Source organism: Flavobacterium sp. UM26, assembly GCF_057922445.1.
The window spans coordinates 461,374-519,044 of record NZ_JBVHCY010000001.1; the positions used below are offsets into that span (position 1 = coordinate 461,374).

General features: G+C 35.8%; 48 protein-coding genes and 1 tRNA gene (2 of these 49 only partly in view). 18 read left to right on the forward strand and 31 right to left on the reverse strand.

Annotated elements, in window-relative coordinates:
• The 4 genes from ACZ1AQ_RS02050 to pdxA form a co-directional block, all read right to left on the reverse strand.
• Positions 1-283 carry the start of a beta-ketoacyl-ACP synthase III gene (locus tag ACZ1AQ_RS02050; RefSeq protein ID WP_489631282.1) on the reverse strand. The gene continues 716 nt to the left of window position 1, outside the view, so the window shows 283 of its 999 coding nt (coding positions 1-283); it begins with the start codon at positions 281-283; its stop codon lies beyond the left edge, outside the window.
• Positions 284-456: 173 nt separating this feature from the next.
• Positions 457-651: a 50S ribosomal protein L32 gene (rpmF, locus tag ACZ1AQ_RS02055; protein WP_159689777.1), complete on the reverse strand. Its 195-nt coding sequence runs from the start codon at positions 649-651 to the stop codon at positions 457-459.
• 9 nt (positions 652-660) lie between these two features.
• Complete coding sequence (locus ACZ1AQ_RS02060; RefSeq protein ID WP_489631283.1) at positions 661-1,224, reverse strand: YceD family protein; 564 nt, start codon at positions 1,222-1,224, stop codon at positions 661-663.
• A 95-nt stretch (positions 1,225-1,319) separates the two neighbouring features.
• On the reverse strand, positions 1,320-2,369 hold the full coding sequence (gene pdxA / locus ACZ1AQ_RS02065) for a 4-hydroxythreonine-4-phosphate dehydrogenase PdxA (protein ID WP_489631284.1): 1,050 nt from the start codon (positions 2,367-2,369) through the stop codon (positions 1,320-1,322).
• Between the two features lie 57 nt (positions 2,370-2,426).
• Here pdxA and ACZ1AQ_RS02070 point away from each other — a divergent pair, with 57 nt between their 5' ends.
• Entirely contained in the window at positions 2,427-3,014 is a 588-nt protein-coding gene (locus tag ACZ1AQ_RS02070) for a riboflavin synthase (RefSeq protein ID WP_489631285.1), read from the forward strand.
• Between the two features lie 52 nt (positions 3,015-3,066).
• Here ACZ1AQ_RS02070 and ACZ1AQ_RS02075 read toward each other — a convergent pair whose 3' ends face one another.
• The 5 genes from ACZ1AQ_RS02075 to ACZ1AQ_RS02095 form a co-directional block, all read right to left on the reverse strand.
• Complete coding sequence (locus ACZ1AQ_RS02075; protein ID WP_489631286.1) at positions 3,067-3,276, reverse strand: hypothetical protein; 210 nt, start codon at positions 3,274-3,276, stop codon at positions 3,067-3,069.
• A 137-nt stretch (positions 3,277-3,413) separates the two neighbouring features.
• Positions 3,414-3,487 (reverse strand) — tRNA-Ile (locus ACZ1AQ_RS02080).
• A 136-nt stretch (positions 3,488-3,623) separates the two neighbouring features.
• The gene (gene mce / locus ACZ1AQ_RS02085; RefSeq protein WP_489631287.1) at positions 3,624-4,025 is read right to left on the reverse strand and encodes a methylmalonyl-CoA epimerase; all 402 of its coding nucleotides are present in this window, start codon (positions 4,023-4,025) and stop codon (positions 3,624-3,626) included.
• A gap of 32 nt (positions 4,026-4,057) precedes the next feature.
• Entirely contained in the window at positions 4,058-6,364 is a 2,307-nt protein-coding gene (locus ACZ1AQ_RS02090; RefSeq protein WP_489631288.1) for a hypothetical protein, read from the reverse strand.
• Positions 6,324-7,328 (reverse strand): hypothetical protein, encoded by a 1,005-nt coding sequence (locus ACZ1AQ_RS02095; RefSeq protein WP_489631289.1) that lies wholly within the window; start codon positions 7,326-7,328, stop codon positions 6,324-6,326. The genes ACZ1AQ_RS02090 and ACZ1AQ_RS02095 overlap by 41 nt, the downstream gene beginning before the upstream one ends.
• 160 nt (positions 7,329-7,488) lie before the next feature.
• Here ACZ1AQ_RS02095 and ACZ1AQ_RS02100 point away from each other — a divergent pair, with 160 nt between their 5' ends.
• Positions 7,489-9,162, forward strand: coding sequence for an Ig-like domain-containing domain (locus ACZ1AQ_RS02100; RefSeq protein WP_489631290.1), 1,674 nt, complete (start codon positions 7,489-7,491; stop codon positions 9,160-9,162).
• On the opposite strand, the gene ACZ1AQ_RS02105 is transcribed toward ACZ1AQ_RS02100, so the two are convergent.
• The 4 genes from ACZ1AQ_RS02105 to ACZ1AQ_RS02120 all read right to left on the reverse strand — a co-directional run bounded on the left by ACZ1AQ_RS02105 (position 9,151) and on the right by ACZ1AQ_RS02120 (position 13,494).
• Positions 9,151-9,918, reverse strand: coding sequence for an amidohydrolase (locus ACZ1AQ_RS02105; protein ID WP_489631291.1), 768 nt, complete (start codon positions 9,916-9,918; stop codon positions 9,151-9,153). The genes ACZ1AQ_RS02100 and ACZ1AQ_RS02105 overlap by 12 nt on opposite strands.
• 121 nt (positions 9,919-10,039) lie before the next feature.
• Positions 10,040-10,801 (reverse strand): succinate dehydrogenase/fumarate reductase iron-sulfur subunit, encoded by a 762-nt coding sequence (locus tag ACZ1AQ_RS02110; protein WP_438061201.1) that lies wholly within the window; start codon positions 10,799-10,801, stop codon positions 10,040-10,042.
• Positions 10,802-10,807: 6 nt separating this feature from the next.
• On the reverse strand, positions 10,808-12,817 hold the full coding sequence (locus ACZ1AQ_RS02115; RefSeq protein WP_489631292.1) for a fumarate reductase/succinate dehydrogenase flavoprotein subunit: 2,010 nt from the start codon (positions 12,815-12,817) through the stop codon (positions 10,808-10,810).
• An 11-nt stretch (positions 12,818-12,828) separates the two neighbouring features.
• Entirely contained in the window at positions 12,829-13,494 is a 666-nt protein-coding gene (locus ACZ1AQ_RS02120; protein WP_489631293.1) for a succinate dehydrogenase cytochrome b subunit, read from the reverse strand.
• A 347-nt stretch (positions 13,495-13,841) separates the two neighbouring features.
• Between ACZ1AQ_RS02120 and ACZ1AQ_RS02125 the strand changes: the two genes are divergently transcribed.
• Positions 13,842-15,203 carry a hydroxymethylglutaryl-CoA synthase family protein gene (locus tag ACZ1AQ_RS02125; RefSeq protein WP_489631294.1) on the forward strand — a complete coding sequence of 454 codons (1,362 nt, stop codon included), beginning with the start codon at positions 13,842-13,844 and terminating at the stop codon, positions 15,201-15,203.
• 112 nt (positions 15,204-15,315) lie between these two features.
• Here the strand turns inward: ACZ1AQ_RS02125 and ACZ1AQ_RS02130 are convergent, their stop codons facing one another.
• From ACZ1AQ_RS02130 to ACZ1AQ_RS02140, 3 genes are all read right to left on the reverse strand, one after another.
• A complete protein-coding gene (locus tag ACZ1AQ_RS02130) occupies positions 15,316-15,780 on the reverse strand; it encodes a hypothetical protein (RefSeq protein ID WP_489631295.1) in 465 nt (154 codons plus the stop codon).
• Positions 15,781-15,959: 179 nt separating this feature from the next.
• On the reverse strand, positions 15,960-16,427 hold the full coding sequence (locus ACZ1AQ_RS02135) for a hypothetical protein (RefSeq protein WP_489631296.1): 468 nt from the start codon (positions 16,425-16,427) through the stop codon (positions 15,960-15,962).
• Between the two features lie 232 nt (positions 16,428-16,659).
• A complete protein-coding gene (locus ACZ1AQ_RS02140) occupies positions 16,660-18,141 on the reverse strand; it encodes a helix-turn-helix domain-containing protein (RefSeq protein WP_489631297.1) in 1,482 nt (493 codons plus the stop codon).
• Between the two features lie 193 nt (positions 18,142-18,334).
• Between ACZ1AQ_RS02140 and aceB the strand changes: the two genes are divergently transcribed.
• The gene (gene aceB / locus ACZ1AQ_RS02145; protein ID WP_489631298.1) at positions 18,335-19,951 is read left to right on the forward strand and encodes a malate synthase A; all 1,617 of its coding nucleotides are present in this window, start codon (positions 18,335-18,337) and stop codon (positions 19,949-19,951) included.
• A 319-nt stretch (positions 19,952-20,270) separates the two neighbouring features.
• The gene (aceA, locus tag ACZ1AQ_RS02150; protein WP_489631299.1) at positions 20,271-21,551 is read left to right on the forward strand and encodes an isocitrate lyase; all 1,281 of its coding nucleotides are present in this window, start codon (positions 20,271-20,273) and stop codon (positions 21,549-21,551) included.
• 189 nt (positions 21,552-21,740) lie between these two features.
• Here the strand turns inward: aceA and ACZ1AQ_RS02155 are convergent, their stop codons facing one another.
• Together ACZ1AQ_RS02155 and ACZ1AQ_RS02160 are read right to left on the reverse strand one after the other, a co-directional pair.
• The gene (locus ACZ1AQ_RS02155) at positions 21,741-22,289 is read right to left on the reverse strand and encodes an outer membrane beta-barrel protein (RefSeq protein WP_489631300.1); all 549 of its coding nucleotides are present in this window, start codon (positions 22,287-22,289) and stop codon (positions 21,741-21,743) included.
• A 514-nt stretch (positions 22,290-22,803) separates the two neighbouring features.
• Positions 22,804-25,428 (reverse strand): VPS10 domain-containing protein, encoded by a 2,625-nt coding sequence (locus ACZ1AQ_RS02160; RefSeq protein WP_489631301.1) that lies wholly within the window; start codon positions 25,426-25,428, stop codon positions 22,804-22,806.
• A 231-nt stretch (positions 25,429-25,659) separates the two neighbouring features.
• Here ACZ1AQ_RS02160 and ACZ1AQ_RS02165 point away from each other — a divergent pair, with 231 nt between their 5' ends.
• Both ACZ1AQ_RS02165 and ACZ1AQ_RS02170 read left to right on the forward strand, forming a co-directional pair.
• On the forward strand, positions 25,660-26,952 hold the full coding sequence (locus tag ACZ1AQ_RS02165; protein WP_489631302.1) for an aminopeptidase P family protein: 1,293 nt from the start codon (positions 25,660-25,662) through the stop codon (positions 26,950-26,952).
• Positions 26,953-27,110: 158 nt separating this feature from the next.
• Positions 27,111-27,911: a TIGR00266 family protein gene (locus tag ACZ1AQ_RS02170; RefSeq protein WP_489631303.1), complete on the forward strand. Its 801-nt coding sequence runs from the start codon at positions 27,111-27,113 to the stop codon at positions 27,909-27,911.
• Positions 27,912-28,163: 252 nt separating this feature from the next.
• Here ACZ1AQ_RS02170 and ACZ1AQ_RS02175 read toward each other — a convergent pair whose 3' ends face one another.
• Positions 28,164-29,225, reverse strand: a complete 1,062-nt coding sequence (locus ACZ1AQ_RS02175; protein WP_489631358.1) for an AbiH family protein — start codon at positions 29,223-29,225, stop codon at positions 28,164-28,166.
• Positions 29,198-29,344 carry an AbiH family protein gene (locus tag ACZ1AQ_RS02180; RefSeq protein ID WP_489631304.1) on the reverse strand — a complete coding sequence of 49 codons (147 nt, stop codon included), beginning with the start codon at positions 29,342-29,344 and terminating at the stop codon, positions 29,198-29,200. The genes ACZ1AQ_RS02175 and ACZ1AQ_RS02180 overlap by 28 nt, the downstream gene beginning before the upstream one ends.
• Positions 29,345-29,423: 79 nt before the next feature.
• Between ACZ1AQ_RS02180 and ACZ1AQ_RS02185 the strand changes: the two genes are divergently transcribed.
• Positions 29,424-30,206, forward strand: a complete 783-nt coding sequence (locus ACZ1AQ_RS02185; RefSeq protein ID WP_489631305.1) for an alpha/beta fold hydrolase — start codon at positions 29,424-29,426, stop codon at positions 30,204-30,206.
• Here the strand turns inward: ACZ1AQ_RS02185 and ACZ1AQ_RS02190 are convergent.
• From ACZ1AQ_RS02190 to ACZ1AQ_RS02205, 4 genes are all read right to left on the reverse strand, one after another.
• Entirely contained in the window at positions 30,203-32,965 is a 2,763-nt protein-coding gene (locus ACZ1AQ_RS02190; protein WP_489631306.1) for a PD-(D/E)XK nuclease family protein, read from the reverse strand. The two genes, ACZ1AQ_RS02185 and ACZ1AQ_RS02190, sit on opposite strands and share 4 nt — an antisense overlap.
• Positions 32,966-33,032: 67 nt before the next feature.
• Positions 33,033-34,517: an OmpA family protein gene (locus tag ACZ1AQ_RS02195; RefSeq protein ID WP_489631307.1), complete on the reverse strand. Its 1,485-nt coding sequence runs from the start codon at positions 34,515-34,517 to the stop codon at positions 33,033-33,035.
• A 109-nt stretch (positions 34,518-34,626) separates the two neighbouring features.
• Entirely contained in the window at positions 34,627-35,817 is a 1,191-nt protein-coding gene (kbl, locus tag ACZ1AQ_RS02200) for a glycine C-acetyltransferase (protein ID WP_489631308.1), read from the reverse strand.
• Positions 35,818-35,848: 31 nt separating this feature from the next.
• Positions 35,849-39,007, reverse strand: a complete 3,159-nt coding sequence (locus tag ACZ1AQ_RS02205) for a UvrD-helicase domain-containing protein (RefSeq protein WP_489631309.1) — start codon at positions 39,005-39,007, stop codon at positions 35,849-35,851.
• A gap of 439 nt (positions 39,008-39,446) precedes the next feature.
• Between ACZ1AQ_RS02205 and rbfA the strand changes: the two genes are divergently transcribed.
• Positions 39,447-39,839 (forward strand): 30S ribosome-binding factor RbfA, encoded by a 393-nt coding sequence (gene rbfA, locus ACZ1AQ_RS02210; RefSeq protein ID WP_298294690.1) that lies wholly within the window; start codon positions 39,447-39,449, stop codon positions 39,837-39,839.
• A 1-nt stretch (position 39,840) separates the two neighbouring features.
• Positions 39,841-41,040: an ABC transporter permease gene (locus ACZ1AQ_RS02215; protein ID WP_489631310.1), complete on the forward strand. Its 1,200-nt coding sequence runs from the start codon at positions 39,841-39,843 to the stop codon at positions 41,038-41,040.
• Positions 41,041-41,044: 4 nt separating this feature from the next.
• Here ACZ1AQ_RS02215 and ACZ1AQ_RS02220 read toward each other — a convergent pair whose 3' ends face one another.
• The 3 genes from ACZ1AQ_RS02220 to dusB are packed head-to-tail and all read right to left on the reverse strand — an operon-like array spanning position 41,045 to position 42,618.
• Positions 41,045-41,347: a type II toxin-antitoxin system RelE/ParE family toxin gene (locus tag ACZ1AQ_RS02220; protein WP_489631311.1), complete on the reverse strand. Its 303-nt coding sequence runs from the start codon at positions 41,345-41,347 to the stop codon at positions 41,045-41,047.
• Positions 41,337-41,570: a hypothetical protein gene (locus tag ACZ1AQ_RS02225; RefSeq protein ID WP_489631312.1), complete on the reverse strand. Its 234-nt coding sequence runs from the start codon at positions 41,568-41,570 to the stop codon at positions 41,337-41,339. Before ACZ1AQ_RS02225 ends, ACZ1AQ_RS02220 begins: the two co-directional genes overlap by 11 nt.
• A gap of 55 nt (positions 41,571-41,625) precedes the next feature.
• Positions 41,626-42,618 carry a tRNA dihydrouridine synthase DusB gene (dusB, locus tag ACZ1AQ_RS02230; RefSeq protein WP_438063565.1) on the reverse strand — a complete coding sequence of 331 codons (993 nt, stop codon included), beginning with the start codon at positions 42,616-42,618 and terminating at the stop codon, positions 41,626-41,628.
• Between the two features lie 106 nt (positions 42,619-42,724).
• Here dusB and ACZ1AQ_RS02235 point away from each other — a divergent pair, with 106 nt between their 5' ends.
• The 5 genes from ACZ1AQ_RS02235 to ACZ1AQ_RS02255 all read left to right on the forward strand — a co-directional run bounded on the left by ACZ1AQ_RS02235 (position 42,725) and on the right by ACZ1AQ_RS02255 (position 46,146).
• A complete protein-coding gene (locus ACZ1AQ_RS02235; RefSeq protein ID WP_489631313.1) occupies positions 42,725-43,927 on the forward strand; it encodes a helix-turn-helix domain-containing protein in 1,203 nt (400 codons plus the stop codon).
• A gap of 292 nt (positions 43,928-44,219) precedes the next feature.
• Positions 44,220-44,588: a hypothetical protein gene (locus ACZ1AQ_RS02240; protein ID WP_489631314.1), complete on the forward strand. Its 369-nt coding sequence runs from the start codon at positions 44,220-44,222 to the stop codon at positions 44,586-44,588.
• Between the two features lie 16 nt (positions 44,589-44,604).
• Positions 44,605-45,270, forward strand: a complete 666-nt coding sequence (locus ACZ1AQ_RS02245; protein WP_489631315.1) for a GIN domain-containing protein — start codon at positions 44,605-44,607, stop codon at positions 45,268-45,270.
• Between the two features lie 28 nt (positions 45,271-45,298).
• A complete protein-coding gene (locus ACZ1AQ_RS02250; protein ID WP_489631316.1) occupies positions 45,299-45,781 on the forward strand; it encodes a DoxX family protein in 483 nt (160 codons plus the stop codon).
• A 2-nt stretch (positions 45,782-45,783) separates the two neighbouring features.
• On the forward strand, positions 45,784-46,146 hold the full coding sequence (locus ACZ1AQ_RS02255) for a hypothetical protein (protein ID WP_489631317.1): 363 nt from the start codon (positions 45,784-45,786) through the stop codon (positions 46,144-46,146).
• 6 nt (positions 46,147-46,152) lie between these two features.
• Here the strand turns inward: ACZ1AQ_RS02255 and ACZ1AQ_RS02260 are convergent, their stop codons facing one another.
• Positions 46,153-46,539: a DUF4345 domain-containing protein gene (locus ACZ1AQ_RS02260; protein WP_489631318.1), complete on the reverse strand. Its 387-nt coding sequence runs from the start codon at positions 46,537-46,539 to the stop codon at positions 46,153-46,155.
• 231 nt (positions 46,540-46,770) lie between these two features.
• On the opposite strand from ACZ1AQ_RS02260, the gene lepA reads away from it, so the two are divergent.
• Positions 46,771-48,567 carry a translation elongation factor 4 gene (gene lepA / locus ACZ1AQ_RS02265; protein ID WP_489631319.1) on the forward strand — a complete coding sequence of 599 codons (1,797 nt, stop codon included), beginning with the start codon at positions 46,771-46,773 and terminating at the stop codon, positions 48,565-48,567.
• 92 nt (positions 48,568-48,659) lie between these two features.
• Here the strand turns inward: lepA and ACZ1AQ_RS02270 are convergent, their stop codons facing one another.
• Positions 48,660-49,592 carry a 1-phosphofructokinase family hexose kinase gene (locus ACZ1AQ_RS02270; RefSeq protein ID WP_489631320.1) on the reverse strand — a complete coding sequence of 311 codons (933 nt, stop codon included), beginning with the start codon at positions 49,590-49,592 and terminating at the stop codon, positions 48,660-48,662.
• A 216-nt stretch (positions 49,593-49,808) separates the two neighbouring features.
• Between ACZ1AQ_RS02270 and ACZ1AQ_RS02275 the strand changes: the two genes are divergently transcribed.
• The gene (locus ACZ1AQ_RS02275; protein ID WP_489631321.1) at positions 49,809-53,861 is read left to right on the forward strand and encodes a T9SS type B sorting domain-containing protein; all 4,053 of its coding nucleotides are present in this window, start codon (positions 49,809-49,811) and stop codon (positions 53,859-53,861) included.
• Between the two features lie 108 nt (positions 53,862-53,969).
• Entirely contained in the window at positions 53,970-55,016 is a 1,047-nt protein-coding gene (thiL, locus tag ACZ1AQ_RS02280) for a thiamine-phosphate kinase (RefSeq protein ID WP_489631322.1), read from the forward strand.
• A gap of 315 nt (positions 55,017-55,331) precedes the next feature.
• Here thiL and ACZ1AQ_RS02285 read toward each other — a convergent pair whose 3' ends face one another.
• Complete coding sequence (locus tag ACZ1AQ_RS02285; RefSeq protein ID WP_489631323.1) at positions 55,332-57,230, reverse strand: amidophosphoribosyltransferase; 1,899 nt, start codon at positions 57,228-57,230, stop codon at positions 55,332-55,334.
• A 66-nt stretch (positions 57,231-57,296) separates the two neighbouring features.
• Positions 57,297-57,671: the 3' portion of a PfkB family carbohydrate kinase gene (locus ACZ1AQ_RS02290; protein ID WP_489631324.1), read on the reverse strand. The gene runs 549 nt beyond the window's last position; only the last 375 of its 924 coding nucleotides appear in the window; its start codon lies beyond the right edge, outside the window; it ends in the stop codon at positions 57,297-57,299.

Sequence of the window (57,671 nt, forward strand, 5' to 3'; positions counted from 1 at the left end):
CAGTTGAAGCTACAGGCATATCTGGTGTAGCTGTTGCCATAATCACCATATCAATTTCTAGTGGATCGATATTGGCTTTTGCTATTAAATCTTGAGCGGCTTTGATGGCCAAAAATGAAGTTCCTTTTCCTTCTTCCTTTAATATTCTTCTTTCTTTAATTCCTGTACGAGTAGTGATCCATTCGTCATTAGTATCAACCATGGTTTCCAATACTTTATTAGAAAGCACAAAGTCAGGAACATACCCACCTACTGCGGTAATTGCTGCGGTAATTGCATTCATTGTGTACGACTATTACTATCAAATATTGCTACTTGATTTTTTAATTTAAAAGACTCGAAAATTACAAAATTTATTCTAAAAGTACTGTTTTAGCTATTCTTATTTGAGAAAATTATAAACAATAAAAAAAACTCCCACAAAGTGAGAGTTCTACTATTTTTTGCTAAAACGTATTAAGCAACAGCTACAGATTTATCGATAACAACTTGCCCTCTGTAGTACATTTTACCTTCATGCCAGTAAGCTCTGTGGTATAAATGTGCTTCTCCAGTGATAGGACAAGTAGCGATTTGAGCAACAGTTGCTTTGTAATGTGTTCTTCTCTTATCTCTTCTTGTTTTAGAGACTTTTCTTTTAGGATGTGCCATTTTACTATATTATTTATCCGTTAATAGTTGCTTTAATTTGTCCCACCTAGGGTCAATATTTTCTTGATTCTCTTGTTGTGTATTCTCTTTATTCTTCTCTTTTACTTCTTTCTTTACAGACATTGTTTTGAGCTTTTCTAAAGCTACTGATTGCAATGTTCCATCTTTTACTCCTGGATGAACTCTTTTTTGAGGAATTGACAACACAATCATTTCATAGATGTATTGCGCAATATCTACCTCAAATTCCCCAAATGGTAAAATTAATAACTCTTCGTTGTCATTATTAAACGATTCTCCGAAACGTACAATTAATTTAATTTTACCTTTTATAGGCAAATCAAATTCTTCCCCTGTAAGATCACAAGGCACTTGAACGGTTCCTTTGTGTTTAAAATCTAATTCTAATAAATTCGCTTTTTTTTCTAAAACTACATTTACTTTGATGTTTGATTTTTCAAACTCACTAAAGTCAAAGATCTCAAAGAACGAATTATTGATTTGGTATTCAAATTGATGTTTCCCTAGCTTCAATCCCACAAATGGAATTATGAATTCTTTTCTCTTGTTCATTTCATCAACAATTTTCCCAATTCTGAATTACCCGAATCGGGGTGCAAAGATATAAAATTATTATAAATCTAATAATGTTATCCACCTTTTTTTGTTTATAACTGTTTTTCTTTGGATTTTAGAGGATTCTCACTCACTTCCTGATACTGCAATCTTGATTTATAGACATCTATCGCCAAATAAACCGCTTCCTTAAAAGAGGTAAAATCTGCTTGATTCTTGCCTGCAATATCGTAAGCTGTACCGTGGTCTGGCGAGGTTCTCACTTTATTTAATCCGGCAGTATAATTTACTCCTCGACCAAAAGACAATGTTTTAAAAGGAATCAACCCCTGGTCATGATAAGTAGCTATAACGGCATCGTACTTCTCGTAGTGATTGCTTCCAAAAAAACTATCAGCAGGGAAAGGACCAAAAACCAGAGTTCCTTTGTCGAATATTTTTTTCAAGGTTGGCCTGAGCACAGCATCATCTTCCGAACCAATTACTCCACCATCACCACAATGAGGATTCAATCCTAGGACAGCAATTTTTGGTTTATTGATACTAAAATCTCTTATCAACGTTTGTTTTACAGTCTCAATTTTCTTTTTAATTAATTCCTCTGTCAAATGTCCTGCTACTTGATTTAATGGCACATGATCCGTAAGAAGACCTACACGCAAATTATCGCTCACCATCAGCATTAAAGCATCACCGTCTAATTCTTGTGCCAAATAATCGGTATGCCCAGGAAACTTAAAACTTTCTGATTGAATATTATATTTATTGATAGGAGCCGTAACCAAAACATCTACAATCCCTTCCTTTAAAGCTTTGGTTGCCGCCACAAATGACTTAATAGCATATTCTCCTACTTTATCATCATTCGTTCCTAAATTCAAATCTACTCCTTCTCGCCATAAATTATATACATTAATCTTACCCACAACTATTTGATCAAGCTTGTCGATTCCATGTATACTCGAAGAAGAGTCAAGACCCTTTTTCAAAAAGGAAACAATTTTTACATTAGCAAAAATTACAGGAGTACAAAATTCTAACATTCGAGCATCCTCAAAAGTTTTTAAGATTACTTCGCTTCCAATACCGTTTAGATCCCCTATCGAAATTCCAACTATTATATTTTCTGCTGTTTTATTCATGAGCTCCCGTTTTTTATTGCTAATTTTGAGCTGCAAATTTAGTAAAATAAAATAAGAATGTTTACAGGAATTATAGAAACCCTTGGTATTGTAACTGAAATAAAAAAAGAGCAAAACAACCTGCATCTTACCCTTTCCTCCAACATTACATCTGAGTTAAAAATTGACCAAAGTGTTGCCCACAATGGCATTTGTCTAACTGTAGTCGCAATAAATGGAACCCAATATACCGTTACCGCTATAGCCGAAACTATTAATAAAACCAATATTAGTAGCTGGAAAACAAACGATGAAATTAATCTAGAAAGAGCCATGAAGTTAGGCGATCGATTAGACGGTCATATTGTTCAGGGACACGTAGATCAAATTGCTACTTGTACCGAAGCCTATGAAACCAATGGTAGCTGGCATTACACCTTTGAATATGACTCTAACCAAAATAATATTACTATCGAAAAAGGATCTATAACTGTAAACGGTGTAAGCTTAACAGTTGTAAATTCAGAAAAAAACAAGTTTAGCGTTGCTATTATTCCTTATACTTACGAACACACGAATTTTCACAACTTCAAAGTAGGAACGATTGTAAATCTAGAATTTGATGTCATTGGAAAATATGTTGCTCGTTTGCATGCATTGAACTAAACTAGTTCTTAAGACATAAAACCAACATTAGTTAAAAACAAAAACTCCAAGCTTACCTTGGAGTTTTTGTTTTTAATTTATGATTAATAAGATAAATACCGTAAAGAATAGAAAGAAGAACCAGCACACCAATATAGTCATCAATTGGTAATTTTGGTGGCGGTGGTGGTTTTGGACTTGGTGGTCCTGGAGCAGCATATAATACCGTGCCACAAACTAGGAGCATCGACAATCCAACTACTTTTTTAAATTTATCTTTCATAATTATCTACACATTAGCAAACTAATGCCTTAATTGCTTGGCAAAATAACCAATATTTTAATTCATAAAAAAATTAAAATTGCTTTTTTTATCAAAAAACCCTTCCTGAAAATTTTCAAGAAGGGTTTTCTTACTTGTGGTCCCACCTGGGCTCGAACCAGGGACCACCTGATTATGAGTCAGGTGCTCTAACCAACTGAGCTATAGGACCAGTTAAGAGGTTGCAATATTACTACTATTTTTTGTTCAGACCAAATATTTTGACCGTGGATTTTCAATTTTATCGTTATTCAGAAGCCGCTTCAACGGAATCTACTGATAATGAAGTCATCCAAAACAGAAAACAACTATCTAATTTCCTGACACAACTCAACCAAAACACCATTGGTAGATTTTGGATGCAAAAAGGCGACCAATTTATTATCGGCACCTTTCTTTGGTGTTGGATTTAAAACTACAAATCCTTCACCTTCTAGTCTAGCTATTTCGGCTACAATATCTGTAACATCAAATGCGATATGATGAATGCCTTCTCCTTTTTTCTCTATAAATTTTGCAATTGGGCTTTCAGAATTTGTAGCTTCTAATAATTCTATTTTGTTGGGGCCATTTTGAAAAAAAGAGGTTTTCACTCCTTCAGAAGCTACTTCTTCTTCTTTGTAAGCAGGTGCTCCAAATAATTTTTCAAAAAGTAAATTAGAGGCTTGCAAATCTTTGACCGCTATCCCGATGTGTTCTATTTTATTCATTTGTTTCACTTTTAGAACCACAAATATATCAACTATTGATTGACATACGTTCTAAAATATCCGCATTCACCAATAACCTCTTGGTAGTATTTAGTGTCTGAATAATTAGCTTTCAGTTTTACAAAACCATCAAACGCGATAAAATTTACTTCTTCTTCTGGAATCTCCCAAACATTCGCAATCGCGCTGTACTTCTTGTTGTAGTATTCGTTTCGCTCACATTTGGCAATCATGTATAAGCATTTAGCTTTCTGTTCCTTATTTTTTGCTACCTCAAATGCTTTTTGATAATACATTTTGGCTAGGCTACAATCTGTAATCATTTTTTTGATTGGCTCTCTAAAACTATAGGGACTAGAACCATACCCCGCTATTTTAGATTCATAAAAAATTCGAGCATTCCCAAAATGAGTGATGTTATAAAAGGCATTGCCTAACAACAAACTATTGGTATACACCTCTTCGTTAGCCGCAACTTTATCTTGCATCGTTTTGATAATATTCAGAAAATCTAATTGCGAATATTTCCTTTTTTGATACGCCAAATGATCACAATCGTGACAATCTTTGATACCGCCATTAAAAGGATTCCCATAAAAAACGGCATTTTGAAGCGAATCGGATTGCTTCATGAACTCGATAGCCGCAGGAATATCATTTTTAAAAGTGGCTTTGACCGCTTGAAAATTATTTATCTCCGCCAATTTTACGCCATACACACTTTGTCCTACTTGTTCTAACTCGGTTTTGTTTGTTTTGGTCAAAAAATCTTTCATCGCTTGCAAATCAGCAGTGACATCATAAAAATTATTTCCATACCCCCAATAATCATTGGCATCATCAAACAATTCAGCCATCACTCTATTGCCACTAGCTCTGTATAGTGCAGCTAGATATTTTTTACTCCAATTAGTTGCATTTTGATACCTGAATTCTGGGATTCCTTTCTCTTTAGGTAGTTCGTGATATAACCAATTCAAATCTTTGATAATCGTTTTTTCATTTTGAGCAGTTAACTTTTCTATTTTACTCAAATTATTCACAAAACGAAGCAAACGCAACTGATGATTCGCAAGTTTTTTTGCTGGCATTTTTTGCTCAACTTTCGCATAAATAGCCTCTGCCTTTGAGAAATCTTCTCTTAAGGTATACAAATAGCCCAAAGCCATATCCCACAAATAAGGTTGAGCCGTGGTTCCAGCCATTGAGATTTTGGTCACTAAATCTAAAACTTTGGCGTCAATCTTCTTTTTATTATCGGATTTGTTTTCAGAAACGGTTTGCTTTTTTACATCATTACCTTCATCTGTTTTAGAGAAAGAATGATTTATATTTTGCTCGGTTTTGTTAATCAAACGCGTCAAGAGGTAATCCAAATGCGTAGATTTTGGATCCAATTCAAAAATTTTATCTATTGCACGAACCTCGTCTTTGTAATATCCTTGAATCGCCCAAAGCGCTGCTTTTTCCTTATTATCCTTGGCCATAGCTAAAGAAGCGTTCCAATCTTTCTCCTCTTGAGGATGAAAATTATATGCCGAAACGACTCTCATTTCTGGGCATTTATCAAAAACTACTGCGTAGAGATAATTAGACTTGGCATATTCTTTTTCTTTATAATAAAATCCAGCCAAGTAAGAAAGTGCACGGTAGTATAAAACATTTTTGGGGACATTTGCTTCTGTTTTTTGAAAAAAATCAAAAGCTTGTTTACGCTCATCACTATAAAAATAGGCCTTCATCGTTTGAAACCAATACCTATTTTTAAGAAAAGCATCTTTAGAATTTTTGTAATTATTTTCGATTGCTTTAACCGTTCCTACATCTTGAAATGTTTTAACAGCAACAGGATCATAGCTCCAATAATCAGTATTTACAGAAACTGTTTCTAGTTGTTTCGCGAGATACAAAAAATCGATGAAGTTTTTAATTTTTGAATCTTTTAGTTTTAATTTAGATTCCCATTTCACAACGTTTTTAGTGCTTTTTTTGGTTTTATAAAAAGCATAAATATCTTGAACCGCTACAGCGCTACTATCAAACAAAAAATAATGAACCATGGCCGAATCCGCTTTCCCTTTTAGATACGTTTCCCAATCGGTTCTTATAGATTCATTGAACCTTGTGTTATAATTATCTTCAAAGCGAATAGAATAAAAAACATCCCCAGATAAAAACAACGGTTCGTAGGAAGCATCAACAAAGGTTTCGGGAGTAAAATTAGAATCAAATGAAAAATCGCCATAATCGCCATCTGCACAGGCATAAATTATACCATATACCAAAAGTAAAATGGCACTAAAAAACAGCAATAACTTGCTCAAAAATTGATTTTTCATAGCTATTAAAATTGAATTGGTCTAAATCGTAAAATAATATTTCGTTAGGAGACTCTTTGGTGTTTTCTTTCAAATCTGAAGCCATTTCTAACAAATCCGAAGAAGAAATTGCTTCTAATTTCAAGACATCATCTTGTTGATAAAAAACTCCATTTTTGTATTTAGATTGTATCACTCTAAAATGTTTTTCATCTTCACGTTTAAAATTTTTATCCTTTACTAAATCAGCAAGACTAATTTTAGTTCGCACCCCAATTACTTTTTGGTTTTGAATATGAATAAACCAAGAATAAATAGGCAATGCAAAATTAAGTTGCAGCGGATACTTCTTTAAACTCGCCAAATACTTCTCGGCTATTTTTCGGTCATAAATTGAATTGAGCGAATCAGGAGCAATTTTGCCCATATTGTAATACATCAAAACCCCCGAATCTACATTAGGAATTTTAGTCTTTTTGAAATATTTTACTTGATGCAATCTGATGGTTGCTGAAATTCTTTTTTGTGAAATTCTTTTAAAAACCTCAACAAACTCCAAGTAGCGTTCTTTGGTACTCAATGTCCAATCGCAATCAAGTTGAATCTCTTGGCAACTTATCCCATTAGAAGTATTAATTCTTGTGATTAAATCGAATGTTTTCCTTGCCAATTCGGGTATTACAACTGTAGTATCTAAAAAAATCTGGTTCTTGATATACACCACAGGTACTACTGTAAATTGCTGAATAGATGTTGTAAAATGAATTGGACTTTCAGGATGAACATTATGAGAAATATTATTTATAGTAAGATCAAAATAACGCACATAAAGTTTTTGGACGTTGTTATGAGTTAATACCGCTTGTTCTTTTGGGGTTAAATCGAAAACTGTTTTCCAATAATAAAACGATATAACCGGTTTTTTGCTTGGTTGGCAAGCCAAAAGCAAAAGCAACAGAAGCGCAAAACCCAATCTATTTTTCAAAAGAAGTAGTTATTAAAAATTATAACAAATGTAAGAATAACCAACAATCAAAATATAAAAATGCTAAATTTTACTATAAGAGAAATGCCAATAAATCGCTAAATAATTTCGATTACAGTAAATATAATTGTTATTTTGTACTTTCTAATGTTAAACTAATATGTCGCAAACCAACTACCGCTTTATCTTGTTTGTTTTTCTTTTCATTTGTATTGGCTGCGCCAAAAAAGGAAGTATCACTGGCGGTTTAAAAGATACCATACCCCCAACACTTAAAATTAGTTTCCCCGAGAATTATAGTACCAACTTTAAAGGCAATCAGATCAAACTCACTTTTGATGAGTATATAAAGTTGAAAGGATTGGAAAAACAACTCATCGTTTCTCCACCAATGAAAAATGAGCCATTGATTATTCCGTCTACCGTAACGAAATACCTCACTATTCAAATCAAAGATACTTTACAACCCAACACAACCTATAGTTTTAATTTTGGACAAAGCATTACCGACAACAACGAAGGCAATCCTTTGAACCAATTCAAGTATGTTTTTTCCACAGGACCATATGTCGATTCACTCGCTCTCGGCGGAAGAGTGAAAGATGCTCTTGAAAAAGAAGTAGAATCTTTTGTTTCTGTAATGTTGTACGAAGTGAATGAAAAATTCAAAGATTCAGTAGTATACACTACTCCTCCAAGATATATTACCAATACATCGGATAGTTTAAAGACATTTCGATTAGAAAATCTAAAAGCGGGAAAATACCTTTTGGTAGCTATGAAAGACCGCAATAACAACAATAAATTCAATCCCAAAACAGACAAAATTGGATTTCACAAACAATTCATCACTATCCCAAATGATACGGTGTATGAAATTGAGTTATTCAAAGAAGTACTCCCTTTTAAAGCATACAAACCATACCAAGCTTCTGGAAACCGATTGATAGTAGCATATGATGGTAAACAAGATTTTTCGAAGTCAAAGCCTAAAATTATTTTGAAAAACAACAACGAAATCCTAGAAAATATTGTTACACAATTTCCTAAAAAAGACTCGCTTCAAGTATGGTATAAACCTATAAAAGCAGATTCTTTGCTCTTAAATATCAAAAAAGAAAGTTATGTAAACGATTTTAGTGTAAAAATTAAAAATCAAAAAAAAGATACCCTCAACATCAGTGCTGTTCAGGCTGGAATTTTGAATTTGAGAGATCAATTCACTTTAGAATCCTCGACACCTTTAATTAAAATTGATCCTACAAAAATCAAACTAACCGATGGTGCGACCAAAGCAGTAGCATTTACCCATCAATACGATGATTTTCATCAAAAATTGGTTTTGGATTTCAAAAAAGTGCCTTCTGAAAAATATGAATTTAAATTGCTTCCTGGAGCTTTGACTGACTTTTTTGAAAAATCTAACGACACCTTAACCTACAAACTCACTACCCGAAGTGAAACGGATTATGGAAACTTAACGGTTGTTTTGAGCAATGCAAAACGATTTCCAATTATTGTAGAACTCACCAATTCCAAAGGTGAAGTTTTGGCCACAGAATTTACTGAGAAAGAAAATAAAGTCGTCTTTACCTTTTTAGAGCCTGCAAATTATACCTTAAGAGCTATTTATGATGACAATAACAATCAAAAATATGATTCGGGAAATTTCTTAGAAAAAAGACAGTCCGAAGAAGTTATCTATTTCTCCAAAGAAGTGGATGTTCGAGCCAATTGGGAAGTGGAACAGTCTTTTGACCTCAGCATCCCTTACACACCCGAACCTAAAAATAAAGAGGACAAGAAAAAAACCGCAAAAAAATCAGGCTTTTAATTCAAAATCATCTTTATCGTTCAAAAAACCTAGCTTTTGTCTGGTTTCCGCTAATGCACTTTTTTCTATAATAGCTATAAAAACACCTTCAGCTTCTTGTGGCTCAATAATAGCCCTACCCAAATAATCTTGCACTTGCGAATGTCCATTGTATATATGGCTATTGGCATCTACTCCTATTCTATTCACCCCAATTGTATAACACATATTTTCAATCGCTCGAGCTTTGAGTAAGGCGTCCCAAGCGTTTATACGCGTATTGGGCCAATTCGCTACATAAAGTAACACATCGTACTCTTCACTATTTCGTGCAAAAACAGGAAAACGCAAATCATAGCAAATCAGTGGACAAATTTTCCAACCCAAATAATCTATGATTACTTTTTCTTTGCCTGCAGTATACTTTTTATCCTCTCCTGCTAAGGTAAACAAATGCCTTTTGTCATAAAATTGCACTTCTCCAGAAGGAAAAACAAATACCAATCGGTTATAGAAATTTCCTTTCTCGGTAATAACCAAACTCCCAGTTATGGCTGCATTTTTTTCTTTAGCCAACTGTTGCAACCACACCATGGTTTCGCCTTGCATCGTTTCCGCTACCAAATTAGGATGCATCGTAAATCCTGAAGTAAACATTTCAGGCAATACAATTAGGTCAACTGGTTCACCAATCGCATCGATTTTTTCTTCAAAATGAATTCGATTCGCTGCTGGATTTTCCCAGACTAAAGCAGTTTGTAGGATGGCTATTTTCATAATTTAAATTTAGTAAAAATTGATTATAAACTCATAAGCGAAACAAAATCCGTCTAATCAAGACATAAAAAAACGCATCCAAATGGATACGTTTTTTACTTTTTGTCTTTGATTAAGGCAATTATTTCAAACTTGCTGCCAAATACTCTCTGTTCATACGAGCAATATTCTCCAAAGAAATTCCTTTTGGACATTCTATTTCGCAAGCTCCAGTGTTGGTACAGTTTCCGAATCCTTCTTCATCCATCTGACGAACCATATTCAATACACGGTTTGTAGCCTCAACTTTTCCTTGTGGTAAAAGTGCGTACTGTGAAACTTTGGCTCCAACGAACAACATCGCTGAACCATTTTTACAAGTAGCTACACAAGCTCCACAACCAATACAAGCTGCTGCTTCAAAAGCTCTATCTGCATCGTGTTTTGGGATTGGAATAGCATTTGCATCCATTGTTCTACCAGAAGTATTTACAGAAACGAAACCTCCTGCTTGTTGAATTCTATCAAATGAAGAACGATCTACAACTAAATCTTTGATTACTGGAAAAGCAGCACTTCTCCATGGTTCAATGTAAATTGTATCACCATCGTTGAACATTCTCATGTGCAATTGACAAGTAGTAATTCCTGTATCTGGTCCGTGAGCACGTCCGTTGATGTATAAAGAACACATTCCGCAAATTCCCTCACGACAGTCGTGGTCAAAAGCGATAGGTTCTTTTCTTTCACTAACTAATTGCTCGTTTAATTGGTCTAACATTTCCAAAAACGAACTGGCAGTAGAAACATTATCTAATTTATAACTTTCCATGCTTCCTTTTGATTTAGCATTCTTTTGACGCCAAATTTTAAGGTTTATATTGATATTTTTTGCTGCGCTCATGATTTTCTATTTGTAATTTCTAGCTGCTATTTTAATAAACTCGTATTTCAATTCTTCTTTGTGAAGTACCTCTTGATTAATGTCATAGCCCATATATTCCCATGCGCCAACAAACTTAAAGTTTTCGTCATCACGAAGCGTTTCACCTTCAGCATCTTGATATTCCTCACGGAAGTGACCACCACAAGATTCTTTACGTTGCAATGCATCAATAGCCATCAATTGTCCTAATTCAATAAAATCAGCAACACGAAGTGCTTTTTCTAATTCTGGATTCAATTCATCAGCACTTCCAGGAACAAAAACATCTTTATGGAACTCTTCTTTCAAAGCTGCTAATTCCTTAATCGCCTCTTGCAATCCTTTTTCGTTACGTCCCATACCTACTTTATTCCACATAATCAAACCTAAGCGTTTGTGGAAATGGTCTACAGTTTTGGTACCGTTATTGTTCAAGAATTTTTCGATACTTGCTTTCACATTGTTTTCAGCTTCAACGAATTCTGGCAAATCAGTAGAAATTTTTCCTGTACGAATATCATCAGCTAAATAATCTGAAACCGTATAAGGTAATACGAAATATCCATCAGCCAAACCTTGCATCAAAGCAGAAGCTCCTAAACGGTTCGCTCCGTGATCAGAGAAATTAGCTTCTCCAGCTACGAAACAACCCGGAATTGTTGATTGCAAGTTATAATCAACCCAAACACCACCCATAGTATAGTGAACCGCAGGATAAATCTTCATTGGCGTTTCGTATGGATTTTCGTCAGTGATTTTTTGATACATAGTAAACAAGTTACCATATTTCTCTTCCAACCATTTTTTCCCTAAGGTTGTAATTTCTTCTTGAGATGGATTGTGGTTTCCTTTGGCGTAAGCTACTTGCTTTCCTTTGGACTGAATCTCAGAAGAGAAATCCAAATAAACTCCTTCATTCGTATCGTTAGCTTCAATTCCGTGACCAGCATCACATACTTCTTTAGCAGCTCTAGAAGCTACGTCACGAGGAACTAAGTTACCAAATGCAGGGTATTTTCTTTCTAAGTAATAATCTCTATCTTCTTCGGCAATTTGGGTTGGTTTTAATTTACCCGCACGAATCGCCTCAGCATCTTCTTTTTTCTTTGGCACCCAAATACGTCCTGAGTTTCTTAATGACTCAGACATCAAGGTTAATTTCGATTGATTGGTTCCGTGAACCGGAATACAAGTTGGGTGAATTTGCACATAACAAGGGTTAGCAAACAAAGCACCTTGTTTATGAACTTTCCAAGCTGCTGTTACGTTTGACCCCATTGCATTAGTAGAAAGGAAATACACATTTCCGTAACCACCAGAAGCAATAATTACCGCGTGAGCTGAATGTCTTTCAATCTCGCCAGTAACCAAATTTCTAGCTATAATTCCGCGAGCTTTTCCATTTACTTTTACCAATTCCAACATTTCATGACGGTTGTACATGTCAACTTTACCAAGTCCAATTTGTCTTGATAATGCAGAATAAGCACCCAACAACAATTGTTGTCCTGTTTGTCCTGCTGCATAAAACGTACGTTGAACTTGAGTTCCACCAAAAGAACGATTGTCCAATAATCCGCCGTAATCACGTGCAAAAGGAACTCCTTGAGCCACACATTGATCTATAATGTTGCTTGACACCTCTGCCAAACGGTGAACGTTAGCTTCACGTGCTCTATAATCTCCTCCTTTAATGGTATCATAAAATAAACGGAAGGTACTATCTCCGTCATTTTGATAGTTTTTAGCGGCATTAATACCTCCTTGTGCAGCAATAGAGTGTGCACGACGGGGTGAATCTTGATAACAAAATGCTTTTACATTGTAGCCCATTTCAGCAAATGAAGCCGCAGCAGAAGCCCCTGCTAATCCTGTTCCAACAACAATAATATCAATTTTTGGTCGATTGTTCGGAGCAACTAATTTTAAGTGATCTTTATAATCGGTCCACTTTTGAGAAATGTGACCTTCTGGTATTTTAGAATCTAATTTCATTTTGATTGATATTAATGATTAAAATGATGAAATAACGCAATAAATATGAATCCAAACGGAACCACAATTGCAAACGCGTATCCTAATTTTTGGATAGTAGAAGAAAACTTATTATTGAATCCTACTGATTGAAAAGAAGAACTGAAACCATGCCATAAGTGTAGTGCCAACAAAACAAAAGCACCAACGTAAATACCTGTACGTACTGGACTCTCGAATTTATGAACCAATTCTTCAAAATAGCGAGTTTCGTTAATTGCACCTACTTCTACATATTTGTAAGTGATTTCGTGAACCCAAAAATCATAAAAGTGCAATCCTAAGAAAGCCAAAACTACCAATCCAGAAATAATCATATTTCTAGAAGCCCATGAAGCATTTGCTGCTCCATCATATTTGGCATAAGCTACTGGTCGTGCTTTTTTATTCTGCACCTCTAAAACTATCCCCATAACGAAGTGAAAAATCACTCCAGCAATAAGAATAGGTTGCATAACAAATTGGATTACTGGGTTATAGCCCATAAAGTGAGACATTGCATTAAAAGTATCCGCACTAAAAACCGATATCATATTAATGAAAAAATGCAATGACAAGAAAGTAATTAAGAAAAGTCCCGAAAGTGCCATTGCCACTTTTCTGGCTATGGAAGACTTTAACAATGCAGTTTGTGCCATAATTTTTTTATATAGATTATTAAAAATTTCACACAAAAATAAGCGAATTACTCATGAACCACAACCTTTTTTACTTTATTTATAATGATTTTAAAGTGTTTAATATCCTACTGTTTTTCAGCTGTTTTTTGAGTTTATACTCTAAACAAAACTTAAAAAAAGAAAAAAATACAATTACCATATCTACAGTATTTTCAACCAAAAAGAAACTAAAATTACAGATTTACTAACAAAGCTTTTTGTTTTGCTTTTAATCAAAAAAAATGCATCACAAAAACATAATATTCCCCCAAAAACCTTGTATTTGCCCGCTGTCATTTTACCTTTGCAATAGAAAAATTTATACCATGAAAATCGGAATTGACGCCCTATCTTTTGACGTAGCCAAAATACACTTACCTATACAAACCTTAGCAGAAGCTCGAAATATTGAACCCGCAAAATTGCAAAAAGGACTCGGATTGACGAATATGACTCTCGCCGATACTCATCAAGACACTGTAGTTTTTGGAGCCAATGCTTTAACCAGACTCATCCAGGATCAAAATATTGCCTTAAACGAGATCTCCAGAATTTACGTAGGAACCGAAAGCAGTATCGATAGTTCGAAACCCATCGCTTCGTTTTTAGTAGCCTTGATGGAACAAAAATTTGGAGAAAACTGTTTAACGCATTGCGATGCAGTTGATTTTACTTTTGCCTGCATTGGCGGGGTGGATGCGATGCAAAACTGTTTGGATTTTGTAAAATTAAATCCCACCAAAAAAGCCATTGTTGTCACTACAGATTTTGCTAAATACGACCTCAACTCCACCGGAGAATACACCCAGGGCGCAGGAGCTGTAGCCATGCTTATTACCGCCAACCCAAGAATTATTGCTTTTGAGAATCATTGGGGCGTAAGCACCAAAGGTGTTTTTGACTTTTTCAAACCGTACAGAACTATCTCAAAACAAGAAATCACAGGCAACAACAACAACGAAGCTTGGTTTGATAATTTGGAAGGCGAAATTGAAATTCACAAAGACCAACCGGTGTTTGACGGACAGTATTCGAACCAATGTTATATGGATCGTACCAAAGACGCCTACTTTGCGTTCAAAAAAGAAAAAAATACTTCCGAAACGATTTACGATAACTGGAAAAGCATTGTCATGCACTTACCGTATGCCTTTCAAGGAAGACGTATGTTGACCGAAATTTATGCTTTAGATGCAACCGAAGCAATTATTACTGGAAACGAAACCCCAGAAGAATACCAAAACAAACTCAAAGAAATCAGCAAGACACCCGCTTATCAAGATTTTGTGAGTCAAAAATTACAACCTGCAGAAATCGCTTCTTCTTTGATTGGAAACTTATATACGGGTTCAATTTTTATGGGATTGTTATCAACTTTAGCGCATTTTTCAGAAACCAATACTGAAATCACCAACGAAAAAATGGGCTTTTTAGCCTATGGAAGCGGTTCGAAATCGAAAGTTTTCGAGGGGACCATTCAAGCGGATTGGAAAAAAGCCTTGCAACCTGTAGCACTATTTGAAACTCTAGAAAAAAGCGTCGCCATTGATTTTGAAACCTACGAAAAACTCCACAAAAAGGAACAAAAACAACCCATTCGCACCCCAAAAAGCGAATGGATTTTGGATCGTATCGAAAACGAAAATCCCAACTTATTAGGCGCTCGTTATTACAAATGGGCGGAATAATATAGTTTTTTTCAAGTCTGAATTTACAATACTAATTCGCAACAAAACATAAGGCTGTCTCCAATTTTGAAGACAGCCTTTCTTATTTTCTAAATCTCGTTTTCTTATACTTTTAATTACAATTCCCACCGCAATCTTGTGCATTTTGATAATCCTCTGGAGTGATGGTATACAGTTCTGTTTGCTTTGCACTAAAAACTGGATTAAAAATATTTCTAGCTTGATTAAAACATTGATTTGTTGCTGTACATTCTTGATAAATCACCTTTTTTTTGTTATCAAAAACAACCTCAATATGCGTTAAATTATTTTGAATTTTAGAACTTGTAAAAGCTATGTATTCCATTCTAGGCCCACCTCCATAGGGCGGCGTATCCGTGAATTGATATTTAATATCAGCCAGATTTTTTACTATAACCTTGTTACTTATATCCTTTACTCCATCGTAAAAAGGTATCATTTCTACAACAACTCCAGAATTATTACTGATGCGATAATTATAATTTCTATCTCCTCCTTGATCCGTACAACTTGTTGCCAATAAAACAACAATGATTATTGATATTATTCTTTTCATAATCTTAATCTTGCCAGTTATTAAATAATTCATCTAAGTAAACCTCTGTTGGATTGTTGTATCTGTTTTTGATGTCACGCCATTCATTCCAAGAACTGGCACCAATCAAAGCAACTTATTCTTTTTTAAATTAAAACAACCCTTTCAGAGCAAGTAACTCCAAAAGGGTTTGAGTCTTATTAATTACAATTCCCACCGCAATCTTGTGCGCTTTGGTAATCTTCTGGAGTGATGGTATACACTTCTGTTTGCTCGTCATTATACTCAGATCTAAAAATATTTCTAGATTCTGTACATCCTTCAACTCCAGTTGAAGTATACTTACAGCTAGAATACAGTATTTTTTTACTAAGATTAAAAATAAACTCAATTTTAGTTAAAGTAATATTTTTATCTCTAGTTATAACCTCTGCCATATCCAAAAAATCAGGCGCTGGATAAGTAACAACTCTTTTTAGACTGATTTTTTCATTGTTTGAAAGCACGATTTTTTTTGATAAATCTCTTACACCATCAACGCCGTAGGGCACAATCACCACTGAAACTCCAGAATTATTAATAATAGAATAATTATAGTTTTTACTATCTTCATTTACACAACACCAAAAACAAATTGGCATCAGTATAAAAATAATTAATTTTTTCATACTCTTGTTTTGTTAAATTAATCTTGCCAGTTATTAAATAATTCATTTAAGTAAAACTCTGTTGGATTATCGTATCTATCTTTAATATTATCTCGCCATTCATTCCAAGAGCTAGCGCCTATCAAAACGATTTACAAATACTTGAATCAAACAATATAAATGTAATAAATTACCTAAAAAAAGAATCTTCTTAAAGGTTTTATTAACCATAATTTAATACTAGGAAAAAAAATCAACTAAACTTCGCCATATATTTCTGAACGATGGCTTCGGTGTTTTCGTTGCGTATTTTTTGATTAAGATGAATGGGTTCTGAGGCGCGCTCATGGCAATCTTTCACGGCACAAGTTTCGCAAGTTACACCCACCAATTGTTTGGGCACCACATCGCCTTCTAAAAATTTGAACTTTTTCTTTACCGATGGCGTGATTAAAATCCCCACCGAAATACTTCGCAAACAATCTTTCTTAAACGGATCAGGAGTAGCCGAAGAAAACACTAAATATTCATTGCTGCTGTTTTCATAACGCGATACTTGCGCATCAAAAAAATGCGTCTTGCCTTGTGCTAACAATTGTTCAATAGTTTTAATCGACACCCATCTGCGGCAGTAGTGCTCGTTCATTTCGTTGGCGTGCGGTTCTTGCTGATTGGTAATATGTAGCTCCTTTTTGATTTGATAGGTATCCGCGCCTATTTTGTGAGACAAACGCAAGAAAAATAAGTTTTTCAAATTAAAATCCTTCGGCAAAATATTCGTCAATCGCTGATAAAAGGATTCTGGCGAGACGTTGAATTGCGTCATCAATTGCACCATTTCTTGTGGTTTTGGATTTTCTTTGGCCAAAAACAAATTCAATTCATCAATCAACTTTTGTCTAGGCAACAACAAAGCGCCTGCAAAATAAGACGCGTAAAAATTATTCAAGACTTGGTCAAAATTGTCGAATTTAATCCAACTGAACGTGTACAAACGCTCTTTGATTTCCATAAAATTATAAGCGATTTCTTTGGCCAAAACAAAAGCCTTTTGCCCTTCATCAATTTCGTCCGAAAGCAATAAGGTTTTGCTCGTAGGCACATAAATTGAGCGTAAATCTCCCATTTCTTCTTGCTCAGAAAACACCAATTCTTTAATAGTATAGCCGTATTCCTCTTTTAGAATCGCCTTTAACTCCTCGATAGAAATGTTTGTAGTTACATCTACGTGAAATGCTTTGCAAAACAACAATACCTTTTCTTCTAACTCTTCAAAATAATTGTTGTGTGCTTCTTGATACGAACGCAAAGACGCTAAAAAGAAACTTTCGCGTGTAAGATTATAATGTTGTGCGATTTCGATAATGGTACTAATGAAGGCCGTTACTTTTGCGGGCGCATTGGCGATAATGTCAATCAAATCGGCTTCTTGAATACCAAACAATTCCAGTGGAATTTCTTTCAAAATACCCGAAGTTAAAATTTCTCCAATTGGAGCTAAACTATTATCTAATTTAAGGGATACCAAATGATCATAAGTCACTTCCAACTTATCTGCCAACAGAATAATTTTATCTGTTTTGGGATATTTTTTTCCTTTTTCGATTTCGTTCAAATACGATTTGGACAAGTCCGTAATCTTCGCCAAACCAAATAAAGACAAATCCTTATTCATTCGAGCCTGCTTGAGTTTAAGCCCAAAAATCAACTTAATATAATCTTTCTCTATGTTCATAAAATCAAAGATAAATTAAAAAACCAAAATACGCAAAAAACATTTTTTTCATTTTTTGCGAACGTTCGCTTGTTTTGTAAAAAACTTTTTGTAGTATTGCATTATCAAAATGAACTAGTTATGAAATGAGCATAGCACTAAATGGCTAATAACCACCAAAAACAATATGCGAATTACATATGACCGATAAAAAATGAAATATCAACATATGAAAACACTAACCGAAACCACCGAAAAAAAATGGCAATTTCTGAATGAAGAAATTGCACAACACGAAAACATTTTAACCGAAGAAGCCATCGATTTTTTGACGGCTTTGCACGAAAATTTCAATGCTAAACGATTGGAACTTTTAGAAGCCCGTAAAGCACAACAAGTCCAATTTGATAATGGTGTGTTACCCACCTTTCCTTTGGAAACCAAAAACATTAGAGAAAGCAACTGGCAAGCGGCTCCAATCCCAAAAGATTTAATCGATAGACGCGTGGAAATCACTGGACCAGTAGATAGAAAAATGGTGATTAACGCTTTGAACTCTGGCGCCAAAACTTTTATGGCCGATTTTGAAGACAGCACTTCGCCTACTTGGAACAACATCATGGAAGGACAACAAAACCTGAAAGATGCCGTAAACAAAACCATAACACTTGACGACCCGTTACGCAATAAAAAATATGCACTAAAAGAAAAAACTGCCGTTTTGATTGTACGTCCAAGAGGATTGCACTTGAACGAAAAGCACATCTTGATAGAAGACGAAGAAGCTTCTGGTTCTTTGATTGACTTTGGGTTATATGCTTTTCATAATCACGACCAATTGGCAAGAAACGGTTCGGCGCCTTATTTCTACTTACCCAAACTAGAACACTATTTGGAAGCCAGATGGTGGAACGAAGTGTTTGAATTTGCACAAGAATACCTTGGCGAGCAACACGGTACGTTTAAAGTAACGGTTTTGATTGAAACGATAACCGCCAGTTTTCAGTTGGACGAAATCATCTACGAATTAAGAGACCATATCGTAGGCTTGAACTGCGGGCGTTGGGATTACATTTTTTCATACATCAAAAAATTCAGAAACAATCCTGCCTTTATCGTTCCGAACCGAGACCAAGTAACGATGACAACACCTTTTATGGACGCGTATTCTAAATTGGTGATTCAGCGTTGTCACAAACGCAATATTCACGCAATGGGCGGAATGGCTGCACAAATTCCGATTAAGAATGACCCTGAAGCCAACGAAATTGCCTTCAAAAAAGTGATTGCAGACAAGGAAAGAGAGGCCAGAAACGGACACGATGGGACTTGGGTAGCGCATCCTGATTTGGTGCCAATAGCGATGAAAGTGTTTAATGAAAATATGATGACCAAAAATCATATTCACATCAAGAGAGCGGATTTGCACATTACCGAAGCGGATTTGTTGCAAATTCCAGTAGGCACCATAACTGAGGAGGGTATTCGCAAAAACGTAAATGTGGCCGTACTGTACATCACTTCTTGGTTAAACGGGCAAGGCGCTGCAGCCATTCACCACTTAATGGAGGATGCCGCTACAGCAGAAATCTCAAGGTCGCAATTGTGGCAATGGCTTCAAAATGAAGTGACGTTGGATTCGGGAGAAAAATTAACGATCAAATTGTACCACCGGATTGCTTTGGACGAATATGAAAAAATCAGAAAGCAAGTGGGTGACCGAGCACACGAAGAAGAAAACTACATCTTGGCAGAAAAATTACTAGACCAACTGGTAGTGAACAAAAAATTTGTAGAGTTCTTGACGATACCGGGTTATAAGTATTTGTAGGGCTTAACAAAGTAAGCCACGAATTCCACAGATGAACACCAATTTTTATTGCTTTAATTAAACGAATCATAGCAACAAATAAAATTGGCATTTAACACCTTGCGTCTATTGTTTTTCCATAAAATCACATTGCTGGCTTATAGCCCCGATAGCAGTGGCATCCTCTGGACTCGCGAACGAGCGAGGACAGAGATATAACGGAGAGCGGGAACCATACTTCCTGAAAAGCCCTTTGCTTGCCGCTCCTGAAAATAGCTTTTTCAATTATTGAAATCAAAACAAACCAAAATAAAAAACCAAAAAACTTAAATCAAAAATTATGAAAACCACCGAGAAACGCATTCAAGAATTAGTAACTGATTGGTTAACGAACCCAAGATGGGAAGGCATTGAACGTCCTTACACCGCTGAAGAAGTGGTGCAATTGCAAGGTTCGTATCAAATTGAACACAGTGTAGCCAGAATGGGCGCTACGAAACTTTGGAACCGATTGAAATCGCAAGATTTTGTTGCCGGATTAGGTGCATTGACTGGTAATCAAGCCATTCAAGAAGTGGAAGCTGGACTAGAAGCGATTTATTTAAGCGGCTGGCAAGTGGCGGCCGATGCGAATGTGGCTGGCGAAATGTATCCTGACCAATCATTGTATCCTGCCAACAGCGTGCCCTTGGTAGTAAAAAGAATCAACAACGCTTTGTTGCGCGCTGACCAAATTCAAGTGGTAAACAAAACGGCAGACAAAAAAGACTATTTGGTTCCGATTGTTGCCGATGCTGAAGCAGGTTTTGGAGGAAATTTGAACGCTTTTGAATTGATGAAATCAATGATTGAAGCGGGTGCAGCGGGCGTACACTTTGAAGACCAATTGAGTTCTGCTAAAAAATGCGGACACTTGGGTGGAAAAGTTTTGGTTCCTACACAAGAAGCCATCAATAAATTAATCGCTGCGCGTTTGGCTGCCGACGTAATGGGAACGCCAACCCTGATTGTGGCAAGAACCGATGCGGATGCTGCGAATTTACTAACTAGCGATATCGACCCAAGAGATGCAAAATTCATCACGGGAGAAAAAACTGAAGAAGGATTCTTCTACGTAAATTGTGGTGTGGAGCAAGGTATTGACCGTGGGTTGAGTTATGCGCCTTATGCGGACTTGATTTGGATGGAAACTAGTAATCCTGATTTGGCTTACGCTAAACAATTTGCCGATGCGATTCACGCGAAATATCCAGGAAAAATGTTGGCTTACAACTGTTCGCCTTCGTTCAACTGGGCGGCGAAATTATCAGTTGCTGAAATGGAAACCTTTAGAGAAGACTTGGCGGCTATGGGGTATAAATTCCAATTTATTACGTTGGCTGGATTCCACGCTTTGAACACGAGTATGTTTGAATTGTCTAAAGCTTACAAAGAAAGAGGTATGGCGGGCTACTCTGAATTGCAAGAAAGAGAATTTGCCTTGCAACAACACGGTTTTAGAGCCGTAAAACACCAAGGTTTTGTGGGAACGAGCTATTTTGATGCCGTTCAAAATACGGTTACTACCGGAAAAGCGTCTACAACCGCAATGAAAGACTCAACAGAAGTGGCACAATTTTAAAAATATTTTAGAAGTTTAATTGTTAAAGATGTTTGCCAAAAAAAGGCACGAAACCAACTTGGAATCGTGCCTTTTGTATTATAATTAATTATTTTATTCTACTGCTATTTAGGGTTTTCTATTTTGCTAAATTAATATTACATTCATAGATAGTAGGATAATTTATCATGATTATTTTTATTAAAACTATTATTTTTCTAAATGTATTTGAAATCCTACACCAACACTAAATGACCTAAATGTTGATTTATCCGAAGTAAACTTTATTTGGTTTATATCATAATTTAAAGTAAACTCTAGGGCAACACTACTGTTCAAGAATATTGCAGGACCCGCTTTAAAATTAAAAGAATTAGCTGTTGCATCTGTATTTCCAGTTCCATAATAATAACTAGCATGAGTAAGAATGTTTAGTCTCTTTTCTGTGCTTAATAAATAATATCTTATAAATGGCCCAGCACCATAAGAAGCCTGATCGTTTCCACCATCTGTTTTCGAATAACTAAATCCTGGCGAAATGCCCAATACTAATTTATCTGCAACAAAATAACCAAATGTAGGAGACAAGTTAACTCCACTAGATTTACCTTCAATAGAACTCCCAGTATTTATTGATTTATAAGAAGATGTGACAAATTTACCACTCCCTCCTACCATCCAATTCCCTTTGGTGATTTGGGCTTGGGATACTGTTCCTGCAAACAATAAGGCTACCGTGAGTACTCTTAAAAATTTCATTTTTTTCATAATGTAAAGGTTGGTTTAAAAAGTTGTTTTAGTTTTGGGTAATTAAATACTTGTCCATTTTTACTTTAAAATAGTCTATACAATTATCCTTCAATATCCCATAATGAATACTGTTCTATAAATACAAATATTGTTTTTGAAATAAATACATTCTCTCTTTACCAAAAGAAAAGGTTCCTAAAAATTGAAGTGGTAAGTATTCCTTTGAACAAAATGTAAGATTAATAGCCAAACATAGAAAAACATTTTAATAAAAACCTTACAAAATTTTTAATTTAAAAACTAACCTAAAAAGGCACGAAACCAACTTGGAATCGTGACTTTTGTTTTTGTTTTTATCTTGTCTATGCGAAACAAAACTTTGTTGAAATTTAACCGCAAGGTTCGCAAAGGTTTACGCAAGGTTCGCAAAAAACTTAAATGCCTTATTTGGTTCAAAAAAAGTTATTAGTGATAACCTTTTAAAGTAAAACCTACGTAATTGATGGTTGCTTTTCCAAAAAGATTATTTAGGCGCTACAATTTCGAAAGGTGTTGTTGCTTTCTCTTTGTCTTTAGAAAGTGTCCAAGTGTATTTAGCGACTGGCAAATAATACTTGCCGTTTTTTGCAGGAGTTATTTTTAGCTTTTTATCTTTTGCCATCCATTTGTCTGCGGCAGCTTTGTCAAGGGTTAAATCATACACCACTTTGTTCAATCCTTTTTGAGCGGCAACTGTAGTTGAATACACGATTTCTTTGTCAGCATTTTCTAATTGAACGCTTACCTTCCCAGCGGAATTGGTATAAAACCAAAGCTCATTTTTTGGAATAAATTCGTCACTCCAAGCGCCTCGTTTCGTACCCCATCTATCGGATTTGGTCGTATTTTTGATTTCATACACGTAAAGTGTTTTGTCTAAAACCTCTTTTTTCAATTCTTGTACTTGTTTCAAACTTACTTTGTATACCGAGCGACCGTGTGTACCCACAATTAAATCTTTGGCTTTCTTTTGAATCACCAAATCGTGCACTGCTACAGGAGGCATTCCGTTAGAGAAATCTTGCCAAGAAACTCCGCCATCTACAGAAATGTACAAGCCATTGTCAGTTCCTACATACAACACGCTATCCAAAACAGAGTCTTCAATAATTACATTTACAGGACTTGCAGGAAGATTGTTCGCTATACTTTTCCAAGTTTGCCCTGTATCTTCTGACACATAGACATAACTTGTAAAATCGTCATTGCGGTACCCATTAAGCGTTACATAAACGCGTTCTTTTTTGTGAGCCGAAGCTACTACTCTACTTACCCAAAGGTTTTGTGGGAAAGTTGTAGAAATCACTTTCCAACTCGCGCCACCATTATTACTGAATTGCACTAAACCATCATCGCTACCCGTATACAACATTCCAAACTCGAAAGGACTTTCGCTGATGGTGGTCAACGTTCCAAAAGCTACATTGCCTTTTTTGCCTCCTTGAGTTAAATCGGGTGAAATAGCCGTCCAAGTATCGCCTTGATTCATAGAACGGTGTAAAAAATTAGACCCTAAATACAAAATGTCTTGATTGTGAGATGACAATAAAATAGGCGATTGCCAATTGTATCGATACGGTTTATCTCCTTTTTTGGCTTTTGGCGCAATGAACTTACTTTTAGATTCATCAGCGCGATTGATGCGATAGTAACTTCCGTATTGATAGCCTGTAAAAACGATATTAGGATTGCGCTTATCTATTTGCACTTGCATCCCATCGCCCCCCATTAATCTGGAATACGGATATTTTCCTTCTTGCTGCCAACCAATTGAGGCATTGTAGTTATTAGACCCAACCCAAACGCCATTATCCTGCAAACCACCATAAATATTGTAGGGTTCTTGTTCATCAACATTTACGGCATAAAACTGTCCCACCGGAATACTGTTACACAACTGCCACGATTTTCCGTTGTCATAAGTAATATTCAAACCACCATCGTTTCCGTTAACCAAATGATTCGGATTGTTAGGATTGATCCAAACTACGTGATGGTCGGAGTGCACATTGTCACCGTCAATAGCTTGAAAAGTTTTCCCTCCATTATCTGAAAACAACAACGGAACACCCGTTATATAAATGCGTTCTTGATTTTTTGGGTCTACCGTGATGTCACCAAAATAATAGCCATAGCTCGAATAAAAATCATCAATATAATCGGAATTGGTTTTTACCCAAGTTTTCCCTCCGTTACTAGATTTGAAAACCTCGGCTCCAATTACCTCTGCATCTTCATCGTTGGGGTCTTTTTCTTTTTTAGCCAAAGGACGCATTTTTTGATTGTCCATCACCGCATAAATAATGTCTGAAGTAAAAGCCGATAATCCAATACGTCCCACAAATTCATCCGAAGGAAAGCCACTTTCTGGAGTAGAAATTAACTGCCAAGTCGATCCAGCATCGGTACTTTTATAAATACCAGAAGCTTTACCGTTTCCATTGAAATTGTGTGCTTTTCTATCTTTCTGCCAAGCACTGGCGTACATAACGTCAAAATTGTTTTCGGCCACAGCCATATCAATCACTCCGGTTTCATCATTTACAAACAAAACCTGTTGCCATGATTTTCCACCATCGGTTGTTTTAAAAATACCTCGTTCCTTGTTTTTAGTGTATAAATGTCCCGCCACTCCAACAATGATCTCATTGCTATTTTTTGGGTTAACCAAAATTTTACTGATGTGATGGCTATCTGTCAATCCAATATTTTTCCAGGTTTTTCCTTTGTCAAAGGATTGCAACAAACCTATTCCTGCATAAGAAGATCTTGAAGAATTTACCTCACCTGTACCCACCAGAATCATCCCTGATTTCCAGTCCACAAAGACAGAGCCGCAATTTAGTGTAGGCGCTGTATCCATCACAGGTTCCATTCGCAATCCATTGGTATTCGAATACCACAGTCCACCTGAAGCATAGGCCACATAAAACTCAATTGGATTCTCAGGATTTACCGCCACGTCAACTACGCGGCCACTCATTACCGTGGGTCCCACATTTTGCAAAGTCAACTCCTGAAACAAAGAAGGCGTTGTGGTAATAGTACCATTTTGTCCCCAGGAAACACTAAAAGTCAAAGCACTAATCAGGAAGGCTATTTTTTTCATAGATACTAATTTCTTTAAAAAATAAATAGAATTGCTACACTTATTTGCTACCGCCAAGGCCGCATATCATCTTCATTTTTTGAATATTTTAAAGACATACCCCCTTTTTAGCATAAATTTTGAACGAAAATTAAACATAAAAATAGAGAATTTAAAATTTTATAGGCAAATTAACAGCCGATACCTCTAAAGTTACTATTTTTGGTTATTACTAATAAATATTTGGTTCCCATGAAATATCATCAAATAAACAGTGGACTATTCGTAAAAAACAGAGAAAAATTCACTGCTCAAATGAAACCGAAAAGCGTTGCGGTTTTTAATTCAAACGACATATATCCGGTTTCTGCCGATAGCACTTTACCTTTTGCACAACATAGAGATATTTTCTATTTATCGGGTGTAGATCAAGAAGAAAGCATTTTATTATTATTCCCAGATGCGCCATACGAACACTTGAAAGAAATCCTTTTCTTGAGAGAAACCAATGAGCACATTGCGATTTGGGAAGGCGAAAAACTAACCAAAGAACGTGCGTTTCAAGTATCGGGAATCAAAACCGTTTATTGGCTACAAGATTTTGACAAAACCTTGAAAGAAATTATGATGTATGCCGAGGTGATGTACATCAACACCAACGAACACTATCGTTCAGCCGTAGAAACCGAAACCCGCGAAGACCGTTTTATCAAAAAATGGAAAGCACAATACCCTGCACATACCGTAGCCAAAAGCAACCCCATTTTGCAACGCATTCGCTCCATAAAAGAAACCGAAGAAATCGATTTGATCCAACAAGCGTGCAACATCACCGAAAAAGGATTCCGTCGTTTGCTTTCGTTTGTGAAACCCAACGTAATGGAATATGAGGTTGAAGCAGAATTGATTCACGAGTTCATTCGTAACCGTTCCAAAGGGTTTGCCTACACGCCCATTATCGCTTCTGGAAATAATGCCAATGTATTGCACTACATCGAAAACAACCAACAATGCAAAGCGGGCGATTTATTGTTGCTAGATGTAGCGGCCGAATATGCCAATTATTCAAGCGATTTAACCCGTACTATTCCAGTTTCTGGTCGCTATTCAGAAAGACAAAAAGCCGTGTACAACGCAGTACTTCGTGTAAAAAACGAAGCCACAAAAATGCTTACTCCGGGTACACTTTGGAAACAATACCACGTAGAAGTGGGTAAAATTATGACTTCAGAATTATTAGGTTTAGGTCTGATTGACAAAGCCGACGTTCAAAACGAAAATCCAGATTGGCCTGCTTACAAAAAATATTTTATGCATGGGACTTCGCACCATATGGGACTCGATACACACGATTACGGATTGCTTCACGAACCGATGGAAGCCAATATGGTATTCACCGTAGAACCTGGAATTTATATTCCTGCCGAAGGTTTTGGTATCCGAATTGAAGACGACGTGGTGATTCAAAAATCAGGTGAACCCTTCAATTTGATGCGCAATATTCCGATTGAAGCAGACGAAATCGAAAGCTTAATGAACGCATAAAAACAAAACACGAAGTACACTAATTCTCGCGAAAAAGTAGAATTCAAAATAAATACAACTAACGGCATCCAAAATAGATGCCGTTTTTTTTTATGCCCAAAAATGTAACATTTCAATTCAACGACTTACTAATTCCTTAAACGGTAAAACACAAAATCATGATAGCACACGAAATAGATTACCATATTTATGGCGAAGAAATGCAATATGTAGAAATAGAACTCGACCCACAAGAAATTGTCATTGCCGAGGCGGGTAGTTTTATGATGATGGACAATGGCATCCAAATGGAAACCATTTTCGGAGACGGTTCCCAACAACAATCTGGTTTGTTTGGTAAATTACTAAGCGCAGGAAAAAGAGTTCTAACAGGAGAAAGTCTGTTCATGACGGCCTTTATCAATCAAAATTACAACAAAAGCAAAGTCTCTTTTGCCTCACCCTATCCAGGAAAAATCATTCCGGTTGATTTGAGACAATTTGGCGGAAAATTCATTTGCCAGAAGAACGCATTCCTTTGTGCTGCCAAAGGCGTAGCCGTAGGCATTGAATTCTCCAAAAAATTAGGCACAGGTCTTTTTGGTGGCGAAGGTTTCATCATGCAAAAACTAGAAGGCGACGGAATGGCTTTTGTACATTCAGGCGGAACCTTAGCCAAAAAAGAACTCCAACCTGGCGAAATTCTTAAAGTTGACACCGGCTGTATCGTAGGTTTCACCCAAGATGTCGATTATGATATCGAGTTCATTGGCGGCATCAAAAACTCTCTTTTTGGCGGCGAAGGCTTGTTCTATGCAACTTTGCGCGGCCCTGGAACAGTGTACATTCAGTCGCTTCCGTTCTCTAGATTGGCCGATCGTATCATTGCTTCAGCCCCAAGAGCTGGTGGAAGTAGCCGTGAAGAAGGCAGCCTTTTGGGCGGACTCGGCAATCTTTTAGACGGCGATAACCGCTTTTAATAACAGCAAATTTTCAAAAACACCCTACCCCAAAAGACACCAATTTTGGGGTATTTTTTTTAGGAGCAGTAAGCATAAGGATTTTTTGGAAACACCGTCCCGCTATCCGCTACAATCTCCAGTGCCGAACCCAGCACTAGAGGATTTCCACTACTATCGGGGCTAAAAACCAACATTTGGTTTTATTAGGCTACATTTTGAATTCAAAAAATCTATAAGATATCTTTAAAACAAAATAAAAATTATAGGTATTTACTTTTTTAAAGGAAGTTGAATTTGAGGCATAGGCTTGCAAAGAGTTTTGTTGACTATTTTCTCTCTCATCATTTTTTTATCTTTAAAATGTCTTGAAATATTCTGTATCAGCTCAGTATAATTATCAGAGCCATCATCTTTTCTGTGGTAAAAAACTTTAATTGATCTGCAATTAGTATGCTCAAAAATAGTATTCAACAACGTTCTATCTGACACACCACAAGAATGACCAAGAATCACAACTTGAAACTTTTCGCTATTAATAAATCTCAATAAATCATTATAATTAGAGTTCTGCAAATATTGAAAAGACTTAAAATTTTTGAGATAATCAGTACCCTCTAAATTTTCAATTTTCTTATAATCGTCATCCATTTCATCACCAAATCCAAAATTTATTTTATTATGAGTAACATTCTTTAACTCCCCATGAATATAATTCATCTGACTTTGAATTCTACAATCTTGAGAGAATAATTCTGAATAAATATTACAAATAGGTGTATAATTAAAGTTTAAAAAATATATATTGTTAACCAACTCTTCCTTTCTTTCTTTTTCAAAATGTTCATTAATTTCTTTTACATCTTCCTCACTTGTAAACTCCTTTAAAATGCTTTCTTCATTATTTAATAAAGATATTGGTTTTAATGAATTATAGATTTTAAACCATTCAATAGACTGATATTTAATGAAATCTAACTCAAATCGCTCAATCACTCTTTCTTGAAGGTAAGTTTCCAAAAGATTTTTAACTTGTTCAAATTCATCATTTAAATCTTTTATCTCATAAGGATATTCGTATTTCACATAACTATCATCTGCAATACTTTTCAAAATACTATAGTACAAATTTTCAATATCTACCCAATTTTCAGTTGTAATTCTATTTATTAAAATTTCAAAAAATTTGTTCTTAAACGCGAGAGAAGTATAATTAAAATAATCACTATGATATTTTCTAAGACTAGCTAAATCTTTAATATTATCAAAGTCCTTTTTTGAATTAGGGTGATTGTTTCTACTAATATCTACCGAAATAAAATTATCATCAAAAATTTATCTTCAGCAAGTTTCACTAATAAATTTTGAATATAATCATCTATAAAATGCTTATACGAAGTTGGTAATCCATGAGCCAAGTCAAATCCGTTTCCAATAATAAAAAGTCTATTCATATTCAAAAAATGCGTTTCTCAAATATAGGGTTTTTGATTTTTAAACTTTAATTTTGACCTTCATTTATATCCATAAACTTTGAAAACCCTTCACTACAAAAACACTTCTATCGCATTCACCGACACGGGAAAAGGGACTGCAATTGTTTTATTGCATGGCTTCCTAGAAAACCAATCGATGTGGAGTGCTTTAGTACCTGTTTTGAGTCAAAAATACCGCGTCATCACCATCGATTTGTTAGGTCACGGCCAAACCGAACCTATGGGTTACCTCCAAACTATGGAAGACAATGCCGATGCGGTACACGAAGTACTTTCTAGTTTGCGTCTTCGCAAAGCGGTTTTCATCGGGCATTCTATGGGAGGTTACGTAGCTTTAGCCTATGCTGAGTTGTATCCTGAAAGTGTCAAAGGATTGGTGTTACTCAACTCCACCACCAAAGAAGACAGTCCCGAACGCAAAACCAACCGAGACCGCGCCATTACAGCGGTAAAAAAAGATTACGAAACCTTTATTCGCCTTTCTATCGCCAACTTATTCAGCGAAGACAACCGCGACCGACTAAACGACCGCATCGAAAAAGTAAAAATCGAAGCTTTACAAACGCCCTTGCAAGGCATCGTCGCCTCGCTTGAAGGGATGAAAATCCGTAAAGACCGAGAAATCTTGCTCCACACTACGGCTTTTCCTAAACTATTAATCCTAGGAAAAAAAGACCCTGTTTTGAACTACGAAGAAACCGTTACTCAAATCCAAGGAACTACCGTTGAGTTAGTAACTTTCCCAGACGGGCATATGAGCCACATCGAAAATGAAACGGAGTTAAGCGAAGTATTAATACAATTTTTGAAGAAGATTTAAACCTTCTCCTTAAACGGAATTGCTGGGTCTAAAATCTCTTGTAACAAGCCAACCAATTGCTCCAAATAAGCAGTCAAAATAGTTGCATTAATAGTAGTTTCTTCTATTTTTTCTTCTTTTAAAGTAAAAGGCAAAAATCCAGCTTTACTATTTTTAAAGGAGATAATACCCGCTTGCATCGGCTTATCTTGAACTTGAGTTTCGTACATAAAAGCATAGGCCAAAATTTGAATGATTTTGTCATTTTTAATATCATCCACTAATCCGTTCCAAGCTTTTAAGGTAACATTGCTTTTTTCAACTTTACCAGTTTTGTAATCAATAATTCGGATGGTACCGTTTCGGACTTCAATTCGGTCTACGTTCCCTGCAATTTTCACTGAAAAAGGCAAACTCGGATGTTCCAAAACACGCTCAAAAGTAGCTTCCAAAGCCAAAATTTTAACAGCATCGCCCGATTTTATGGATTGCAATTCGGACTTCAAGAAGTTAAAGACATTGCGCTTGGCCACTTCAAAAGCTAATAAATTTCGTCCTTTGGAAATTTCACCTTCTTTATACACCAATTTAAATTGTTTCAACACCTCTGAATCAATTTTTTGAATAGCCTGTTCGATATCTTGCTCCGAAACAAACTTGTCTATAAAAGGTGTGTACAATTCCTCCAAGGTCTTGTGAATAATTGTACCTAAAGTATTCAAAGCTATGTTCTCTTCGACTTCTTCTGTATCACGAATACGCACTATTTTTTTGAAATAAAAATCAATAGGATTCCGAATGTAACTAGTCAAGGCCGAAGGTGAAAATCCTTTCTCTGCAATTTCTTTCAAACGCTCCATAACCAATGGCGACTTTTCAACACTCATTGGCAAGTAAGCAGAATCTGGGACAGTAGCATTGTAAATTTCGTGAGTAAGTTTATGATTCGGACGTTTCTCCACTTCGAGTTGTGTGATGAAACGGCTTTTTTCACCACCATCTAATCCCTCATTTTCGGTATTGTAAATCAAATACACATTTTTAGCACGTTGCAATAAATGATAAAAGTGATAGGTGTAAATCGCATCTTTTTCTTTAAAAGTTGGCAAACCCAATTCTCTCTTGACATCATAAGGAATAAAAGAATTCATAGACTTACCCGCAGGAAATTTCCCTTCATTCATTGAAGTAACGATTACCGTATCAAAATCCAATACCCTGCTTTCCAAAACTCCCATAATTTGCAAACCATTCAGCGGCTCTCCTTCAAAAGAAACCTCAGCCAGATCAATTATCTGTTTGTAAATGGCAAAAAGAGTCGGTATTTGATCAATATGCAAGTGTTGTGCATAATAACTCTTCAACTTGTTAATCACCGTAAAAATTGAAAACACAAAAGCTTTGGTTAATTTCTCTTCTTCATTATCATTACTCAAATTATTGCGTAAGAGCAATAACAAACTAGAAATAACCTCTAAAACTGCCATAGAACCATTATCCCATTTTTGAAACAACAAATCGAATAATGGATTCGTTTGGTTTTGGAGTTCTAGTATTTTTTTAAGTGTAATAAAAGTATAATTATTCTCTTTTATAATCCGAACCAAATGACTCGAGTTTGCAAAAGATTCTACTAAAGGATGCGTAAGAATATCGAGTACATCTTTATAATAAAACACATACTGGGAAGGATTCCTTTTCAAAGCATTCGTATGCATTTTAAATAATTTCGCTACTAACAATTGGGCTGGGTTATTTTTACTAGAATATCCCATGGTAATATTCAAAGCGCCAACCGAAGCAGGAAGAGAATATAACAAAGGCATCAAAAGGTTTTCCTCACCTAAAACTACCGCTACTTTATCGAGGTCCTTTACCTCTTGTTCAACGATCGTCTTTTCAATAAGGCTACCCACAATTTTCGCTTGTCCAATAGTTTTTGGTGTACCAATTATATGAATGTTTTTAGGCTTAGAGAAATCATCCTTTATCCATTCAAAAGGGTGAGATTTATAATGCTTCCAACTTTCTTTAAATCTTCTAAGAAACAATCCAGCATCATGGTAGGGGTCATTCAAAAATGTTTGATCAGCATCCCAAAAAATAGTGGCATTATCATTAGCTATTAAATGCTGAATGATTTTTTCTTCGGCAGCATTTAAAGCATTAAAGCCCGCAAATACATAAAATTTAGTACCTGTTTTTTTTGAAAATGCAGAGAGATTAGCTACTGCTTCTCTATAAATCAGTCCCTGATACCCTGTTTTTTTCTCCAGTAAATAGTGATATAGCGATTGGTAGTAATGTGGCAAAAGTTTCCAAAAATCAATATAATTTTCAAGGAGTGATGTTTTATCTTCAACAGCTATTCCCCATTTTTTTATGTCTTCTATATCTTTTAAATAAGACAAAACATGATTTGGATCCAACAAATAGCGGTCGATTTCATTAAAATCCTGCAACAACATTTTTGCCCAATTGGCAAATAATTCAAAAGATTGCTGGTTTTGTTTCGAAGTAATTGACAAATACACTTCATAAAATTCAAACAACAAGGCTATCGAATCTATCGAGCGAATTCCTGAAACCTCTTGTACAAAATCTTCAATACTTGTTATTTCTGGACAAAAAACAGTTCCTGTAATTTGTTTTTTTAAGGCTTCAATCAAAAATATTTTAGCTCTCTTATTAGGAAGTACTACAACTGTATTCGAAAAATTTTCCGAATAATTAGTGATTAATTGAGTTGCAATTTGATCTAGAAAAGTTGGGTTTGTCATCTTATAAAAATAAAAAAAGCCGTTCAATTAAGAACGGCTCTTTCAATAAATATTTAAAACTTTTATATTATGGAGTTTTAAGGTTAACTTTCATACCGTCAACACCACCAACATAAATAATCTCAGTTCTTCTGTTTTCAGCTCTACCTTTAGCAGTTTTGTTAGAAGCTACTGGTTTAGTATCACCATAACCTTTATATGTTAAGTTAGCTGGGTTTACTCCTCTTTCAACCATTGCATCAAGAACCGCTTTAGCTCTAGCCTCAGAAAGTTTTTGGTTAAGTGCTTTTTTACCTACATTATCAGTATGACCACTAATTTCAAACTTAGCTGTTGGATAATTTTTAACAATTTCTTTAAGAGCATCTAAACTTTGTGCAGTTTCTGGTCTAGCATAGTTTAATGAAGACTTACCTGTTACAAAGAAAATAGATCTAGCTTGAACTCTTAATTCCTCAACTACTTTTTCAGTAACTTCAGGACAACCTTTGTTGCTAGCAGGACCAGCTACGATTGGACAAGCATCTTCTAAATCTGGCACACCATCTTTATCAGCATCCAATACTTCAGGACAACCTTGGTTAGATTTTGGACCAGCTACAGTTGGACATTTATCATCTTTGTCTGCAACACCGTCACCGTCAGCATCTGGACAACCTTTAGTTGATGCAGGACCAGCTACATCTGGACAAGCGTCGTCTTTATCAGCAATTCCGTCACCGTCAGTATCAGGACATCCGTTGAATGCAGCTAAACCAGCTACATCTGGACAAGCATCGCTTCCGTCAACGATTCCGTCACCGTCAGTATCAGGACATCCGTTGAATTGTTTTAAACCAGCAACTTCTGGACAAGCGTCATCTTTATCGTAGATTCCGTCACCGTCAGTATCTTTACCTCCAAATTTGAATACGATACCTGCAGTGTGTTGTACTAAAGATGGTTTTTCAGGATTCAACCCATCATTTCTTTCGTCATTAGGCAATGCCATTCTGTATCCAGAAGATAAAGCTAAACCAACATTCTCAGTAAACCAAAAAGTTAATCCAACTCCTAAGTTAACGTGACCAAAGCTATCTTTCCCTAAGAAAGTATAACCTCCACCAGCTTGTAAACTTGGATCAAACCATTTTGTTCCAATTAAATCCATGAAACTGTATTTCACAGTACCATCAATTCCGTAGAACATTAAATCTCCAGGATTTGTTACACTCATTCCTCTGCTATCTGCATTGGCAGCAGTTGGATTAAAGTTAACAAATTTATCAATTTTGTTCACAGATCCAGACAATCCAAAAGAGAAACCTCCACTGATATGTCTATCTACTTTAATGTAAGATACAGATGGAAGTATATTCCAATTGTCTTTAACAGCAAATGGTTGAGAAAAGTGTTGGTCAAACCAATTAAGGCCGTCTCTACTAGCACTAGATCTTGAATCAACCGCATTTGCTCCTATGGTAATAGCCCATGGATTGTTGCTATCTTGAGCATGCGATGTTAAACCCGCAGCCATCAATACAGCAACTAAAAGTTTGTTAAGATGTTTCATAATGATTCTATTAAAATTTAGTTAATTATAAACAAAAATAGCAACTTAATTTTTATCAGCAAAATTAAAAGTTAAAAAAAACCTACAAAAAAAACCCAAATAGCTAATTCTAAATCACTTTTAATGATTTACCTACCTTTTCAAAGGCCGCTAAAGCCTTATCCAAATGCTCTTTAGTATGACTTGCTGACAACTGAACTCTTATTCTCGCTTTTTCTTTTGGTACTACTGGAAAGAAAAAACCTATTACATACACTCCATTTTTTAACAACTCATTGGCCATTGTTTGCGCCAACTTCGCGTCGTATAACATTACAGGAACAATAGCTGAATCTCCATCAATAATATCAAAACCCGCTTTAAGCATTCCTTGTTTGAAATAATTGGTATTCCATTCTAATTGATCTCTCAAGGTTGTATCTTTCTCTAGCAATTCAAAGACCTTAATTGAGGCACCAACTATTGCTGGAGCCAATGAATTTGAAAACAAATAAGGTCTTGAACGTTGACGTAAAATTTCAATAATTTCTTTTTTAGCTGTAGTATAACCACCCATTGCTCCCCCTAAAGCTTTTCCAAGGGTACCTGTGATTATATCAACACGTCCCATTACTCCTTTAGCTTCTAATGTTCCTTTTCCTGTGGCTCCAATAAAACCTGCCGCGTGACATTCATCAACCATCACCAGTGCATCGTATTTATCGGCTAAGTCACAAATTTTATCTAAAGGTGCTACAAGTCCATCCATAGAGAAAACACCATCAGTAACAATCAATTTAAAACGTGTACCCGCTTCGGTAGCTTTGATTAGTTGCTGTTCCAAATCTTCCATATTGCTATTTTCATAACGATAGCGAGCCGCTTTACACAAACGCACGCCATCAATAATAGAGGCGTGGTTCAGACTATCTGAAATGATACAGTCTTGCTCTCCTAATAAAGGTTCAAAAACACCTCCATTAGCATCAAAAGCTGCTGCATACAATATAGTATCTTCCGTACCATAAAAATCGGCAATCTTTTTTTCTAAGGTTTTGTGAATATCCTGTGTCCCGCATATAAAACGAACGGATGACATACCGAAACCGTGAGAGTCTAAAGTATCTTTTGCAGCTTGTATCACTTCTGGATGCGAAGAAAGTCCCAAATAATTATTGGCACAAAAATTAAGGACCGTTTCTCCATTCACTGTAATTTCTGCCCCTTGTGCTGAAGTTATGACTCTTTCTTTCTTAAAAAGGCCATTAGCTTCGATGGTTTGCAATTCGTTTTTCAAGTATTCTTGTATCTTACCGTACATAGTATGTGTTTTTATATTCTAAATTTAGTTTTTATGACAAATTTACTATATCGATTTCTAATCCGATATACACCAATACCTTTTTAACTACTTTATATCCCATTTTCTCAATAGCTTCTTGATAATTCTCCAATTGCTGCTGATATTTAACATTATGAACTCCTGTTTTATAATCCAACAAGAGCATTTCGTTCGCGCCTTTCAAAACCATACGGTCAGGTTTCATTGTTTTTCCTCCGTTTTGAATAATGGCTTGCTCATTAAAAACTTGATTCCCTTCCTCAAAATAGCCCACCAACTCGGGATGTGAAACAATAGCCTGAATCGTTTGAGTTACCGTTGCTGTTTGTTCGAAATGAATCCAACCATTTGCCAAAGCAATTTCGATGGCCTTTTCAATATCCGTTTTATACTTTACTAATGATAAAATTTCGTGTACAACGTTTCCGCAAGCAATGGCCTCTTGCTGCTGAGTACCCCACATTAAGGCTTCTTTTTGAGCAATCTTGATGTTTTTGGGGTCTAAAAACGCTTCCATCACTGGAATTGACTTGGTGGAATCGATATGTTTTACCGATTTTGAAAGCTTGGCAGCAGAACCAAAATCATAGGTTAATTTTTCGCTGTCAAATTGATTTTTGCCCTCTAAATATTGAATAAAGAAAGTACACATATTGTTCTTTGGCAACTCACCTTTACTGGACAAGTTCATATTAGAAATAATATACAATTGTTCCTCTGCCCTAGTCAACGCTACATACAAAACGTTAATATTATCCAACAATTCTTCTTGCTTTTTTTGATGGTAAACTTCGAATGCTTCTGCTCCGAAACCCTCAACCGCACTACTATTATCAATCAATACTTTCTCTAATCCGAGCTCTTCCTTTTCGGCATCGAGCCATAATTTATCTTTGGGTTTGCGTGAATAATCTTCCTCGGCAAAAGGCATAATTACCACGGGAAACTCCAGTCCTTTGGATTTATGAATGGTCATGATTCGGACTGCATTGCTGCCTTCTGGCGATGGAATACTGAATTTGGATCCATTTTTCTCCCAAAACAGTAAAAAATCTGCAATTCCAGCTTGATTGCGAATGTCCCGCTCAAGCACAATATCTAAAAAATATTGCACATACGAATTGCTATTTTCTGCAATCAAAAACTTAGCAATACTAATCTCAACCGCCTCATACAAGGCTTTTTTTCGGATATCCTGAAATGAGAATTGCACCCCAAATTGCTGCTGCAACCAAGCCTCAAAATCAGCTTCGTTTGACAATGCCATTCCTTGCGCAATACAATCAGGGACAGCTAATAGATTTTGTTTGTTTTTGGCAATGAAATACAAAAAATTCACCTTGGCTTCTAAGTCATTGCTATTATTCAAATAGCGCAACAAATGAATCAAAAAACGAACTTCCGTGGCATTTTGAATCATCAGAGTCTCTGAGGACAGCAAAGGAATGTTTTGTTCCGTTAAATAATTCGCTACAGCAATTCCTTGTTCTCGTTTTCGGGTAAGAATAACGATGTCTTTGTATTCAAATCCTTGAGCGATTACTTTTTGAATCGTTTGCAAAGTTGCCAAAACATACAATGCTGTTTTATCAAGTGTTTCCTCATCTTCCTCATTAGTGACTGACTGAGGAATAAAAGAAATATTTACATACCCCCCCTTTTTGTCATTTGCTTTTTGATGGCTGTGATTTTCGTATAAATCTTTGTAATCTTCATTGGTAAATTCAGCCGATAACATCTTGAAAAAAGCATTATTAAAGTCAATTACTTCAGAATAACTCCGGTAATTTTTGTCCAAATGAATCAACTTTTTATCTGGATTGCTAAACGGATTATGGTCTTTGCTCAAGGCGATAAATTGCTCTGCTTTTCCTCCTCGCCAACGATAAATAGATTGTTTGGGGTCACCCACAATCATCAACGTTCCTTTTACGCCATAATCATCTTGACCCGCCAAGGCATTATCAATTAACGGAATGAGATTTTGCCATTGCATTTCGGAAGTATCTTGAAACTCATCGATAAAAAAATGGCGATAGCGCTCACCCAAACGCTCATAAATAAACGGAGCGGGTTGGTTTTGAATTTCTCGATGAATAATCGCATTAAACTCGGCAATGGAAAGCACATTTTGCTCTTCTTGAATTTTGGACAATTCGTTGCTGACTGTATTCAATAAAGACAAAGGTGTAATGTTTTTTAGAAAGGCTTTATAAAAATTAATCTTTTCAAAAATCTTATAAATTGCAGCGAGTTGACTCAAAAAATCAGGTATTAAGGCCTCTATAATCGCTCTATCTTTGGCTGTTTTGTTGATTTTTATATCATCAAATTCGTGATAGGTTTTGTTCCTAGGATTAAATTTTCCTTCTTGAATACTTAAAAGATGCTTTGGAAAATAAGCCCCAGAAAATGATTTTGAATCAATACCATTTGAGTCTATTTGTGCTAAAATTGCAGCTGCCGCAGTGATCGTCTCTTGTTCTAAATCGCGATTGAGCTGCAGTAACTTCTCTTTTATTTTTACAAATTCACCAATCGTAGTGTCTTGAAATTGAGCAATTTCATTACGATTATTCTCATTCAGCACTAGCCGACCCGTTTCTAAAATTTCCCTTGAAATATCCCAAGACTTATCATCATCGGTTTTCTCCATAGTAAAATCGATGAGTAGTTGCGTTAGCGTTGCATCTTCGCCAGCTTGTGCAATAATGGCATCTACGGTTTCGACTAATAAATTTTCGGTATCCAAGGTCACTTCGAAAGTCATCGGGAGATTCAAATCGAGAGCAAAAGCACGAATGACTTTATGTGTAAATTTATCGATGGTGGAAATATCAAAAGCCGCATAATTATGAATAATATGCTTGATGATTTGTTGCGCTTTGGTTTTGATTTGAATCAAAGACAACTGAGTATCAATAGCCAAATCTTGCATTAAATCAAGCGCTTTCGAATTGGGTTCGTCTTTGGCAAATTCGGATAGGCTACCTACTATCCTGCTCTTCATTTCTTGTACCGCTTTGTTGGTAAAAGTGATGGCTAGAATATGACGATAGGCATCGTTCTTGGGGGCGACCAAAATAATTTTGAGGTATTCTTTGACCAATGCATAGGTTTTCCCCGAGCCAGCAGATGCGTCATAAATTGAAAAGGAAGTGCTTTGCATAGTGTGTTTGTTGTTAGTAAACTCTTATACCCTTTAGGTGAAATTATTTTTACCACATAGGGAGAAACATAGAATTTATTATTCTTAAAAGAAAAGATAGACGTTTTACTATTCACATAGTATACTATGTGTGAAATAGAACTATTTCTATTTATTCTTTTTCATAAACTGTAATCTATTGTTCTATGTGGTTATTTTTTTTATTTGAATTTCACCAAATGGTTGAAAACATCGAACAATAAATAAAACTTCTCGATTATCCTAAACCCTAGCCCTGATGGAAGCGGCATCCTTTGTTGCCTCGTCCCAAAAGACGAGGCAGCAAAGATATAGCGTACAGCAGGAAATAGCTCCTGATTTCCAATCGGATTATTTTAGAATCAGGATTGTTACGTTGAAAATTTGTTCGAATAAAGCTTAAAAGTAGTATTTTTGCAGTATGGAAACAAATAGACAGAAAAAAATAGGCGGTGTAATCCAAAAAGATTTGGTGGACATTTTGCAAGGTGAAGTGAGAAAAAATGGCGTTACTAACTTAGTAATTTCAGTATCCAAAGTAGTGGTAACCTCAGATTTATCGGTAGCTACGGTGCATTTAAGTATTTTTCCTCAAGAAAAAGCACAAGAAACCTTGGCAGCGATAAAAACGAATACCAACTTGATTAAACACGATTTATCGCAACGTGTTCGTTTGCAATTGCGTAGAGTTCCTAATTTGGTTTTCTTTATTGATGACTCGTTGGATTATATCGAGAAAATCGACAATGCCTTGAAAAATCAGGAAAATCCTATTGAAAACAGAGATTTATTAGAAAAACGCAGACAGTTTTAAATTGAATTTTCCGCTTTACATCGCGCACCGATACCTTAGAAGTAATAGCAAAAACAGCGCTATTAACATCATCAATCGTATTGCTAGTTTGGGCATCATTGTGGGTGCTATGGCACTTTTTGTGGTGCTGTCGGTATTTAGCGGTTTGAAAGAATTTAGTCTTTCGTTTACCAACGAAATTGACCCCGATTTAAAAGCGACGCCCACCCTTGGCAAATCGTTTTTTGTTACTCCTCAACAAAATCAAAAAATCAAAAAAATAGCTGGAATCGCTTCGTTCTCCAAAATTATTGAGGAACGAGTGCTTTTTACTTTTGCAGACAAGCAAGAAGTGACTTATCTGAAAGGAGTAGACACGCAATTCACTAAAGTAAACGCCATTGAAAAAAAATTATACAACGGACAATGGCTGCAACCCAACACCTATCAAGTTGTCGTAGGATATGGAATGGCGCAAAAATTCTCGATGGGTTTATTTGATTACAATACGGCGCTAGAAGTTATGGTGCCAAGACCGGGCAAAGGGACGATTACCATTCCATCAGAGGCCTTTAATCAGAGTGATTTGATTCCGATTGGGATTTATTCGATTAGTGAAGATTTGGACTCTAAGTACGTTTTTGCCGACTTAGGATTGGCGCAAGAATTACTCGAATATCAACCCAATCAAATTTCTGGTATAGAATTTAAACTCAAGCCAAATGCTGATGAAGAAGCTATTATTGAGCAATTACAAACGATTTTCAAAAATAAAATCACACTAAAAAATAGAGCGCAGTTGAACGAGTCGCTTTATAAAATGTTGAATACCGAAAACATCGCGGTGTATTTGATTTTTACTTTAGTGATTGTCGTAGCGCTTTTTAACCTGATTGGGGCTTTGATTATGATGATTTTGGACAAAAAAGGAAATCTGAAAACCTTATTTAATCTTGGAACCGAAATCAAGAGTCTTCGCTACATTTTCTTGCTACAAGGAACTTTATTGAGTATTTACGGAGGAATTATTGGATTGGTTTTGGGTATCGTTATTGTGTTATTGCAACAACAATTCGAGTGGATTATGATTACCCCAACACTGGCTTATCCAGTCGTTTTTAGTTTTGAAAACATCGTAATCGTAATGGCAACCATTATCACGCTTGGCTTTTTAGCTTCGTTGATTGCTAGTAGTCGAGTTACGAAGAAGTTGTTGGATTAAAAGACTATAAAATTTTAGGTAACTTATTGGGAATATCTTCTTTTGAATGCCAAAAAGCTACAATCACAATTTCTTGTTCTTCTATAAAATAATACAATCCGTAGGGAAATTTCCGCAACCAAAACACCCTAATTTTTGAATATCTATATTGAAAACTTTCTGGGTTTCGTTGAATTACTTGAAATGCTTTTCTGAGTTCGGAAGAGAATTTTTTATATATCGCTAGATTTGTAGACGCATAAAAAGCCATTATTTCTTCTATTTCAACGGCTGCATTTGTCTTTAGAATAAGCTTTTTATAATTCATATTTGGATGCTAGCTTATCTAAAAAATCAAAAGCATCTAAACCAGACTTAGGGTTTTCCTTATGCTCTAACATTCTTTTATCCAATTCCTTTTTTTGATTTTCCGTTAAAGGGATAGCTTCCATTTCCTTCAAAACAAAGTTTTTTACTTTCTGAATAAATGAAGCATCATTACTATTTTGAAGTAAATCAATTAAAAAAGATTTTTCTGCTTGAACACTCATAATAACTATTGTTTAGTCAAATATAGTAAAAAAACAAGGTAGCTAAACCATTTATTTACACCACTTCATACCCAGAATAAGCGTCGATAATCTCATCCAGTACCGCAAATAATTCTTCTGGTTTATCGAGCGTAACCAATTGTTGTTTGTAGGTTTTGAAGGAATGAATGCCTTTGAAATAATTGGTATAATGTGGTCTTGTTTCTACAATTCCGTGACGTTCGCCTTTCCAATCCATAGCCCAAGTCAAGTGGTTGCGAACCGCTTCTACTCTATCAGCCACCGTGGGTTTGGCCAGATGTTCTCCCGTCTTAAAGAAATGCTTGATTTCGTTAAAAATCCAAGGATAACCAATGGCGGCACGACCAATCATAATCCCGTCGACTCCGTATTTGTTTTTGTATTCTAATGCTTTTTCAGGAGAATCGATATCGCCGTTTCCAAAAATCGGCATCGTAATTCTCGGGTTATTTTTGATTCGAGCAATGTGAGACCAATCCGAGTGGCCTTTATACATTTGAGCACGCGTCCTAGCGTGAATACTCAATGCAGCAACTCCAATATCTTGCAAACGCTCGGCCACCTCATCGATGTTGATAGAATTATCATCCCAACCCAAACGCGTTTTTACGGTTACAGGCAAATGCGTGCTATCAATCACCGCTTTGGTCAAACGAATCATCAAATCGACATCCTTCAAAACTCCAGCACCAGCACCTTTACAAACGACTTTCTTTACAGGACAACCAAAATTAATATCAATTAAATCAGGGTTTACAGTAGAAACAATTTTAGAAGACAACGCCATCGCTTCTTCATCGCCACCAAAGATTTGTATTCCAACAGGACGTTCGTAATCAAAAATATCCAACTTCATTCGGCTCTTAATGGCATCGCGAATCAATCCTTCAGAAGAAATAAACTCGGAATACATCAAGTCGGCACCGTGCATTTTGCACAATCTACGAAAAGGCGGATCACTTACGTCTTCCATAGGTGCAAGAAGTAAAGGAAAATCTGGAAGTTCTATGTTGCCAATTTTGGGCATTGCTTAAATTTTTTGCAAAGATAGTTAAGAATTTTTAGTAATAAAATTTAATCTCAAGAGTGTCTCATTTTTAGCATTTTATAAGTATTTTTACGAAAACTTCGCTATGCTTTTTACCTTTGGTTTTTATTCTTCGCTGCTATTAATTTCATTTTCTCACGGCATTGTTTACTCTCTTTTGTTGCTAAAAAAAGGAATTCAAACCGAGGTTTCTTCTAACTATTGGCTAAGCATTTTCATTTTTGTTTGCTGCTTGTATATTGCTCCTTGGATGTTGGGTTTTGGCGGATGGTATGACAATCAGCCTTATCGAGATATTTTATTCTATACGCCTTTCCAGCATTTGTTTTTAATTGGTCCTTTGATGTACTTTTACATCCAAAGCTTATTGAATCCCTCTTTTTCCCTAAACATAAAAAATAGTATTCATTTTGTTCCTGGCATCCTATATCTGCTTTATAGTTTATCATTATTTGTTTATGATAAATTAATTCTGGGCGATTACTATTTTTATCAAGATGGTTCCGATAAAGACTTTGACGAATGGTATCAAACTGCCGGACAGCTCTCAATGCTTTTTTATTTTATCATTTCAATTCGATTTTACAATAAATACCGAGAACTAATGCAACAGGTAGTCAGCTACGCAGATAGCTTACTTTTTAAATGGATAAAAACGTTCTTGTACAGCTTTTTGATTATGTTAATTTTACCAGTCGTTTTTGATGCTTTGGGTTTATACTTCACAGAACTCAATAGCTATAAAGGGAGTTGGTGGTTTTTTCTGTTCTTTTCTTTAGTTCTTTATTATATTGCTATAGAAGGATATGCTAATGCTGTTGTTGCCAAAATCCCTTTTGAAATATCTGTTTTTGAAAAAAAGCCAGCTTTATTACTAGCCAACCCGTTCCATTCAGAAACCGAAGTATTGGATATTGATTTCGAATTTCTCGAAAACAAACCTTCAGAAGAAATTACCTTTTGGAAAGATAAAATCGAATCGATTATTATTCATCAAAAACTATATCAAGATCCCGAATTATCATTGACCGAAGTGGCCAAAAAATTACAAACCAATGCGTCCATAATTTCTAAAGCCATCAATCAAGGATTTCAGATGAACTTTAACGACTACATCAACCATCACCGAGTCGAATCTGTCAAAAAGGCTTTTACAAATGGTGAACATAAAACAACTACGCTTCTAGGAATTGCCTATGATTGCGGTTTTAACTCCAAAGCTACCTTCAATCGTGCTTTCAAAAAAAATACAGGTCTTTCTCCAAAAGAATATATTGCCAAGCTTTAGCAAAATTTGGGCGCGACCCGAAAAGGGTCAGGCTGCTTATTCCAATCTTTTTTGCTTAAAGAATCGCAAAAAAGGATTTTCCCTTGCATCCTTCGCGCAAAAAACTTCAAAAAACTCCGTCTCCTTTTCAAAACACAATCTGAGACTACCCTCTAAATCATTGATTCTGCTTGATGACAAAAGCTATTTATAATTTGAGACTCTCTTAGTTGGACTCAAATTATAATTTGCAACGCTTGCTAAGACTACACCACGCATCTTTGCCTTGTTATTCATCCATAAAACAAAAACTATGAAATCAAGTACAACACGTATTGCTTGTCTAGCAACACTTTTTTTAGCCTCTTCGTGCAGTGTTTTTGGGTCACTAAACTCTAATACTTCTATTAAACCCAACGAAACATTTGTCTTAGGCAAAAACGAACACAATGCTTTCAAAACCTATTTGAAAAACGAAGGAACAACACCCTTAAAAATTTATCAAGCTCCCCTTAACGGTGGAACTCACTCTCCCGTTGTTATCAAACCCAAAGAAACCGCAACTATCAAAACCGCAAAAAATACGGCACTGATTATAGAAAACACAGGCAACGAATATGGTTCCGTAACACTAAAAGTAAAAGGCGACTTGAATTTAGGTATGACTTACAATAACCAATAAACTAATTACAAAGATTATGATAAAAATAATTCTCACCATTGTATTGACCATTACGTCAATCTTTGCACAAGCACAACTTCAAGGTTCTGGAAAAACCATCACTACTAATTATGATTATAAAAATTTTGACAAAGTTTATCTTGAAGATTTAGATGGAAAAATTGAAATTGAAATAGGAAAACCTTGGAGCATTTCGGTAACAATAGATGACAATTTAAACAATCTTTTAATTTTCTCAGAAAACGCCTCAGAATATGAACTAAAAATTCAATTCAAAGACAACAAAAACAACAAAAAATATATTGAAAAAACCAACACCAAAATCAAAATCTCTATGCCCGAAGTTAGTGTCATCAAGAATAAAGGAAATAGCGATTTGATTGTAAATAATGTTTTTGGACGTTACTTTAGACTAGAAAACACAGGAAATGGAGATAGTAAAATTCTTGGAACTATTGATGTTTTGGATATCAATAAAACAGGAAATGGCGATGTAAACGCTCAAAATCTCATTGCAAAAAAAGCCACTTTATACAGCACTGGAAACGGAAACCTTACTGTAAATGTATCCGAAACACTTTCGGCAAAAGTGTCAGGAAATGGAGACATCATCAACAAAGGAAAAGCCATATTTGATGCCAATTCAAAAAAATCAGGCAATGGTAAATTACTAACCAACTAGAGTTTTCAATCACAAAATCAAAAGAATTATGAAAATAATAAAAACAATCACAACACCTACCTTGTTACCACATTGGTCACAAGATTTAGTAGTAAGCCTACCACGAATCGTTTGCGGCTATCTATTAGCTTTTGATTTTGGATCCGCCAAATTCGGAATGCCTTGGTCTCCGGCTGACAACAACTTAGGTTTATTCGAAGTAGCGTTTTGGTTTCCTAATGATGTAGCAAGTTATGGCGGAATATTTGCGATTGCCCCTGTATTTTTTGCTTGGATGGGCGCTTTTTCGGAGGCAATTGGTGGACTTCTTCTAATAATTGGCCTGCAAACAAGAATCGCTTCATTGCTAATCGTTTGCACGATGCTAGTGGCCATTTTTATGCAACAAATTCAAAACGGTCTTTGGAATTGCCTTCCAGCTATGGGCTTTCTGTGGATTGGACTTTTTAATCTGATGGTAGGCTCTGGGCGTTTTGGTATGGATTACTTATTAACTAAAAACAAAGCATAATTATGAGAACCACATTAACAATATCGACAATATTACTTTGCGTACTTATGACAAGTTGTGTTCAAAAAACGTATAAAAGAACGGTAGTTTATACCTTGGATGTATCAAAAATCAAAAACATAAAAAAAGTAGGTATTCGAGGAAACGACAAACCTCTTTCTTGGGATAAGGATACCGAAATGAAAGCTATTAAAAAAGATAGTCTTTATCAAACTACAATAACTACCTACACGGGATACAAATTCACCGAAGTAAAATTTGTGGTAAATGAGCAGTTTGAATTAGAAAACAAAGAGAATAGAAGAGTCATTTTTGATACAAAAAAAGATACGACTTATGTATTCGTTACTTTTGATAAAAAATAAAAAACATCAACCAATTTTATCTTCAGCTAATTGATAATAAGCGTAAACCCCTAAAACCAATTCTCCTACGGTGCCAATAAGAAATATTGTAGAAGGCAAACCGTCTAAAAAAAATGACAGCAATCGACCGAAAGCCAAGCCCAACATAAAAATCATATTAGAAATAGTTGCCGCTTTCCAAAAATGTTTTTGAAAAATTCCTAAAATCCAAAAAAACGAAAAGCACAAATACAAACCCATTATGGCTTTGAAAATTGAAAACTCGTCGGGTGATTGTAGGCTTACCTCAAAAAGAAAATTAGGTTTAACACCATATATCAGACCAACAGGTGCTACTATAGCTACTGAAATAATAAGATGTAGATTTTTCAAAAAAGGGGATGTTGTACTCATTTCTCAAATATACAAAAACAACAGCAATACCTTTCTACTGCTTCTAATCGATAAAAAACTACTGTATCAAAATACCAACCACATCTTTCAATTCATAAACTCCTACTACAAGAGGATTAAAAATAAATAGTTATCGGTACTAACTTTAAAAACATACAATTAAATCTAAACTTTGCGCTATATTTGCAGCTTGAAAGCGATATTTTTCGCCATTAATGACAGAGACACCGCATGAAACACATTAGAAATTTTTGCATCATTGCACACATTGACCACGGAAAAAGTACCCTTGCCGACCGATTATTAGGCGCTACGCAAACGGTTAGTGCTCGAGAAGAAAAAGCCCAATTGCTTGACAATATGGACTTGGAGCGCGAACGTGGCATCACGATTAAGAGTCACGCCATACAAATGGAGTACAAATACAAAGGTGAGGATTATATCTTGAACTTGATTGACACTCCGGGTCACGTGGATTTCTCCTATGAAGTTTCGCGTTCAATCGCCGCTTGCGAAGGAGCACTTTTGATTGTAGATGCGGCTCAAAGTATACAAGCACAAACCATTTCTAACTTATACCTGGCTTTAGAAAACGACTTAGAAATTATTCCTGTTTTGAATAAAGTCGATTTACCAAGTGCAAATCCTGAGGAAGTAAGCGATGATATTATTGATTTGTTAGGCTGTAAATTAGAAGATATTATTCACGCATCTGGAAAAACAGGTTTTGGTGTCGAAAATATTTTAGCTGCCATTATCGAAAAAATTCCTGCTCCAAAAGGCAACAAAGAAGAACCATTACAAGCCTTAATTTTTGACTCACATTACAATCCGTTCCGCGGAATTGAAGTTATTTTCCGTGTGGTAAATGGAGAAATCAAAAAAGGTCAAAAGATAAAATTTATGGCTACTGGCAATGAATATTTTGCCGACGAAGTAGGTACTCTAAAATTAAATCAAGTTCCCAAAAACGTGATTTCTACAGGAGATGTAGGATATTTGATTTCTGGAATTAAAGAAGCCAAAGAAGTAAAAGTTGGTGATACCATTACCGATGCCAAAACACCTACTACCAATATGATTACTGGTTTTGAGGACGTGAAACCAATGGTTTTTGCGGGAATTTACCCTGTAGATACAGAAGATTTTGAAGAACTAAGAGCTTCGATGGAAAAGCTACAGCTAAACGATGCTTCGCTAGTATTTACAGCTGAAAGTTCGGCGGCTCTTGGATTTGGTTTCCGTTGCGGTTTCTTAGGAATGCTACATATGGAAATTATTCAGGAACGATTGGAGCGTGAGTTCAATATGACCGTAATTACCACAGTTCCGAACGTTTCGTATTTGGCATACACCAAAAAAGAGCCTGAAACAGCTATTATCGTTAACAATCCATCCGATTTGCCAGAACCATCAAAATTGGATCGTGTAGAAGAACCTTTCATTAAAGCTACTATCATTACCAAAGCTGATTTTGTGGGTAACGTAATGAGTTTATGTATTGAAAAACGTGGTATTATCACGAATCAAACGTATTTGACCACTGAACGTGTGGAATTAAATTTTGATATGCCATTGGCCGAAATTGTATTCGACTTTTACGACCGTTTGAAAACAGTTTCTAAAGGTTATGCATCGTTTGATTACTCTCCTATTGGAATGCGTGCTTCAAAATTGGTTAAATTGGATGTATTATTGAACGCTAATCAAGTGGATGCGCTTTCTGCGTTGATTCACGAAAGCAATGCTTACACCATTGGTAAAAAAATGACCGAAAAATTGCGTGAGTTGATTCCGAGACAACAATTCGATATTCCGATTCAAGCAGCAATTGGAGCCAAAATCATTGCTCGTGAGACCATAAAAGCCTTACGTAAAGACGTTACCGCCAAATGTTACGGTGGAGATATTTCTCGTAAACGTAAACTTTTGGAAAAACAGAAAAAAGGTAAAAAACGTATGCGTCAAGTGGGAAATGTAGAAATTCCGCAAGAAGCGTTTATGGCTGTTTTGAAGTTGAACGACTAGAGCCCCCTAACCCCCGAAGGGGAAATTACAATATAGAGAAACCTGATGATGTAAAAATTATCAGGTTTTTTTCCCCTTTGGGGGCTAGGGGCTTATTTATCCTTCAACCATTCAAACAAACGCTGCGCATCAGATCCTTTGAACAATTGGGTTCCTTCGTTCATCGTGGCGGCTGAACCGCAAGCCACTCCCCATCGAATAACTTCTTTTAAAGGTTTATTTTGAGAAAGTGCCCAAACCATTCCTCCTACCATACTATCACCAGCACCTACTGTACTCTTTTTGGCGACATTGGGAGCAGGTACAAACTCATAATAGTCTTTGTTAACCAATACAGCGCCTTGTGGACCAAGAGACACCACCACTATTTCTGCACCTCCTTTGGCTATAATTTTCTTGGCTGCTTCGTTTACTTCTTCCATTTCAAGTCGTTCTTCGCCTATTAATTTGGCTAGTTCACCAACGTTTGGCTTGATTAAATAAGCGCCAACTTCAAGAACTTTTTCCAAAGCTTCTCCTGAAGTATCAATAATTAATTTTGAGTGGTTCTCTTTTGCAATATGGGCTACTTTTTGATAAAAATTGGCATTTAAGCCTTCATTCAAACTACCGCTAGCCACCAAAAATTTAGGTTTGAACTCCCCAATTTTAGCTAAAAATCGCTCACTTTCTTCTTCCGTTAACGAACCTCCTGTAAATCCAAATCGATATTGCGAGTTGGTATTGGTGTCTACTGCTACAAAACTTTCCCGTGTCCAACTCTTCACAGCCACAGCCTCACTGGCAATATTTTCTTTAGCTACTAATTCCTCTAACAATTGCCCCATTGCTCCTCCTGAAGTAAATAAGGCCATAGAATCTCCTCCCAAACGTGCAATAGCTTTAGAGACGTTAATTCCTCCTCCACCTGCATCGTATCTTGGCACTTCGCAACGAATTTTTTGTTCGGCAACTAATCCTTTAAAACTCGTGCTTTTATCTACTGCTGGGTTCACTGTTAGGGTCACTATATCGAATGCTTTCATTTTTTAAATTTTAATAGGTCTAAGTTGCAATTTAATCAATTTTGAAGTGATGCGCTAGTTGCTACTGTCATTTTGTAGTCAGTTGCTTGCGGAAAAATACATTATCGGTATAAAACAGAGATTTACTAAAACAAAAATAGATTCAATTTATTGATTATCAATTTTTTACTGTTTTGATTTGTATATTTGTTCATCACAAATAATACATTCAGAATTATGAGAAAAGCTCTATTTCTTGTTTTATTATTTTGTTCGGCACATTCTTGGTCGCAGGGCATTGTTGTGGATACAACAACTTTTAGCATTCCCGAATTGATTAGAAATGAATTGTTGAAAAATGCTTGTGCAGAAGAGAGCAACTTCAAATTTTCATCACGATTAGGAATTGGGAAGTTTAGTAGCACAAATCCTAATTTTCCGTTTCAAGAAGGTATTATTATTAGAAACGGAATCGCTAAATATAGTGAAGGACCTTATACCGGCATCAACGAAAGCAGTCAATTGAACATCAATGGCGATCCTGATTTACAAGTGATAAGTAACAGCAACGGACAAATTACTCCAATTACTGATGTGAGTTATATTCAATTTGATTTTACGCCAGTGTCCAGTAATTTTAGTTTTGATTTTTTGTTTGCGTCTAACGAGTATGGGGAGTTTCAATGTGGTTTTAGCGATGTTTTTGGTTTTATATTAACAGATCTCACCACTGGTATTGCTACTAATTTGGCTGTACTCCCCCAAACAAACCAAGCGGTATCGGTTTTAAATATTCGCGATAATCGCTATAATTCGTCGTGTATTTCTGCCAATCCTTCTTTTTTTGACAATTATAATGTTAGCAATCCTACTACTTCTGCAATTAATATGAGGGGCGAAACCAAGGTATTAACTGCCTCTGCAACAGTAGTTCCTAATCGGACGTATCAAATCAAATTAGCGATAGGTGACTACAACGATAGCAATTATGATTCTGCAGTTTTTATAAAAGGGGGCAGTTTTAAAACATCTATGAACTTAGGACCAGACCAAACTCTTTGTAAAGGAGAGCGCCTAATTCTTCATTCGGATTTAATTGGAAATTACAATTATAGTTGGACTTTTAATGGTATCGAAATCGCAGGAGAAACCAACTCTTCATTAGCTGTAACTCAAGCAGGAACCTATGGCGTGACGGCTACTCTTTCGGGCTGTATTATTAAAGACGAAGTGAATATTTTCGAATTGGCTTTGGCAGCTCCTAAAAACTTAGTTAATTGTTACAATACCAATGCAAGTTACGCTTTCGATTTAACACAAAATAATGCAACTACACTTGGGTTAGATCCTGCAGCCTATCAGCTTTTGTATTTTGACTCTTTGGCAAATGCCAATGGCAACGGTCCAGCTATTCCAACTAACCAATTGACCAATTATATCACTTCGGTCAACAAAACAATATACATCATACCCATTCATGTTACCAATAATACACTTTGCAATGATCTGATATCATTCGAACTACAAATTACGGCTCCGTTAAATACTATCAATCCACCTGATATTAAAGTATGCGATACCGCAAATGGACGAATCCCTGTTGATTTAACCAATAATGCTAGTATTATTTTAAATGGATTACCACCAACAGATTATACCTTATCGTATTACTTTAATTTAATTGATGCCAACAATAAAACTAATAGCATTAGTAATCCGGGTAATTTTATCACAACATTAGCCCAATCACCCCTTGCAATTTGGGTACGAGTAGAGAGCAACAATGAATCAAGATGCTATACCACAGTTTCCTTTGATGTAATTACTATACCTTTGGCCAATGTAGATCGAATAGCGGATGTTATTGCCTGCAATAGTTACACCTTGCCCAATATTAACAATGGAAAATACTATACCGGCCCTAACGCTAGTGGAACACAACTCAATATCGGCGATGTGATTACGACATCGGGCATTTATTATATATACAACGACCCTTCACCCAATTCTATTTGTAGTAATGAAACCTCTTTTTTGGTTACTTTGGCATATGACTTGTCTTTTTTGAAAGAAGGATGTGGACAGTATGTTGTTCCTGATGTACTTGTGGGTGACTTTTATACCCAATCCAGTGGCGGCGGAAACCTTTTACCAGCAGGAACTATTTTGACAACAAGTCAAATAATTTTTTACTATGCTGAAATTAATGGAGTAGTTTGTAGAGACGAAGCGGTGGCTATAACGGTATTTCCGCTACCACCTGTGGAGCAATTAGCTGATGTTGTAACATGCCACTCGTATGTTTTACCTACCATAACTAAAGGAAAATATTACACGCAACCGAGTGGTAATGGAACAAACTTAATCCCAGGAAGCAGTATATCATCCTCTCAAACCATTTACATATTTGCCGATGATGGACAATGTACTAATGAAACATCGTTTAAAATCGAGATCATTGATCCCTCTATTTTTGAACCAGTTAGCAGTTGTGGGTCATATATTTTGCCTCCACTTTCAATTGGCGGATATTATGATCAGCCCAGAGGCCAAGGCAATGCAATTCCTGCTGGAACACAAATTACTAGTTCGCAAACGGTATATTTTTTTGCAACTACTACCACTACACCCAATTGTACCGATACGCTAAAAATAGATATCACAATAAAACCTTTGCCCTTAATTGATAAACCCGATGATGTGTTTGCTTGTGAAGAGTATATTTTACCCGCTTTAACAAATGGAAAATATTACACCTTACCCAATGGAGGAGGAAACCAACTACAAGCAGGAACACGTATTACCATAAACCAAACGATTTATATATTTGCGTCTAGCCCCGAATGCAACAACGAACATGCGTTTAAAATTGAAATTAGGTCAAAACCAGTTGTTGATAATTTTACAGACATTATTTCATGCTCTAGTTTTCCTTTACCAAAAATAACAAATGGAACCTATTACACGGCTTCAGGAGGCAGGAACGGGGTTGGAACGGTAATTCCTGAAGGTACAATGATTAGCACTTCTCAAACTGTCTTTATTTATAATGAATGGAATGATTTTAAAACATGCAATAATGAATCTTTCTTTAAGATTAATATAAAAAAAGTAGATGTAGGAACATTCGCTGATGTAAACACTTGTGATAGTTATACCTTACCTACTTTAACTGTCGGAGGATATTACTTAAGTCCAAACGGCAAAGATCCAATCGCAGCGGGTACTGTATTAAAAAACTCCCAAAAAATATATGTTTTTGCCGAGGCTGGTAACCGGATCACTTGCACTAGTGAAACCTCTTTCATGGTGAACATCTCTAACACTCCGGTACTCCAACCTGCGCCAAATATTACTGCTTGTATTAGCTATATTTTGCCTCCTTTGAGTATTGGTTCTTATTATTCAAATACAAATAAAGGAGGAAAAGCATATAAAGCTGGCGATGAGATTACGACAAGTCAAAAAATATATGTTTATGCTGATTCAGCAACGAATCCCAACTGTTTCTCTGAGGTTTCTTTTGAAATCACCATATTTCCTTTGAAGGATTTAACGCCGCAACTTGCTTATATCTGTGTTGATTTTCAATCAGGTAATGTACTGCAACCCGCTTTGTTGTCCTCAGGATTAAATCCGAACGATTATAGTGTTGAATGGTATTCGTCTGGTATAAAAAAAGGTACAGGCATTGATTTTTCAACAACACAAGAAGGAGTTTATATTATGAGAAGTCAAAAAATAAATCCAAGTATTGGTGATGATTGCGGGTTCAATCCCACAACTTATACAGTCGAAAAATCAAGCCCTGCCGAGGCAACCATTACGGTTTCTAGTGCTTTTACTAACTCCATCGATATTATAGTAACGGTAAAGAATGGGTTAGGGAGTTATGAATTTAAACTTGATGATGGAAATTTTCAAACTGGCTCTATTTTTTATGATGTCGATTCAGGTGCGCATACTGTTACAATTAAAGATACAAAAGGAGGTTGTGATAATCGAGTTTTAGCGACAAATGTGTTGAAATATCCAAAATTTTTCACACCAAATAATGATGGTTTTAATGATACTTGGAACATAATAGATTTAGCAAACCAACCCAATGCCGTGATCCAAATCTTTGATCGCTATGGGAAATTTATCAAAGAAATCAAGCCATCAGGTCCAGGATGGGACGGAAATTACAATGGAAGACCACTACCATCAACTGATTATTGGTTTGTAGTTACTTATCTTTTAAATGGAGAACAACAAGTATTCAAATCGCATTTTAGTATGAAACGATAAGCGTCGTTCTAAGCCAAGAAACTTATTTGTATTGTAAACCTATACAAATTCACACGAAATTAGACTAACATCTTCGTACCTTTGCCTTTTTTAAAACCATAAATAAACATGATTGAAGATAAAAACCCTCAACGTACTAGTATTGCTCAATTAGGTGAATTTGGGTTAATCGACCATTTGACAAAAAACTTTGAAAGTAACCAAGAATCAACCCTAAAGGGAATTGGTGACGATGCAGCTGTTTTAGATTTTGGCACAAAAAAAACAGTGGTTTCAACCGATTTATTAATTGAAGGAGTACATTTTGATTTGGCCTATATGCCTCTGAAACATTTGGGATACAAAGCAGTTGTAGTTAATCTCTCTGATATTTGTGCTATGAATGCCAAACCTACACAAATCACTGTATCGGTAGCTGTTTCTAATCGATTTCCGTTAGAAGCGTTAGAAGAGTTATATGAAGGAATTACACGAGCAGCCAAAGCTTACAAAGTTGATGTCGTAGGTGGCGACACAACTTCTTCTCAAAAAGGAATGATTATTAGCATCACCGCTTTGGGTGAAGCAGATGAAAACGAAATCGTCTATCGAAACGGAGCCAAAGCAACCGATTTATTAGTTGTAACTGGAGATATCGGAGCTGCTTACATGGGGCTTCAAGTTTTAGAAAGAGAAAAACAAGTCTTTCAAGTAAATCCTAATTCACAACCTGATTTAGATGCGTATACTTATTTGATTGAGCGACAACTAAAACCAGAAGCAAGAACCGATATTAGTTCCTTATTACATGCCTTAGAAATAAAACCAACCGCTATGATAGATGTGTCTGATGGTATTTCTTCCGAGATTATGCATTTATGTAAACAATCCAATGTGGGCTGTAATTTATATGAAGAAAAGCTACCTTTAGATCCTCAATTTATTTCAGTATGCGAGGAATTCAATATTGACAGCACAACCATTGCAATCAATGGAGGAGAAGACTATGAGTTATTATTTACCATAGACATTACCGATTTTGATAAAATAAAAGGGAATCCCAACTTTACAGTTATCGGGCATATGACTGAATCGAGCGAAGGAATTCATTTAATCACTCGAGCTAATACTAAAATTCAATTAAAAGCCAGAGGATGGAATGCATTGAGTGAGTAATCATTTTAATTCCCAAAAAAAAGAGTCGTTTTCTAAATTTAAAACGACTCTTTTTTTTTGATGCGTATATACAGAAATTATCCTTAAAATAAATATAAAAAATAAACCCCAAAACAATACAATTGCCGGAAACAAAATAATTTAACGATTAAAATAAAAAAGGTGGAATTTCTTCCACCCTTTTTGCCCCAAATCTACCATAAACTTAACCTACTAATATTATGGTGATGTAAACTTACCGCAAAGCTATATTACTAACAATCTTTTCCGATGAAATGCACAAAAATCCGATTAAATGCACATTTTATGATTTCTTTAATACGCTCTAGCGTCTTTACCCTCATAAAAATTCATGAAAGCTCGATTGACAACACGGTTACCTCCTGGAGTAGGATAATTACCCGTAAAATACCAATCCCCTAAATTTTTAGGGCAAGCTATATGTAAATTTTCAACTGTTTGAAAAATAATTTTTACTTCCGCATTGATTTCAGAAGAACTTAACATTTCAGCGATTTTATCTGAAATTTCTTGCGGAGTGAATGGGTCGTAAATGGCAGTAACATAATTTACTACTTCAACATCTTTAAAGTTTTCTTGCGCTTTACACTTAGTATAAACTTCGTCAACTATATGATATAGATCTCTTTCTTTCAGCAATTCTAAAGCCGCTCTAAAAGCAATTAGTCCTTCTAACTTAGCCATATCAATTCCGTAACAATCAGGGTAACGAATTTGGGGCGCCGAAGAAACCACAACGATTCGTTTAGGATTCAAACGATCCATCATTTTGATGATGCTTTTCTTTAATGTCGTTCCACGAACAATACTGTCATCGATAATCACCAAGTTATCATTAGGCTGAACCACTCCATAAGTTACATCGTAAACGTGAGCCACTAAATCATCTCTACTACTATCTTCGGTAATAAAGGTTCTTAATTTAGCATCTTTAATAGCTACTTTCTCCGTTCGGATTTTAACAGCCAGCAATTCTTGTAAACTCTCAGTAGTTAACGTATTTCTATTGGCTAAAATGTAATTGTTTTTACGTTGATTTAAAAAATCCTGAGCAGCTTCTACCATTCCAAAGAAAGAGGTTTCTGCGGTATTAGGTATATATGAAAAAACAGTGTTATCAGTGTCAAAATCTATTGTTTCTAAAACAGCTGGCAAAACGAGTTTACCTAACATTTTTCGCTCCTGATAAATCTCTGCATCACTTCCTCTAGAAAAATAGATACGCTCAAAAGAACAAGCTTTTTTGGTAATCGCCGGAAGAATTTCTTGCATAGAAACGGTTCCATTCTTTTTAATAATCAACGCTTCACCTGGCTCAATTTCATGTACTTTTTCAAAAGGCACATTAAATACTGTTTGAATCACAGGACGTTCAGAGGCCACCACAACAATTTCGTCATCTTGGTAAAAATAAGCAGGTCGAATTCCAGCTGGATCTCTAAAAACAAAAGCGTCACCATGACCTAAAAGTCCCGCCATAGCATAACCTCCGTCAAGATTTTTAGCAGCGCGCTGTAAAATTTTCGCAACATCTAGTTTTTCAGCAATTACTGGAGAAGCTTCTCTTTTGTTTAGGCCATCATTTTTACATTCTTGATACAAATCGGTAACAGCGTCATCTAGGAAATGTCCTATTTTCTCCATTACTGTAACCGTATCTGCCATTTCTTTAGGATGCTGACCTAACTCTACCAAGTTCTCGAACAACTCTTTAACGTTGGTCATATTAAAGTTTCCTGCTAGAATCAAATTACGATGCATCCAGTTATTCTGACGTAAAAAAGGATGCACGCTCTCAATACTATTTTTTCCAAAAGTCCCATAACGAACATGCCCTAAAAACAATTCCCCTAAATAAGGAATATTGGCTTTTTGAAGTTCAACACTATCAGCATATTCTGGATGAATAGAAAGTTCTTCATTAATTCTAGAATTGATTTGGGCAAATACATCTTGAATAGGTTGTGCATGATTTGAACGCACTCGGCTGATGTATCTTTGACCTGGTTCAACGTCTAATTTTATACTTGCAAATCCAGCACCGTCCTGACCTCGATTGTGCTGTTTTTCCATAAGCAAATACATTTTTTGGATGCCATAAAAAGCAGATCCATATTTTTCCTTATAGTATTCAAGCGGCTTAAGAAGTCGTACTAAAGCTATTCCACATTCGTGTTGTAAAGCGTCACTCATGGTATTTATTGTTGTGTTGTATTAAATTGTGTATTAAAAAAAGCCCAGTTTCCTGAGCTTAAGTCATTATAGTTCGATATCAAATTGTGTCAAAGCCTTAAACTGTTTCAATCGCTGATTCACTTCATTTTCTTCTAAACCTACCATTCTTTCGGTTCCAAATTTCTCGACACAAAATGAAGCCAAATTAGAACCGTAAATGATTCCATTTTTCATGTTTTCAAATGATATATTTTCGCTTTGAGCGATATAGCCCGAAAAACCTCCAGCAAAAGTATCACCAGCCCCTGTTGGGTCATATACTTCTTCTAAAGGTAATGCTGGTGCAAAAAATACTTCGTTATTATGGAATAAAAGCGCTCCATGCTCGCCTTTTTTAATCACTACATATTTAGGTCCAAGAGTATGTATTTTGGCGGCCGCTCTTACTAATGAATATTC

Bases quoted from the DNA above. Each gene is read 5' to 3' on its own strand.
- rpmF (WP_159689777.1), bottom strand. From the start codon at position 651: ATGGCACATCCTAAAAGAAAAGTCTCTAAAACAAGAAGAGATAAGAGA.
- ACZ1AQ_RS02060 (WP_489631283.1), bottom strand. From the start codon at position 1,224: ATGAACAAGAGAAAAGAATTCATAATTCCATTTGTGGGATTGAAGCTA.
- pdxA (WP_489631284.1), bottom strand. From the start codon at position 2,369: ATGAATAAAACAGCAGAAAATATAATAGTTGGAATTTCGATAGGGGAT.
- ACZ1AQ_RS02070 (WP_489631285.1), top strand. From the start codon at position 2,427: ATGTTTACAGGAATTATAGAAACCCTTGGTATTGTAACTGAAATAAAA.
- ACZ1AQ_RS02075 (WP_489631286.1), bottom strand. From the start codon at position 3,276: ATGAAAGATAAATTTAAAAAAGTAGTTGGATTGTCGATGCTCCTAGTT.
- mce (WP_489631287.1), bottom strand. From the start codon at position 4,025: ATGAATAAAATAGAACACATCGGGATAGCGGTCAAAGATTTGCAAGCC.
- ACZ1AQ_RS02090 (WP_489631288.1), bottom strand. From the start codon at position 6,364: ATGAAAAATCAATTTTTGAGCAAGTTATTGCTGTTTTTTAGTGCCATT.
- ACZ1AQ_RS02100 (WP_489631290.1), top strand. From the start codon at position 7,489: ATGTCGCAAACCAACTACCGCTTTATCTTGTTTGTTTTTCTTTTCATT.
- ACZ1AQ_RS02105 (WP_489631291.1), bottom strand. From the start codon at position 9,918: ATGAAAATAGCCATCCTACAAACTGCTTTAGTCTGGGAAAATCCAGCA.
- ACZ1AQ_RS02110 (WP_438061201.1), bottom strand. From the start codon at position 10,801: ATGAGCGCAGCAAAAAATATCAATATAAACCTTAAAATTTGGCGTCAA.
- ACZ1AQ_RS02115 (WP_489631292.1), bottom strand. From the start codon at position 12,817: ATGAAATTAGATTCTAAAATACCAGAAGGTCACATTTCTCAAAAGTGG.
- ACZ1AQ_RS02120 (WP_489631293.1), bottom strand. From the start codon at position 13,494: ATGGCACAAACTGCATTGTTAAAGTCTTCCATAGCCAGAAAAGTGGCA.
- ACZ1AQ_RS02125 (WP_489631294.1), top strand. From the start codon at position 13,842: ATGAAAATCGGAATTGACGCCCTATCTTTTGACGTAGCCAAAATACAC.
- ACZ1AQ_RS02130 (WP_489631295.1), bottom strand. From the start codon at position 15,780: ATGAAAAGAATAATATCAATAATCATTGTTGTTTTATTGGCAACAAGT.
- ACZ1AQ_RS02135 (WP_489631296.1), bottom strand. From the start codon at position 16,427: ATGAAAAAATTAATTATTTTTATACTGATGCCAATTTGTTTTTGGTGT.
- ACZ1AQ_RS02140 (WP_489631297.1), bottom strand. From the start codon at position 18,141: ATGAACATAGAGAAAGATTATATTAAGTTGATTTTTGGGCTTAAACTC.
- aceB (WP_489631298.1), top strand. From the start codon at position 18,335: ATGAAATATCAACATATGAAAACACTAACCGAAACCACCGAAAAAAAA.
- aceA (WP_489631299.1), top strand. From the start codon at position 20,271: ATGAAAACCACCGAGAAACGCATTCAAGAATTAGTAACTGATTGGTTA.
- ACZ1AQ_RS02155 (WP_489631300.1), bottom strand. From the start codon at position 22,289: ATGAAATTTTTAAGAGTACTCACGGTAGCCTTATTGTTTGCAGGAACA.
- ACZ1AQ_RS02160 (WP_489631301.1), bottom strand. From the start codon at position 25,428: ATGAAAAAAATAGCCTTCCTGATTAGTGCTTTGACTTTTAGTGTTTCC.
- ACZ1AQ_RS02165 (WP_489631302.1), top strand. From the start codon at position 25,660: ATGAAATATCATCAAATAAACAGTGGACTATTCGTAAAAAACAGAGAA.
- ACZ1AQ_RS02170 (WP_489631303.1), top strand. From the start codon at position 27,111: ATGATAGCACACGAAATAGATTACCATATTTATGGCGAAGAAATGCAA.
- ACZ1AQ_RS02180 (WP_489631304.1), bottom strand. From the start codon at position 29,344: ATGAATAGACTTTTTATTATTGGAAACGGATTTGACTTGGCTCATGGA.
- ACZ1AQ_RS02190 (WP_489631306.1), bottom strand. From the start codon at position 32,965: ATGACAAACCCAACTTTTCTAGATCAAATTGCAACTCAATTAATCACT.
- ACZ1AQ_RS02195 (WP_489631307.1), bottom strand. From the start codon at position 34,517: ATGAAACATCTTAACAAACTTTTAGTTGCTGTATTGATGGCTGCGGGT.
- kbl (WP_489631308.1), bottom strand. From the start codon at position 35,817: ATGTACGGTAAGATACAAGAATACTTGAAAAACGAATTGCAAACCATC.
- ACZ1AQ_RS02205 (WP_489631309.1), bottom strand. From the start codon at position 39,007: ATGCAAAGCACTTCCTTTTCAATTTATGACGCATCTGCTGGCTCGGGG.
- rbfA (WP_298294690.1), top strand. From the start codon at position 39,447: ATGGAAACAAATAGACAGAAAAAAATAGGCGGTGTAATCCAAAAAGAT.
- ACZ1AQ_RS02220 (WP_489631311.1), bottom strand. From the start codon at position 41,347: ATGAATTATAAAAAGCTTATTCTAAAGACAAATGCAGCCGTTGAAATA.
- ACZ1AQ_RS02225 (WP_489631312.1), bottom strand. From the start codon at position 41,570: ATGAGTGTTCAAGCAGAAAAATCTTTTTTAATTGATTTACTTCAAAAT.
- dusB (WP_438063565.1), bottom strand. From the start codon at position 42,618: ATGCCCAAAATTGGCAACATAGAACTTCCAGATTTTCCTTTACTTCTT.
- ACZ1AQ_RS02235 (WP_489631313.1), top strand. From the start codon at position 42,725: ATGCTTTTTACCTTTGGTTTTTATTCTTCGCTGCTATTAATTTCATTT.
- ACZ1AQ_RS02240 (WP_489631314.1), top strand. From the start codon at position 44,220: ATGAAATCAAGTACAACACGTATTGCTTGTCTAGCAACACTTTTTTTA.
- ACZ1AQ_RS02245 (WP_489631315.1), top strand. From the start codon at position 44,605: ATGATAAAAATAATTCTCACCATTGTATTGACCATTACGTCAATCTTT.
- ACZ1AQ_RS02250 (WP_489631316.1), top strand. From the start codon at position 45,299: ATGAAAATAATAAAAACAATCACAACACCTACCTTGTTACCACATTGG.
- ACZ1AQ_RS02255 (WP_489631317.1), top strand. From the start codon at position 45,784: ATGAGAACCACATTAACAATATCGACAATATTACTTTGCGTACTTATG.
- ACZ1AQ_RS02260 (WP_489631318.1), bottom strand. From the start codon at position 46,539: ATGAGTACAACATCCCCTTTTTTGAAAAATCTACATCTTATTATTTCA.
- lepA (WP_489631319.1), top strand. From the start codon at position 46,771: ATGAAACACATTAGAAATTTTTGCATCATTGCACACATTGACCACGGA.
- ACZ1AQ_RS02270 (WP_489631320.1), bottom strand. From the start codon at position 49,592: ATGAAAGCATTCGATATAGTGACCCTAACAGTGAACCCAGCAGTAGAT.
- ACZ1AQ_RS02275 (WP_489631321.1), top strand. From the start codon at position 49,809: ATGAGAAAAGCTCTATTTCTTGTTTTATTATTTTGTTCGGCACATTCT.
- thiL (WP_489631322.1), top strand. From the start codon at position 53,970: ATGATTGAAGATAAAAACCCTCAACGTACTAGTATTGCTCAATTAGGT.
- ACZ1AQ_RS02285 (WP_489631323.1), bottom strand. From the start codon at position 57,230: ATGAGTGACGCTTTACAACACGAATGTGGAATAGCTTTAGTACGACTT.